Origin of the sequence: Streptosporangium oxazolinicum (assembly GCF_039537505.1) — a bacterium.
GTDB lineage: Bacteria > Actinomycetota > Actinomycetes > Streptosporangiales > Streptosporangiaceae > Streptosporangium > Streptosporangium oxazolinicum.
On sequence record NZ_BAABAQ010000003.1, the window covers coordinates 388,699 to 446,369 of the forward strand.

Sequence of the window (57,671 nt, forward strand, 5' to 3'; positions counted from 1 at the left end):
GCGTCCTCGCCCTGCCGCCCTACGACACGGGGGCCGGTCTTCTGCGGTTCAGAGCCGTTCCGCGCGGCCCGCGCCAGCAGGGTGCGGAGCTGATGTCGCAACCCCTGCCGCACGAGGGCAAGGACCGCACCTGGTGGTTCTCCGTCGTCGTCAACGTCTCTCTGCACACCGTCCCGTTCTCGCCGCACCTACGGCTACACGTCCACACGGGCCTGAGGCGGTGGGCCACCCATCCCGCCGCGAACGGCCGCCTCTATCTGCCCTTCCGCCGCGACACGTCGGTCTATCTGCGCCCGACCGTGCCATGGCTTCCAGGAACACCCGCCTGCGAGCGTTACGCGGTGGCCCGGCTCACCTGGGACCGCGACGAGCGGGCCCACGGCTGGCGCGAAGCGGGCCCCGCCGGAATCCTGCGGGCCATCGCCCTCGGGCAGCCTTTTCCCGACCCGGCGGAGCTGCTCACCGCGCCTGAACGATGGATCGGCGAGGGGCCCGGCGTACGCGCCGCCGTGGTGCACAGCAACCACATGGGCCAGCACGGCGTCAAAGCCGGCCTGATGTCCAATCAGCGTTCACAGCTCGTCGAGTGGGCCGAACAGGCACTTCCCGCGGGACTGGTGCGCGCTCCCGACCTGAGGCGCAGCGGGATCTCCTCGAACACGCCCGCCAACGCGCGGCCCAAGCCTCGGGGAGACGCCAAGAAGGCCGAGGAGGTACGGACCGCCCATGCTCGCCGTGCCGCACTCGCGGTCGCCATGCGAACCCTCTCCGACGAGAAACCGCCACCCGCCGGCGTCCCGGTCGTGGAGGCCCGCCTCCTGTGGCAGACCGCCACCATGCGCGACACGGCCATCGCGGCCCTCACCGAGGTGCTCGCCCTGGACGGTGACGGCGGCGCCCCCGCGGCCGAGGTCTTCGACATGGCCAAGCCAGGTGACCCGGTCCTCCTCCGGTGGGAGGCACCCGAACTCACCGTGCGGCTGCGCTGCCTGCCGCTGTCGGGAGGTCTCGCCGACTCCCTCGACATCGACCCGGCGACCCGTGGCAGGGGGCGGGCTCTCGCCGCGGCCATCACCACCCGCCGAACCGCCGTCGCCGCCGTCCTGACCGCCGACGGCGCCGATCCGGACACCGCGGCCCTCGCCCTGGTGGAGATCGACCGGCGGGCCGACTTCACAACCCCGCTCCACGATCCCAAGTTCGCCCTGCGACTGGGCTGTGCCGACGCCGGAGTGATCACCCAGTTCACCGCCGTCCCTCAAAAGGCCAGGGGCTACAACTCCGAGAAGAACGCGGCCTATCGCGCTCGTTCGGCCTGGCTGGACGGGTTCCGTCAGCTCGGCGTGCGGGTCGTCCCCGAGCACACGCTGGGAGACCGGCTCCCCACCGATCTCCACTACGCCGCCGTGTGGATGGTGAAGCGCCGCGCCGACGGTCCCACCCGGGTGGCTCGGCACACCCCGGTCACCGTCCTGGTCGGTCCTTCGGAACCGGGATCGGGCCAGACCGTGATCCGCGGCTGGGACCCGGATCAGCACGTCTGGATCCCCTACCCGAAGTTCCTGCTCCGGTTGACCAGACTCGCCGAACTCCCCGGCTTGTCGGATGAGATCGACGAGGGCTACGCACCCGGCACATCAGACGAGGTCGAGGAGGACCCCGCGCCCAGCGCGGAGATGCCTCCGTCCCCCGCCGGCGACGGGCAGCCCCAGCCCCGTGTCACCTTCCAGGAACGGCGGAGGAAGGGAGAGGAGCAGCGCGCGAAGACCGCCCGCTACCTGCAGAAAATGCTCCGCTCCCTGCACGGTCGCCCCACCCTGCTACTCGCTCACTCCCAGAACGGCCGGACCAACTGGCCCTGGCTCCAGGACGGTCAGGTCGTACCGGATCTGATCAGAACCGGCCACGCGTCGGCCGGTCGACTCGACTCCGACCTGCGGCTGGTCAGGGTACGCGACACGAGCGGGCGCGAGACGCCACAGTGGTGGGGGATCGGCAACCCCTCAGGGGTCAACGGCCTCGCCGCGGGCCTGTGGACCGATGCCTCTGGTTCGCGGGTCTTCTACAGCACCACCGACAAGGCCGGAACCTTCCGCGCCTCCTCTGTGGAGGCCGACAAGCTGGCCCCTCGTCCGCTGCGGGCGGGAAAGCGTAAGGGCGAGCCGACCATCGACACCGAGATCCCTGCCTGGAACCCCGCTCTCATGGAGGTCACCGTCCTGGGTTGCCACCCGGCCACCTCCGGTGAGGAGGGAGACACTCCCGAGGCCCTGGCCATGGCCGTCCACCAACTGCGCCAGGCGGCCGACTATCTCGACGCCCTGTCCCTGCCGCTTCCTCTGCACCTGGCGGCGCTCGCCCAGGAGTACGTGCTCCCCACCCTCGCGGAGGAAGAGGAAGCCGTCGATGATTCAGCCGTCACCGATGACCGAGGGTAGGTCACGCGTTTCTCGATCGCGGGCGACGCGCATCGGCGCCACCATGTCTGCGGTCTCGGCCCTCGCTCTGCCCAAACAATCCGGTAATGAGTCGACGCATAACCCAGACCGGGCGAGATCAGAGGGCCCTACAGAGGAGAACACGGAGTCGATACACCGCTTTCTTATGACAAAACTACACAATTTGCGCTTTTCACATGAACTAAAACGCCTCACAAAGGGTAAGGCGTGACGGCAAAGCCGTCTCATTACGGGAACGGTCCATGCATATGCGACCCTACAACTACTAGCATCTCGCCCATCAGAGACCATTCCCATGAAGAGAGGCCCATGTTCGCGCGCACCCAGCGGCCCTCTTCCGGTCTTCTCATCGATCCCTGACGATGTTCGCGGCGTCGAGGCGTCACCTTGCCAAGCCCCCTGTTCCGGCCTGCGTCGGCCCCGAGACACAAGACATACGATTCGAAGGAGAGCCGCGTGAGTGCGCAGCAGTCCCTGGCCCGCGACCCCCAACTGGTCGACTCCACTACGCGGCTGGTCGAGTTTCTCCGCGATCTGGCATCGGCTCGTCGTGTCCCGATCAGGGATCTCCGCAATCACAATCAGGTCCTCTGGCTGGTAGACCTGCCGGACGAGGTCGAACCACACAGCGAGGCCGGGCCGGGCGATGTGCTCTTCTCCGTCGATCACATCCGGAACACACCGCCTCCCAGCCTCCCTGACGAACTTCACGGATGGGTACGCCACGAGGAGCTCATCGACGCCGAGCTAGACGCTCCCGAACTGTCCAAAACCGGTCTGCGTCGCATTGAGGAGACCAACGAGGACGGGAAGACGGTGTCTCGATGGGAAACCCAACAGGACCGGCCCGACGTGGTCAGGACCTACGACAAGTGGATTCCCCAGTGGCAAGTTTGGGCGGATCGGGAACGCGATCGTATACGGCAGCAGCGCTGGCACCGCGATCTCTATTCGATCTCCCATCAACTGGACCAGATCGACGACGAGTGGGAACTGGTTCTGGCGACCGGCCTGCTCTCCTGGATCGCACCCGGCGGCACACGTATCCGAAACCATCTCCTCGCGACACGTCTTCACCTTCGGGTTGATCAGGACACCGAACGAGTGCATGTTCTGCTGGGTGAGACGGCACCCACGCTCGAAGACCGTGAACTACTGGCCGACCTCGATGGATTCGTCCCGCAGCGGACCGATCACCTCCGTCGCCGTGTCAGGGAGGGCGAAGGCATCGGGCTGCGGAGTTCGGTGGCCGAGGTGCTGGAGTCATGGTGTGATCGCGGCCTGAACACGAATCCCCAGCCCCGATACCAGCACGACTGGTCCCTGAGCGACATGTCCGCCAGGGACACGGAGGTGCGGTTTGCCCCCGCGCTCGTACTCCGCAGGCGGAACCACGGTTCCCTGATCTCCTACTACGACCAGATGATGACCACGTTGACCGGAGCGGACGCCCAAACACCCCTCGGACTGGCACAACTCGTCAGTCCTCTCGAACCGGCGGAGCGCATGGCCTTCCTTCGGGAGAGGGAGAACACGCCAGGCGACACCTTTGGGCGGGATCCGCTGTTCCCACTCCCCGCCAACCCCGAGCAGCGAACGATCATGACGCGTCTGCGCTCGGACAACGGTGTCGTCGTCCAGGGCCCACCCGGAACCGGAAAGACTCACAGCATCGCCAACCTGCTGTCGGCACTGCTCGCGCAGGGGCAGCGTGTGCTGGTCACCAGCCAGAAAGGGCAGGCACTTCGAGTGCTGCGGGACAAGCTCCCACCGGAGATAGCCGCGCTGTGCGTCTCCATGACCGATCTCGGCCGCGGCGGCTCCGCGGAACTCGAAGGCGGCATCAAGGCGCTGTCGAACCGTTTCTCATCCTTCGACCCCGTCCGGCAGGCCAAGAGCATCGCCGAGAAGCGGCACCAACTCGAATCGTCTCGCCGAATGACCGCGGAACTGACCGAGCGGGTCCGCGCGTTGCGCGAGTCCGAGACCTACCGCTATCCCGAGATCGCCGCCGGCTACTCCGGGACCCTCGCCGCCGTGGTCCGGCAACTGCGGCAGGAAGAACCTGATTGCCAATGGATGCCGGTTCCTCTGTCGGCCTCGGCATCGCCCACACCACCCATCTCCGCCGGTGAGGCCGCGGAGCTCATCACCTTGCTTGCCGAAGAGACCCCCCAGCGCAAGGCGAGGGTCTCACAACGGATCCCCGACCTGGCCGCACTCCCCGGGGCGGAGACGCTCAAGGCCCTGATCGCTGTGGAGGCCGCTGCACAGAACATGGCTCGGCAGGCACAGACGGATATCTCGGCGCGACTTGAGCATCTCGACTTCAACCTGATCTCCCAACTGGAGACCATCGCGGCCGATGTCACCCTTCGCCTGCGACAGCTCGGCCTACCCGAGGACGCATCCGACTGGGATCCGACCGACTGGACGGTCCGCGCACTGGCCGATGGATTCGGTGGACGTGAGACCGCCGTGTGGAATCAGCTGGCGGCCCACACCAATCGCCTTGACACAGCCCGGAACGCGATCCGCCATATCGGCTACCGCGAAATCCAGCACCCGCCGCTGGACACACCGGGCGCGGTGGGTTCATATCTTCAGTCCATTCGAGGACTACACGACTACCTCGCCGCGGGTAACCAGCTCAAACGCGGCCTGTTCCGGCCAGCTGTGCAGAAGCAAGCAGAGCCGTGGCTGGCCGGCACGTCGGTCGACGGGATCACACCGTCCAACGCGGAGCTTCTGTCCCTGGTCATCGCCAAGATGGAAGGCCGGGCGGCGGTCGGCGAGCTACTGCGCGGATGGGGGTTGGTCGGGGTGACGTTTCCACGGGACCAGCCCCTGCAGCGTACGGTCGCACAACTGGGCGACGCCTTCGACCGGCTCCACCAGGTGCGTCAGATCATGCCAGGAGTGGCGGAGACGACACAACTTCTCGCTTCGACCGGCATGCACATCAGGCTCGACACTCCCGCTGAATGGTCGTCATACGCGACGGCCTTACACGCCGTTCGGCTTCAGGCAGAAGCCGAGCAGGCAACTTCGGCACTCAACGACCTCCACGTGGCGCTCCAGCACGAAGTCCGTCTCGGTGCTCCACCTCCGGAGCTCCTGGAGGCCGGACACTCGGTGACCGTACGTGATGGCATCACCTACCAGCTGTGCCTCACCTCCCTCGTCGACGCACACCGCGAACAGATCGAGCAGCGGCGCTGCGACGAGCTTGCGAGCCGAGTGCGCGATGCCCATCCGGCGTTGCTCGGCCTGCTGGCGGAGGCACGAACGTGGCAGCCGCATTTCTCCACCTGGGATCGCGCCTGGGCGTGGGCCAAAGCACGAACGTTCTTCGCCGAGCAACGCCGGCCGGGCCTTGAGCAGCTCCTGGAGGCCGAACTCGAAGCCGCGACCGCGCGGGAGATGCGCCTGACGGCGGAACTCGCCGCCGAACAGGCCTGGCAGGCGGCGTTGGGCCGGATGAACTCCCGTCAGACAACGGCACTGCGGGCCTACCAGGACCACATCGGCAAACTGGGAAAGGGCACCGGACGATATGCCGGTAAATTCCAGTCCCTCGCGCGCGAGGCCATGCATCACGCCCGTGACGCGGTTCCCGCCTGGATCATGCCGCTCCAGCAGGTGCTGGAAACGATCCCGCCGATCCGCGACTCCTTCGACGTCGTCATTGTCGACGAGGCCAGCCAGGCGAGTATCGAGGCGCTCTTCCTGCTCTGGCTCGCACCTCGTGTCATCGTTGTCGGCGACGACAAGCAGTGCGCTCCCTCAACCGTGACTCACGGTGAACTTGAGCCGATTTTCGCGAAACTGTCTACCTACCTCCCGGACCTGCCTGCCTACCTCAGAGACGCCTTCACTCCCAAGTCGAGTCTCTTCGACCTGCTTGCGACGAGATTCGGTACGGTCTTACGGCTCAAGGAACATTTCCGATGTATGCCGGAGATCATCAACTTCTCCTCCGGGCAGTTCTACGCGGACGAACCGCTGGTACCGCTCCGGCAGTTCGGTGCCGACCGTCTGCCGCCACTGCGAGTGGTGCGCGTCACCGGCGCGCGAAGTGAGGGATCGGCGACCCGGCTGCGCAACGTGGTGGAGGCCGAGGCCATCGTGGAACGAATCCTCACATGCGTGGAGGATCCGATCTACAAGGACAAGACATTCGGCGTCGTCGTGCTACAGGGCACCGGACAGACGCAGCTGATCCACAACATGCTGCTTGACCGGCTGGACCCCAAGGATTGGGAGAGGCGGCGCCTCCGAGTCGGCACGCCCCCCGACTTCCAGGGCGACGAACGCGACGTGATGTTCCTCTCCATGGTGATCGCCGAGAAGCGCTCCGCGGTGACGAGCACCGAATGGCAACGCAGGTTCAACGTGGCCGCGTCACGGGCCAAGGACCAGATGTGGCTTTTTCATTCCGTCAGCCCGGATCTCCTCTCACCGATGTGTCTTCGCCGATCGCTCCTCGGCTACATGCTGAACCCGCCCGCGACATTGCTCACGGCATCGTTGAGCGATGTGACCTCCAACGATCCTCATCCGGAGTTCGACTCGCTCTTCGAGCAGCGGGTGTTCCTCCGTATCCGCGAACAGGGGTACAACGTTGTCCCTCAGGTGGAGGTCAACGGGCGCCGGATCGACCTCGTGGTGAGCGGCGCCAAGGGACGCCTCGCGGTCGAATGTGACGGTGATTTCTGGCACGGCACTCCGGAACAACGGGAGGCAGACCTCGACCGGGAGCGCGAGCTCAAACGAGCGGGGTGGCGGTTCTGGCGCATCCGCGAGAGCGAGTTCTACTTCGACCCTCAGATGGCTATGGAGTCCCTCTGGGCCGAACTCGGCCGACGAGGCATCTCACCAGGGGAAGCCGCCGGGGACGAGACTAGTACATCCTCATCGTGGAGTGCCCTGTCCCTGTCGGGAAACGATGGCTGGGACGGGCTCGAAGACGGCGACTCCGGCGACATGAACGAATCGCCAATCGGAACATTGAACGGGTCGCCCCGCACTGGTTCTTCCTCGGCCGACACGACCACGCCGCAGATCCGCACTTGGGCTCGCACCCAGGGATATGCCGTCGGCGACCGTGGCCGTCTTCCCGAAGGCGTAGTGGAGGCGTATCACCACGCACACAGTGCACGGTAGCCAGGAAGTCTCTCCTCTCGGCACCCCCTGACGCTTGCGACCGTTTCTGCAAGACCAGGAAAAAAATCCGGATGCGACAGGAGTTCCTTGATGTTTCAACAACATCAGCACATGTTTTTCTATATGGGCCCCTGAATACACAAAAAACGGGATTCGGCGCCCTCCCGGCCGGGTGGCTCCGCTCGGCCGGGCCGTACGTCGAGCTGCCCTCGGTGCGCCCCCGCCCCCTCAGTGCGTCCTCGGCGAGGAGATCCATGGGGAAAGGGCCTCGCACAGGCGGCTGTCTCGGACGGTCTGAGCTGCGACCTCCAGAAAGGCCGTGACATCACGTCAGCATGTCGTCACACTGAGGTGTGACAAAGTCGACTGATCGCGGCAGCACCCGGAGCCCTTGAACCCGATTTACGTCATATACGGCCTAATTCTGCATTAAAACAGTATTTATGGCGCACTTTGCGTCTGCTGGAACCTGCGGAGCCCGGCTGACATCCAACCCCGTACGACTGGCGTCCATTTATCGGAAGTGAGCCGTACATCCCCCAGGTTGATGACATATGAGGTGTCGTGACTATGGCGTCGAACGTGACGCGGTTATATCAGGCGGTGCTGCGGGATCCGGCCGCCCCGATCTCGATCCGGCTTCGCCGTACCTTCTCGGAGTGGGTCGTGGAGAAGGGGTTCCCGCCTCCGGGTGCCGCGCGGGCGATGGTCGAGGCCGAGGCCGGCCAGGCTCGGCTCACGATGGAACGACGTGGAGACTGTGGCCGCTACACGCTGGACGAGCCGTACGGGGAGGGGCACCTGCGGACCCGGGTGACCTACGCCGAATCGGTGCCGGGCATGACCGGGTGGGTCATCGTCACCGTGGACCGGCACGAGGGACGAGAACCCGAACGGCACCGCCGGGAGCCGTACCGGCACGGAAGGCGTGAACCGGAACGGCGGGAGACGGAACGGCGGGAAAGGCGCGCACCGGCGGTGGTGAGCGTGCCCGGTTTCCTCCCGGCGTACCTGCGCACCGCGCGGATCAGCGACGGCGCCGTCCACGTGGAGGACTGCCCGGTGGTCCTCAACGAGGACGACCTGGACCGGTTTGTCCCCGTGATGACCGAGCCCCGCCGGAGGGTGCCGATCCTCGTTCTCTCCGTGGATCTCCAGAACCCGGAGGCGACGCGGGCCCGTGCCGACTATCTGGCCGGCGCGGTCACCGGCGCGAGCCTGGTGGTACGGCTCGCCGACCTGCGTGCCCAGAACCGGTTCAACAAGGCGATGGGCAAGGAGCTGGGCGTGTTCGGCGGCGGGATCCGCACCTACCTCGCCCCCTTCGACCCGGCCGGGGAGGCCTACCCCCGCAGGCACCCGCCCATGGGCGCCACCATGATCCGGGATCAGGGTGACGCCGCCCTCGACCGGATCGCCGCCGGAGCGGTCGGCGAGAGCATCCATCGCGAGCTTCCCGAGGACGTCCAGCGGACGCTCCAGGTCGTCTACCGCGTGCTGGCCCGACGTGCCGACCTGAGTGAGATCGCCGCGGCCGCCGCGCTCCGGCCCGCGAAGACCGATCTCGCCCGTGAGGAGCTGCGACGGCGGATGATGGCCATGACCCGGCGCCCGGCGCCCGCCACGACCGGCGGGACCACCGGGATCTCCGCCGGGAAGCCGGGTCCTGACTCGGAGAAGCCCACCGCCGAGCCCGAGCAAACCGAGGAGACCGCCACCGCGACAGACACCCCGGCGGTCGGTACGGAGCGGATCGCCCAGGTGGTGGCGGACATGGTGGTCAAGGAACTGCGCGGAGAGCTGGAGACGGCGCTGGGGCTCGCCACGTCGTCGCAGGCCGCGAGCGGCGACTCCGCCAAGGTGCTCCGCGAGATCCGCACGCTTGGCGCGCACCTTTCCGGCCTGCGTGACGTCGTCGCGGAACAGCGCGCCAACGCCGTGGAACGGCGGAGCGACCTCGCCGCACGAGATGGCGACCTCGCCGACCGGCGAAGCGACACCTTCGAACGACGGAGCGGCGTCGCGGAACGACGCGGCGACCCCGCCGACCGGCGAAGCGACACCTCCGAACGACGAGGCGGTGTCACCGAACGACGGAGCGACCCCGCCGGGCGACGGGTAGCGGAGGACGTGGGCGACCGGCCGACCGCCGAGATCAGGAGCCTCCGCGAGGAGCACCGGCTGCTCACCGAGGAGTACGCCGAGGCCGTCACGAACGCCAGGAAGCTCACCGAGCGGGTCCGCTGGCTGGAGGGCAGGCTGGCGGAGGCGGGCCAGCCGGTGTACGGCGTGAACGGGGAGGTCCCCGTCTTCGAACCCGCCAGCCTGGTCCAGGTCCTGGTCGAGGCCCGCGAGAGCCTGCGCCACATCGTCGTCGGCGACACCGACGGCGCCGCCGCCCGGCTGGACCTGGACCACCCGGCCCAGTCGCGGACATGGGCGGCGAAGGCCTGGGACTCCCTGCGCGCCCTGGAGGACTTCGCGAGGGCCCGGTCCGGCGGGGAGTTCGCGGGCGGTTTCTACGAGTGGTGCGCCCACGGCTCTCCCGGGCGCCTCACCATCCCCACCGGGATGCTGTCCATGCGCGAGTCGAAGAGCGTGGTCACCCGCGCCAAGTTCAGCGAGCGCCGGACCTTCGCCGTCCCCCCCGAGGTGAGCCCGGGTGGGCAGGTCCTGATGGAGTCCCACGTCAAGCTCAAGCCCGTGGGCTACCCCGCGCCCCGGATGTACTTCCACGACGACTCCGGCGGGGCCACCGGCAAGATCTGGATCGGCTACCTGGGCGGGCACCTCCCCAACACCCGTACGAACTAGAGTCTTCGGGATCGTTTCTCCCGCTGCGGACCGGCACACCCCCACCACCTCTTATTTGACAGCTCATTCCAGAAAGCCGTAGGTTCTGCCGTATGGCAAGGACCAAGGAGTTCGATCCCGACGCGGCGCTGCAGGCGGCGCTGGAGCTGTTCTGGCAGCGGGGGTACGAGGCGACGTCGATGGCCGACCTCGTCGAGCACCTGGGGATCGGCAGAGCCAGCATCTACGCCACTTTCGGCAACAAGCGCGACCTCTACCTGAAGGCCTACGAGCGCTACCTGCAAAACGGGATCGACTACATCGGCCTGCTGTCACAACCGGGGCCGGTGCTGCCCGCCGTACGCGCGCTGGTCGAGCGTTTCGCGGAGGAGTCCGCGCACGACGAGAAGCGCCGCGGGTGCCTGGTGGTCAACACCGCCGTGGAGGTGGCGCCGCACGACCCCGCGCTGGCCCGGCGGGTGGAGTCCAACTGGGATTCGATCGAGACCACGCTGACCTCGGCGCTGACCAGGGCCCGCGCCCAGGGCGAGCTCACCGGGGAGAAGGATCCCCGGGCGCTCGCCCGGTTCCTGCTCACCGTGATGCAGGGCATGCGGGTCATCGGCAAGAGCTCCAGCGACCCCGAGCGCCTTTACGACGCCGCCGCACAGGCGCTGCGCGTTCTCGAATAGCCCGTCCTCCTCCGGCGCGGAGCTTCCACACCCGTAAGACGCCCTCGAATATGCGAGGCTTCCATGCCTTAAAACTGGAACGATCGGTCTAGAAAGGAGGGGCCTGTGACTGTCTCGCCCGCACCCACGCGGCCGACCGCCCCCGGCTTCGCCCTGCTCGGCACCGTCCAGATCGTGCTGATCTCGGGCATCACCGTCGTCTCCGTCGCCCTGCCGGCGATCCAGGACGAGTTGCGGATCGGCGGCGGTGACCTGGCGCTGGTCAGCACGGCGTACGGGCTGGCGTTCAGCGGGTTGCTGCTGCTCGGCGGCAGGCTGGCGGACCTGTACGGCAGGCGCCGGGTGTTCATGCTGGGCCTCGGCCTGTTCGGGATCTCCTCGGCCGCGGCCGCCCTGGCTCCCGGGCTCACCCCGCTGCTCGCCGCGCGGTTCGCCCAGGGCGTCGGCGCCGCCCTCGCGGCCCCCTCGGCCATGGCCCTGCTCAGCGTCCTCTTCCCCGACCCTCACCGGCGGGCACGGGCCACCGCCGTCTGGGGTGGCCTGGCGGGCATCGGCGCGACCGGAGGCATGCTGCTGTCCGGCGTGTTCGCCGAGTGGGCGTCATGGCGGTGGGCGTTCGGCGTGCCGGTGATCGCCACCGCCGTCGCCATCGTGGCGGCACCCCGGCTGCTCCCCGCCGATCGGCCGGTACGGCGTGCCCGCGTCGACATCCTCGGCGCCACACTGGTGACGGCGGGGCTCTCGACGCTGAGTTACGGGCTGGTGGAGAGCTCGTCCGGCCCGCTCGTCGGCGGAGCCGCCCTGCTGCTCGCCTTCATCGTCGTGGAATCCCGTATGGCCGCCCCTCTGGTGCCACCGGCGTTCTTCGCCGCACCTCGAAGGGCCGTCGCGCTGGCGGCGATCGTCCTCGGCTCGGCGGGCATGGCCACCAGCTTCTTCTTCCTCTCGATCCATCTCCAGCGGGTACGCGGCCTGTCCCCGCTGCTGACCTCCGCCGCGTTCCTGCCGTACGGCGCGGTCCTGATCGGCACGGGCGCGGCCGCCGGGTGGTTACTGGGGCGCTTCGGCGTCCGGATCGTTCTCACGACCGGCCTGGTCACGGCCTCCGCCGGGCTCGCCCTGGTCGGCAGGTTCGACGGCGCCCTCGTCGCCGGAGTGCTGGTCCTGCCGCTCGGCATCGGCCTGACGTTCGCCGGGGCGACCGTGGCCGCGGTCGCCGACGTGCCCGACGAGCAGGCCGGGCTCGCCGGTGGCGTGGTCAACACCGCGATGGAGATCGGACCTTCCCTCGGCCTCGCCGTACTGGTGTCACTGGCCACGTCACAGGCCGGTGACATGACCTCCGGCCACGGCTTCGCGCTCGGCGTCGCCGCTGTCGCCTCCATCCTCATGGCCCCGATCGCGGCCCTGCTACCGCGCACCTCTCGACAAGAAACACCTCTCGACAAGAGACACCCCACAAGAAGGAGAACATCGTGACCGCTCGATTCATCGGCAAGGTCGTCCTCGTCACCGGCGGCGGCTCCGGCATCGGCCGCGCGACCGCGCGGGCCTTCGCCCGCGAGGGCGCCACCGTCGTCGTCTCCGGACGTGACGCGGAGAGCCTCGACCAGACGGTCAAGCTGATCGAGGCCGAAAACGGACGGGCGAGCCTCGTCACCGCCGACGTCACCCGGCGGGAGGACGTCGCCCGGATGGTCGCGACGACCGTGGAGCGTCACGGCGGCCTGCACGTCGCGCACAACAACGCCGGTATCTTCGGCCAGGCCGCTCCGCTCGCCGACCTCGACGTCGACGGCTGGCGTAACGTGCTGGACGTCAACCTGACCGGTGTGTTCCTCTCGATGAAATACGAGATCCAGCACATGCGCTCGAACGGCGGGGGCGCGATCGTCAACACGGCCTCCAACATCGGCGCCCATCGCAGGCTTCCCGGGGCGAGCGCGTACACCACGTCCAAGGCGGGCGTGAGCTTCCTGACCCGAGCCGCGGCACTCGACCACATCGACGACGGGATCCGCGTCAACGCGGTCAGCCCCGGAGCCAGCGACGGCCCGATGTCGTCGCGGCCCGGCGAGAGCCGCGAGGAACGCGACGCCCGTATCGCTCCGTCGATTCCGCTCGGCAGGGTCGGCACGCTCGACGAGGTCGCCGCCACCGTGCTGTGGCTCGCCTCCCCCGAGTCCGGATTCGCCGTCGGCCACGACCTCGTCATCGACGGCGGCGCCACCGCCTGATCACAAACCCGGGGCCGACCGGCGCCCTGCCCGCCCCCAAGCACGTCAGCGGTCGGCGAGCCCCTGGAGGATCGCACGGACCTTTCCCGCGTTGTGGTGGTACGGGCCGTAGAGGCGTTCGAGGTCCGGCAGCAGCTCGCCCAGCACCCGCTTGGCCCGCCCCCTGTTGCCCGCGTCGAGTTCCACCATCCCGATCCGGCTCCGGAGTTCGAGGATCCGCTCCTCGTCCGCGCCGAACCGTTTCTCGTCGGCCAGGAGCCGCCGGAGCTGGGTCAGGGCGAGGTTCGTCTCCCCGATCGCCGCGTTGCACCCCGCCTCCATCAGCCGGCATCGCAGGGCGAGGTTGTTGTCCGGCCCCTCGACCCTGGCGACGTCGGCCGCCAGCCGATGGAACTCGGGCGCCGCCCTGCGGTAGTCACCGCCGAGGAAGAGGGCCTCGGCGAGCTCGATCCGCAGGTCGACCACGGCGGAGCTCGTCGAGCCGAAGGAGCCCGCGGCGGGCCCGACCACCTCGGCCAGGAGGTCCGCCGCCTGGCCGAAACGGGCTTCCGCCTTGAGGAGGCCGGCGTCCCTGCGGGCGCGCTCGATGTCGGCGCGCTCGAGCTGCGCCAGTCCCGCGGCGCGCCTGATCCGCGTCGGCCGCACCGGATGGGCGGGCCGCCGGTTGTCGGCCAGCGGGGAGGGGATGCGCCCGACGACGGTGGCGTACATGCGCACCGGATGGGGTGTGTCCAGGTTGACGTAGCCCGGGAAGGGCGGCAGCTCGCGGCAGAAGCCGAGCAGCCGCTCGTAGACGACGTCCGCGCTCGCCGGGCGCTCCTCGGGCGTCTTGGCGAGCAACCACAGGACGAGCCGCTCCAGCCCCTCGGGCACGTCCCGCCTTCTCGCGCGCAGCGGCCGTGGCGCCACGTCGGTGTGGTTGCGCATCGAGGCCAGCGCCGTGGGCGCGGCGAACTGGTTGTTCCCGGCGAGCATCTCGTCCAGGATCACGCCGAGGGAGTACAGGTCGCTGCGCGGCCCCGCGGTTCCGGTCATGGCCTGCTCCGGCGCCATGTACGCCGGGGTGCCGAGCACCTCGCCCGTCCTCGTGAGGTTCGTCGCGTCCGTGGAGGCGAGCGCGGCGGCGATACCGAAGTCGAGGACCTTGACCGTGCCGTCGGGGCAGAGCATCAGGTTGCCCGGCTTGAGGTCGCGGTGGACGAGCGAGTTGGCGTGGGCCACGGCCAGCACCGAGCACACCTGGGCGGCGATCGCCACGGCCCAGGCCACCGGCACCTCCGTCTCGTCGAGCAGCGTCGAGACGGAACACCCCCTGACGAGTTGCATGACCATGTAGAGGTCGTCACCGTGCGGTCCGCAGTCGTAGATGGTCGGCACCCCCGGGTGTTCCAGCCGGGCGGTGATCCGTGACTCACGGACGAAACGCCTGGCCAGTTCCTCGTCACGGCGGCCATCGGGAAACCTGTCGGCTTTGATGAATTTGATGGCGATCTGCCGATCCAGGCGTTTGTCGTAGCCGAACCAGACCTCTCCCATTCCGCCGGAACGGCGTGACAGGGGATCCAACTCGTAACGGCCACCGATGATCGTTCCTCTGTCCAAAACGATGCGCCCTCCAGAAATGCCCCGTCTTCCCCAGGAAAATGTAGCGCTCTCGGAGTCACATCGCTTTGAGCGGATATTTCGCCAGGTCACCGCCTCGCGGATGGATTGCTTCATCCTGGAAGAGAGCGCCGAATGCGTCGCGCGTCCGCGACTCGGCTTTTTCACAGGCTCGCGTGATACCGGTCAATTCCCGGGTTACTTCCGGGCTTCCGGGAAGTGACCGGCGAGGCGGGATCACCCCCGGGCCGGTGATACGCCGCAGGTGGGCTACGACAGAATGTCGTTCATGGAAGCCCGCATCGCGACAGCCCCGTCCACGGAGACCGGGACGTCCCACGGACGCCCCGGCTCCCCCGGCACCGACCTCGACCGCCTGCGGAGCGGGGTCGAGGAGGCCGTGTCCCGGGGCGGCGGCGCCAACGTCCCGCTCGACGAGGCCAACGGCCTGGTGTGGCTCATCCCCGGCGAGCCGGAGTTGCTCGGGGCGGCGCTGGAGGCCCATCCCCGGATCGAGTGGGTGCAGTTCCCCTGGGCGGGGGTGGAGAAGTTCACGACGTCCGGCGTTCTCGACCGCCCGGTGGTCTTCAGCTGCGCCAAGGGGGCGTTCGCCGGGCAGGTCGCCGAGCACGCGCTGATGCTGATGCTGGCCTGCCTGCGCGGCCTCTCCCGCCAGGCGCGGACACCGGCCTGGTCTCCGGTGGACCCCCGGTCGCTGCACGGCCGGAGGGTCACGATCCTCGGCGGCGGCGGCATAGCCACCGAGCTCGTCCGCCTCCTGCGGCCGTTCGAGTGCCGGATCCGGGTGATCCGCCGCAGTCCCGAGAAGGTCGAGGGCAGCGACGAGACACTGCCGCCCCCGGCGCTGCCCGCCGTGCTTCCCGAGACCGACCTCCTGGTGCTGGCCCTCGCCCTGACGCCGGAGACGCGGCACGTCGTCGGCGCCGCCGAACTCGCGCTGCTGCCGCCGCACGCCGTCGTCGTCAACGTCGCCCGCGGCGCGCACATCGAGACCGGCGCGCTCGTCGAGGCCCTCGACGCGGGCACGATCTCCGCCGCCGGTCTGGACGTGACGGATCCCGAGCCGCTCCCCGACGGGCACCCCCTGTGGGCCGATCCCAGGGTGCTCATCACCTCGCACTCCGCCGACTCCGCCGACTACGTCAGGCGGATGTTCTGCGAGCGGGTCGAGCGCAACGTGGCCAACCTGCGCGCGGGCCGCCCGCTGGAGGGGGTGATCGACCCCTCCGCGGGCTACTGAGCGGGCGTTCCGGGGATTTCGGCCGAATGCCCGGAACGCCCGCTCAGATACCCGCGCCGATCACCCGCGCGGCGGCGAGGTAGGCGGCGAGCAGGCTCTCGGCGACCGCCGTCACGGTCTCGTCTCCGGGCAGGAAGTACGGGCTGTGCAGCCCCGACGCCGTGTCGGTGCCCACGAACAGCATCAGCGACGGCACGACCGACGCGAAGTGGGCGAAGTCGTCGGCACCGCAGGAGCGCAACGTGGCGGGCATGTGGTGGGCGACGTCGACGAGGATGCAGCCGGTCTCCTCGGCGAGGCGGGCGTCGTTGACGAGCACCGGCTCCCCGTTCGTGATCCGCACCTCCGCCTCGCAGCCGTGGACGCGGGCGACGCCCTCGGCGACCTCGCGGAAGCGGTGGTGCAACTGGTGACGCCAGGGCTCCGACATCGTACGGAGGGTGCCGCGGGCGGCGGCCTGCCCCGGGATCGCGTTGGGGGCCGAGCCCGCCGCCACGGTCCCGAAGGTGACCACCGTCGGCGTCATCGGGTCGGCGTCCCGGCTGACGAGCTGCTGCGCGGCCACGATGATCTGGGCGAGCGCCAGGACCGGGTCGCGGGACAGGTGCGGATAGGCCGCGTGCCCGCCCTGCCCCCGGACGATGACGGTGAACTCGTCGGAGGAGGCGTTGACCGCGCCGGGAGTGCAGGCCGTCTCACCGGCGCCGAGCACCGGCTGGACGTGCGCCGCGATCATCGCGCCGACCTGGTTCCTGCGCAACGCGCCCGAGTCGACGATGTCGCGGGCGCCGGAGGGGTGGGTCTCCTCGCGCGGCTGCAGCACCGCGACCATCGGCGCCGGTGCCCGTACGCGGTCGACCGCCCGGGTCAGCGCGACGAGGGCCGCGAGGTGCACGTCGTGGCCGCAGGCGTGCATGGCGCCGTTGCGCGAGGCCCAGGGCACGCCCGTCTCCTCCGGGATCGGCAGGGCGTCCAGCTCCCCGCGTACCCCGACGGCCAGACCCTCGCCGCCGACGCGAAGGAGCGCGCCGGTCACGGCCACCCGCTCCATCTCGTCGCCCTCGGGCAATGCGTCCAGCACGCGCTTGAGCGTCGGCTCCTCCTTCCCCGACACGCACGGCTCGGCGTGCAGTTCCCGCCGTAGCTGGAAGGCTGCGGGCAGCTCGGCGTGCAGGGCGGCGCGGAGCCGCTCGTGGATCTCGTTCATCGCCCCTCCCCGAACCGGTGGGCGTCGTGGCTGCCCCTCACGCGTCCTCCTCGGCGAGTGCGCGGACGTGAGTGCCGATCATGGATCTCCCTCTGCTGTGCGTGGTGCCGTTCTGGTGGTACGTGGGTGAAGTGGGACGTGGGTGAAGTGGTACGTGGTGTCGTTCTCGTCGCCGGCCCCGAGGCCGGTCACCCGGTCACCCGGTCTCTCCGAGGCCGTAGACGCGACGGGCGTTCCGCGCGCCGATCATGGTGGCGACCCGGACCGCCTGCGGCTCGCTCCACTCGCCGTCCGCGACGAACCCCCCGAGGACGCGGGTCATCGCGCGGCGCCAGAGCAGGGCGCCCAGGTGGTGGAGCTCCGCGGGCCCCCAGGCGTCCGAGGAGAAGAGGATCTTGGCGAACGGCGCGAGCTCCAGGCTCTCGGCCACGACGGCCACACCGCGCGCCCCGGTGTGGTTCACGCCCAGCCCGACGTCGAAGTAGACGTGCGGATAGACCTGGGCGAGATAACCGGCGTTGCGGTGGTACGGGTAGCAGTGCAGCAGGAGCAGGGGGACGCCCCTGGGCTCGGCGAGCTCGATGAGGCCGCGCAGCAGCAGGGGATCGCAGCGGCGCAGGTCGAGGTCGGGGTCGCCGTACCCGGTGTGGAACTGGAGCGGCAGCCCGCGCCCGATGCCCGTCCAGATGAGATGGCGCAGCAGCACCGGGTCACCGACACGGATCGTCCCGGTCCGCTCCGACTCCCGCAGCCAGCGTCCGGCCGCCGCCACCACCTCGGCCGGGGCGGGCGGGGCGGGGTCGACGTCGAGCCCGTACCGGTAGGCGACGACGCTCTTCAGGCCGCGCGCCGCACGGGTGCGCTCCCACAGGGCCGCCTCGAAGCGGGCGGCGAACCCGGCGGCGTCCGTTCCCCCTGCGACGACCCCCTCGGCGACCGACTCCAGCCGGACGACCTCCTCGACGGGCCGCCCCGTGAGGGCCGCCATCGGCGCCGGGCCGAGGATCTCCTCACCCCCGTAGCCGGTCTCCAGCAGGAAGTGGCCGACTCCGGCGGCGGCCAGCAGGCGCCGGTTCACCTCCCCGGCCCCGAGCTCGGCGCGGCGGGCGAGGTAGGTCTCCGGGTCCGGGTGCGGGTCGAGACCGAGGACGGGCGCGCAGTGCCGCAGGACGGCGAAGCCGAGCTGCGAGTCGAACTGGGTCATCCAGGCGGGCACCGGCCGGTCGGACTCGGTGATCAGCTCCTCGAACCGCCTCCGCGACGGGTCGCCGTCCAGGGCGCCGTGGACGTGGTGGTCCACCAGCGGTATCTCCTCGATCGCACGCTCCAGGGCCCCGGCCTCCCCCGCCGTCCCCGTCCCCGTCGCGCGTCCCGGAACCCCGGGCTCCGCCGCCCCGGTCGCATGCCCCAGGGACCCGGCCCTCGCCGGGGAGTCCATGGGTGCCGGGATCATGGTGGAACACTCCTCGAATGGGCGCCGCTGGGATACGAGATGCCCTTGAAAAGGGGATGTCATGCCCCGATGTCCCATCCGGCTCACCCGCCGATCGGACGCTCCACCCCACCGGGCGTCTCGCCCGTCGTCCCCGCGCCCTTCCCCCGGGTGGCGTACGCGAGGGTGAGGGCGACGACGGCGAGCGGGAAGGCGGTGGCGACGAGGAGGCCGGTGCGCAGACCGGAGCCGCCGTCCTCGGGCAGCGCGGCCGACAGGGTGGTCAGGAGCCCTCCGGCGGCGGCGGAGGCGTCCGCGGCGGCCCCGGCGATCCAGGGACCGGCCGCGCCACCGGCGTCGCCGAAGACGGCCAGCACGCCGAACATGGCCGCGCCGCCGAGGGGGAAGCGGGCCGAGGCGAGGCTGAAGGTCCCCGGCCACAGGAGGCTGACGGCCAGGCCGCACACCGCGCAGCCGATGAGGCTGACCACCGGGTTGGAGGACAGGCAGACGACGAGGTAGCAGACGGTCGCCAGCGCGCCGCACGAGGCCATCGCGGGCACCAGCGGGATCCTCTCGCCCCACAGGCCGTAGACGATGCGGCCGATCCCCATCAGGACCGCGAACAGGCACGGCCCCGCCAGGTCGCCCCACACCTTGGAGACGCCCAGCCCCTCCTCCGCGAAGAGGGAGGACCACTGCGACATGGTCAGCTCGGCCGCGCCCGCGCAGAGCATCAGCGCGACGGCGGCGGCGAACGCGGGAGCCCCGAAGAGCGCCCGCAGGGAGGTACGGTGCTCGTCGGGCACGGTCGCGGGCAGCGGCACCCTCAGGAACGCCACCATGTTGACCAGCGGGACGAGCGCCCAGGCGACGGGCAGGACCTGCCAGGCGTCCTGACCGATCCAGGCGAGCAGCAGCGTGCTGCCCGCCACCACGGCGACCTGTCCCCAGCAGTAGAAGGAGTGCAGCAGGCTCATCGCCGCGGCCTTGCCCTCCTGCGGGCTGGGCAGCGCGTCCACGACGGGACTGACGAGCACCTCCAGCAGGCCGCCTCCGACGGCGTAGACGACGATCGCGACGCACAGTCCCAGGTACGGGGAGGGCGACACGGCCGGGGCCACCGCCAGCAGCACCAGTCCCAGCGCGGACAGGACGTGGGCGAGCACCAGCGGGACACGGTAGCCGGTCCGGTCCACGAACCTCACGGCCACGATGTCGGTGACCAGCTGGGTGGCGAAGTTGAGCAGCACCAGGCGCCCGAGCATCTCCAGCGGCAACTGGTAGCGGGTCTGGAACACGATGAAGAGCAGGGGGGCCAGGTTGTTGACGATGGCCTGGGTGACATATCCGGTGTAGCAGGCGCGGCGGGTGTGGTCGTACGTCGTCATGGGTGGTGCGTGTCTCTCCCTGGGGGGCTGGCCGTCCCGCACACTACGGGGCGGGCCGGCACGGCGGCACACCCACCCCCGGCACGAAGGACCGCCAGGTCACCCGGCCACCGGCCATCGGGCATCGGAAGCCGGGGACCGGGTGCCGGGAACCAGGAGCCGGGGGTCCGAGTGGGCGGGAAGCCCGCTCGCGTCGTTCCCCCCGGCCGTGCGACGGCGTCAGCGCAGCTGGGGAAGGACCTTCGCGCCGAAGGCGTCGATGTAGGCGGCCTGCTCCTGGCCCACGTGGTGCAGGTAGATCTCCTCGAACCCCAGCTCCGCGTACTCGTTGATCCTGGCGGCGTGCCAGCCCAGGTCGGAGGAGACGTTGACGGCCTCGGCGACCTTCTCCGGCGAGACGTCCGCGGAGACCACGTCGAAGAGCTCGGCGGTCTCGAGGTCCCAGCTGACCGGCGGGGAGAAGACGTTGCTCCGCCACTGGTCGTGGGCGATGGCCATGGCCTCGTCGTCGCTCTCGGCCCAGCTGAGGTGGACCTGGAGCGCCACCTTGCCCTTGCCTCCGGCGTCCCGGTAGGCGCCGATGACCTCGCGCAGCCGGTCGACCGGACCTCCCACGGTGATCAGGCCGTCGGCCCACTCCGCGCACCAGCGGGCCGTATCGACACTCACCGCCGCGCCGACCAGCTTCGGGGGGACGTCCGGGCGGGTCCACAGCCGGGCGCGGTCGACGGTCACCAGGCCGTCGTGGCTGACCTCCTCCCCCGCCAGCATCGCCCGGATGATGTCGACGCACTCCCGCAGCCGCCGCTTGCGAAGCTCCTTGCGCGGCCAGTGGTCACCGGTGATGTGCTCGTTGCTCGCCTCGCCGGTGCCGAGGGCGGCCCAGAAGCGCCCGGGGAACATCGCCCCGAGGGTGCCGATCGCCTGGGCGATGATCGCGGGGTGGTAGCGCTGGCCGGGGGCGTTGACCACGCCGAACGGCAGGTTCGTGGCCTGGAGCGCCGCGCCCAGCCAGGACCAGGCGAACCCCGACTGCCCCTGCCGCTCGCTCCACGGGGAGAAGTGGTCCGACGACATCGCCGCCGCGAACCCCGCCTGCTCGGCCCGCGTGACCGCTTTCAGGAGTTCTGCCGGATGGATCTGCTCGTGTGAGGAATGGAAGCCATAAGTCGCCATCGTCTTCGGCTACCCGGAAGAAGGACGGGCAAGCGCGGTACCACCCGGTGTTCCGGCGCCGCCGGACGGCCATCGGGAAGCTCGCGACCGCGAGAAGGACGAGCGAGCGCGGTACCGCCCGGCGTTCCGGGCGGTACCGCGCCGGGACCTCAGAAGGCCGAGGTGTAGGTGACCAGCGAAGGCTGGTTGACCCGGGTGGCGGCGTTGTAGCAGACGACGTTGCGGACGAACGCGTTGCCTCCGCTGGTGTTCCAGATGGTCTGCAGGTTGCAGAACTCGGGGCCGGGTCCGTACGCGGTGACCTGGACCTGGTCCTGCAGGACTCCGACCCCCGGGAAGGTCACCAGGCGCTGGCCGAGGCCGGAGCTCTGGATCGTGTTCACGAATCCCTGGGAGTTGTAGTTCACGGGCGGGGGCACCGGCGCGTACGGGCCGGGGTTGGCCGGAGTGTTGTCGAAGGTGTAGGCGAAGTTCTTCGGCGGGATCGCCGCGCCGGTGATGGCGCGCTCACGCTGGTAGGTGAGGGTCCATCCGGTGTTGAGCGGCACGTTCGTCGCGTTGTGGCAGCGCACCTGGACCGCCTGCGCGCCCACGCTCGGAGCCCAGGCGCCGACCTTGCAGCGGGCGGGCTGGCTGGGGTTGACCGCGGTGACCTGGAGGTTGCCCGCGAAGCCCGAGGAACCCAGGCCGGGCAGGTTGACCGTCCAGACGCCCGCGCCTCCGCCGACCGTGTTCACCGCCCCGGCCGAGTTGAACTGGCTGGTGATGCCGCCGCCGTTGTAGTGCACGTAGCCGAACGCCTGCGGTGCGGGCAGCAGGCCGGTGCTCTGCTCGAAGACGATGCTGTACGGGGTGAAGACCGGAGCCCCTCCGTACCGGTAGCACTGCACCGCCACGACCAGGTCGGGGCCCGAGGGCCCCCAGTTCTGCGCCTGGCACCAGTAGGCGGTGTCGGAGATCGCCGTGACGTGGACCACGCCGCCGGTGATCGCGATCTGCGGGAACCGCACGAACGTCTGCCCGACCCCGCCGGGAGTGACGCTGACGTTGAACCCCGGCCCCCAGCTGCCCGCCTGGTGGTTGGGGTCGGGGATGCCCGAGGTCACGTTGACCACGGCGAAGCCCCACCGATTGGGGACGGAGGCCTGCGCGCCCGTGGCCACCGCGACGACGCTCGCGGCGAGCATCGCGATGACACACAGGACCGTGAACATAACTCTTCGTAACTGCCGCATGCCGTACTCCATCGGCTCGGGGGGTGGGGCGATCGGACGCGACCGTGGCACCAGCACCTGGGAATGTCTGGAATCACAGTTCGTCCTGAGCTCTTGATAACCCGCCCGTCCCCCCTTGAGAAGACCCAACCTGACAGGTGAGATGACCTTGTCTTCCCTGATCAGGTCAGGGTTCGGACCAGATGACAGCTCTCTCATCGAGAGATCTTCCGGTCGTTCCGCCGAGTACCGTATGAACATGCGCAGCCGATCCGCCAGGATCCACGAGACGGGGTGTGAGACCGTGCCGGAGCCCGAAGAACCAAACGTTCCGCGTGTCATGTGGCAGTTGCTGGAGCCCCTGCACGCCGTCACCTACTTCGCCCCCGAGGCTCGGGCGGCGGCCGACGCGGTCGGCATGCGCGGCTTCTGGATGGGGTACTTCGCGGCCAGGGCGGCGCCTCTCGGGCCGGTCGGCCCCGGCGTCGTCACGGCGGCCTTCCACGGTTTCCCCCCGGCCAGGGTCGCCAGGGCGCTGCCCGACGCGTGGACGTTCGCGACCCCCGGCGACGTGCTGCGCGCCCGGCTCGACGGGGCGGGAGCGGCGCTGCGGAACCTGCTCACCGACAAGGTGATCGGCTCTGACGACCTGCGCGCGGCGGCGGACCTCGCCTGGGAGGCGGCCGGGCTCGCCGACACCGCCGGCCGGGTGCTCGGCGCGGCCAACCAGGCGCTGCCCGCGCCCGACGAGCCGCACCTGCTGCTCTGGCAGGCCGTGACCACACTGCGCGAGCACCGGGGCGACGGGCACGTGGCCGCCCTCGTCGCCCACGGCGTCTCCCCCGTCCAGTCCCACCTGCTCAAGGTCGCGTCGGGCGAGACGGACCTGGACCAGCTGCGCCTGGCACGGCCTTGGGACGACGCGGAGTGGGAGGCCGGTGCCGCCGCCCTGCGCGAGCGCGGGTGGGTCGACGGTTCCGGCGTTTTGACGGCCGAGGGCGCGCGGGAGCGCGGGCGGATCGAGCGGCTGACCGACGAGGCCGCCGCCGTCCCCTGGCGGGCCCTGGGAGACGAGCGCACCTCCGCGCTCGCCCTGCTGCTCCACCCGCTGGCCATGGCCGTCCTGGAGTCGGGTGTCCTGCCGCACTTGAACCCGATCGGCCTGCCTCGGCCACCCGCGGCAGGCGAGGACGGCCGGGAGCTCACGCTCCCGGCCGCCTCATCACCGATCGGCTGAGGGGGATCAGCCGAACGGCAGCCGTACGACGGACTGGTTACCGACGCCGAGGTTGACGGCACCGTTGCCGATGGCGTTCCAGACCTCGACCCTCACCCGGCCGTTCGACAGGTTGCCGAGCGTGCCGGAGGAGGACTGCGGGCCGGTTCCCTGCGTGTAGTGCTCCCAGCCCGTCACCGGGTCGGTGGCGAAGTAGCCGTAGGTCTCCAGCCTGTCCCAGCTCCCGTTGCCGGTCAGGTCGTAGGAGACCCGGACCTGGGTGCCGTTGGCGACCGAGGTGCCCGCGTCCACGAAGAGGTCGAACGTGGTGGCGCCTCCGTTGTGGTTGGCGGTGAGGCCGGTCGCGGTGAAGACCTGGGCGTTGGTCGGGACGCCGTCGTGGTTGCCGTTCGCGGCGGCCACCGCGACGCTGCCCGCCGCGCCCGCCGTGCCCGGCAGCCCGCCGCCGCTCTGCAGGTAGCGCGTCGCGGCGAAGCCACCCGGGTCCGGCGTGGGCGTCGGGGTGGGCGTGGGGGTCGGGGTGGGCGTCGGGTTGGGGTTCGTGGTGCCGCCGCCCGCGTTGCCGCCGCTCCAGGTGAAGGCGCCGGAGGTGACCGTCTTGCCCGCCGGGACGTTGAGCACGGTCCCGTTGGAGAAGTTCACCGTGAGCGCGCTGCCGGTGATGTTGGACGCGACGTAGGTGCGCGCCCCGTTCTTGGTGAACACCTTGGCCAGCGGGTGGTTGGCGGTGATGGAGACGTCCACCGTGCCGAGGGCGGCCAGGTTGCGGATCCAGTGGAAGGTGTGCGCCCTGCTCTCCCCCTCCTCCGGGGTGTAGGCGCCGGCGCCGCGCAGGTTCGCCAGGGCCGCGTCACCGTTGCCCAGCGCCTGGAACTGCCACAGGATGTCCCGCCACACCGTGGGTGGCCCGCCGTTGTTGCGGACCAGCTCGGCGTAGTTGGTGTTCACGTAGGCGGGGTTGTCGCCCAGGTAGAAGTGCCCGCCGGTGATCGGGAGCATGTTGATGCCCTGGATCATCTCCGGCTCGCCGCTGAACCAGGTGGCGTACGCGCCGCCGCTGCCCCAGACCATGCCGACCGTGCTGTGGCCGAAGGCGGCGGGGAAGTTCTGGTTGCGCACGTCGAACCAGTACTCCTGGATCGCCGCGTTCTGGGTCGTGTAGATGAAGATGCCCGCGTCGCGGACGGTGGTGTTGCCGGTGGCCTGGCCCCACTGGATGAGGGCGTTGGCGAAGTTCATGCCCTCCGACGACGACTCCTGGTTGTTGCCCGAGCCGAACGAGCCGTGCCCGGCCGCCCAGTCGTGGCCCGCGTAGATGTCGAAGTCACGCAGGTACGGGAAGCGGGTGTCGCTCCGGTCGTAGTTGTTGGCGTCGCGGATCAGCAGGTCCACCATGCCGCCGTACTGGCTCGTCTTCGCCCAGTTGGGGTCGAACTTGGCCAGCGTCGCGGCGGCGGCGATGTAGTAGCCGTAGTGGAAGTGGTGGTCGTTGAGCTCCAGGTCGGAGCCGTAGGAGGCCGGGTAGCCGAGCAGGGTTCCCCAGCTCGGGTTGTAGTAGAAGACCCGGCTGGTCTTGCCCGGCGTGGCGGTGAACCAGTCGTTGAGGCGGGCGCGGATCGCGTTCAGCGCGGCGGTGCGCACCGACGTCAGGTTGAGCTGGTCGGCGATCTCCGCGATGCGGGTGGCCCGGCCCAGGCCCTTGCCGGTCCAGTAGGTGTCGTCGCCCCGAATGTCCATCGGGTTGCCGAGCTCGGCGTTGAGCTGGTTGGTGATCGTGGTGAGGTCCGCGCCGGAGCTGTCGGCCACCGCGGGGATCTCGGGCAGCACGCCGGTGTACTTCATCGTCGTCTGGAACTGCGTACCGGTGACGATCTTCATCTGCCCGCGCGCCGACACGTAAGTCTGCGCCAGCGGCGTCGAACCGGTCAGGTAGTTCCACTGGTGCGGGTAGAGCGCGATGACCGTGCCGGTCTGGGCGCCCTGCCTGGCCGTGGTGGTGAAGGCGTACGTCGTGGTGAGCGAGCTCGCGGCCTGGTTGTAGGTGTACGAGACGCGGGTGCCGGTGACGTGCGCGTGCGCGTACTGGCCGTAGGTGTTGGCCAGGGCCACGCGGTCGCCGCCCGCGGGGAGCGCCGCCACGGAGAAGAAGCCCCTGCCCGCCAGGGCGGAGCTGATCGTCGTACCGCTCACCGACCAGGTCGCGCCGGTCGGCGCGTAGGCGACGTAGTCGCGGCCACCGGCGGTGAAGCCGATGGTGGCGCCGCTGTTGGACCACACCGTGGGGGTGCCCGCGGTGGTGATCTGCGCGTCGCCCCCGGTGACCTGGAAGTACGCGAACGGCAGGCCGTGGCCGATGGTCGCCTTCATGGTCCGGCCCGCGCCACTCCAGTACGGGGTGACGGTCCAGTCGCTCCAGCCGTCGACCTTGACGTCCGGCGAGCTCAGGCCCGCGACGCCGACGCGGATGTTCTCGACGTACGGGTAGTGGTACTCGCCGACGCCGGTCGCGGTGCCGCTGATGGCGGGGGTGGTGTTGTAGGAGAAGCCCAGACCGTTGCCGAAGGTGTCGTACGAGATCGGGTGGGCGTGGAGCGGCTCGCTGTAGGCGCAGTCGGTCCTCTTGTAGAGGAGCGACGACCACCAGTCGTTGGTGGGCACGGCCCCGGTGGGGGCGTTGGCCGTCACCCACTGGCGGGGGTTGGTGGAGATGGAGCCACAGCCGGCCGGCAGTGAGCGGCCGGCCGGGAGGGTGTCGGCGTAGCTGCCGGCGCCGACCGTGGCGGCCTCGGCGGAGCGGGCGGCGCCGAGGCCGAACAGCCCGGCCACCATCGCGACGACCACACCGGCGGCGAGGCTCCGTCGTCGAGTCCTGAGACGGGCCGCCGAACGGGCGAGTCGTCCTTCACTGGGGTGCGCACTGTCCGGACCCGTGGTCCGGATCAAGGGATCCATTGGGGGGTGCCTCCGGGGAGAGGAATCGGGCTCTGAAGCGGGCCGATGCGAGAGAGCGCTCTCTCACCGAAAAGTAACGGGCTGCGTCACGGCAGTCAATGTTTCGCGTTGGTAACGAATAGGTAAAGTACAGAGGTGCAGGCGAGAGGGCGTAAGCACAGAAAATAGGGCGTTCCACCATCCGGTGGTGCCCCCTCGTTCACGCCCATCCCGCGTCGATTCCCTGGCCGACGATCAAGAAATGGCTCTATCCTGATCTGAGAGCGCTCTCTTAACTGATCGACGTTCACCGCCGGTCGGTTCCTTGGCGGTGCCCGCCCCTCGCGCGGCCACGCGATGACGGTGGTGCCCGGCACCCCTTGGCGGTATGCCCGCCCCACCCCCGGCCCGCCATCGTGAAGAGCGGTGAGCCCGAGCCCCCGAAGGCGCGGAACGCCGCGCTCGCCCCCGCCCGATCACCGTCTCCCGATCGGCGTCCCCCGATCGCCGTTCCCGCGAGAAGGCGCCGGAGCCGTTTCGCTCGTCCATCCGGAATCACCCCCATGGAATCACCCCCCATGGAGAGCCCGACCCCCTGAACCGTCGGACCACCTGGAGCCCGGCGATCCGGCGGCGCTTACCATCGAGTCGGCGGCCATGGACAGGGTGCCCTTGGCCGGCGCCTCCTGGATTGCGGGCAACGGCCCGTGAATCCTCCCCCTCGAAGGGAGCAGCCGCCGATGAACACCCCCGGCCGGATCGAGACGGAGTTCGCCGTGATCGGCGCCGGGCTGATGGGCTCGGCCACGGCGTGGGAGCTCGCCCGTCGCGGACACGCCGTCACCCTCATCGAGGCGTACGACATCGGCCACCGGCGCGGCAGCTCGCACGGCACCTCGCGGATCTACCGCCGGGCCTACGCCGACCCGGAGTACGTGCGCCTCACCGGCCTGGCCGGGGAGCGCTGGCGCGAGCTGGAGAACGACACCGGGGCGGCGCTGCTCCGCGTCACCGGCGGCCTCGACCTCGGCGCCGGGCGCGACCCCGAGGGGATCGCCCGGCTGCTGGCGGAGGCGGGCGTGCCGCACGAGCTGCTCTCTCCCGGCGCCGCGGCCGAGCGGTGGCCGTTCATGCGCTTCGACGGGCCGACGCTGCACCACCCGGAGGCGGGTACGGTCGACGCCGACGCGACGGTGGCCGCTGCAGTGGGCCGGGCGGCCGAGCTGGGCGCCCGGGTGATCACCGGCGTACGGTTCACCGGCGCGGAGTCCCTGCCCGGCGGGCGCGTCCGGCTGCACACCGAGGCCACCGGGAGCACAGAAGGCGTGGAGGTAACCGAAGGAACAGAGAGCACCAGGATCGCCAAGAGCGGCGAGGGCCCGGAGGTCACCGCCGCCACCGTCGTCGTCGCCGCGGGCGCCTGGCTGCCGGAACTCGCCGGACCGCTCGGCGTGCCGTTGGGACTACCCCCGTTGCGGGTGACCCAGCAGCAGGTCTTCCACTTCCGCTCGCGCTACCCGGAAGCCGCCTGGCCCGTCTTCATCCACGACGGCGACACGCAGATCTACGGGCTTCCCTCGGGCGGCGACGGCGGCCCCCTGCCCGCGGTGAAGGTCGCCCAGCACGACGCGGGTAAACCCGCCACCGCCTCCACCAGGGACGGCGTCGTCGACCCGGCCTCCCGTGCCGCGGTAGCCGCCCACGTCCGGAGGTGGCTGCCCGGCCTCGACCCGGTTCCGGTGGCCGAGGCGAGCTGCCTCTACACCGTCACCCCCGACGACGACTTCATCCTCGACCGCGTCGGCCCCTTCGTCATCGCCTCCCCCTGCTCGGGCCACGGCGCCAAGTTCGCCCCGCTGATCGGCCAGATGACCGCCGACCTGGCCCTCGGCCGCACCGTCCCCCACCCCCGATTCGCCCTGCGCCGCTTCACCTGAAAACCCGCCCCGCGCCCTCGTCACCGGGCCGGGCTGGTCGGTGTACGCGTCGTTGAAGGGCGCGGTGACCGTGCTGACCCGCTATCCGGCCAAGGAGTCGGGTCCGATGACCGTTTCCGGTCACGGCGTCAGGTGTCCAGAAGGACCGCGCGGGCCGCCGTGAGGCGTTCCACCTCGTCGCGGCCCGAGTCTCGGCCTGAGCCGTCTGAGCCGTCTGAGCCGTCACCCGAGACCTCGTCGGCCCATTCGAGCAGGCGGTGCAGGTGGGAGTCGGCCGTGGCCGTGGCGGGGCGGTGGCCGCCGACGAGGACCTCTCCGCCGGTCCCGTCGATGGTGATGAGCGTGCCCTCCGGGAGGGTGCGTCCACCGGCTCGCACGCAGGCGGCGGCGACGTCGACCGTGAGATCCGAGGCTCCCACGACGGCGGGTTTGCCCATCGCCCGCGCGACGACGGCGGCGTGACTGGCCGGTCCGCCCCGGGCGGTGACGACTCCCGCGGCGGCGGCCAGGCCGTGCATGTCAAGCGGGGAGGTGTACGGACGGACCAGGATGACCGGGCCACCGGCGGCCATCCGCGCCGCCCTGTCGGCGGTGGTCGCCACCCTGCCGACCGCGACCCCCGGGCAGGCACCCAGCCCTCGGGTGAGGAGGTCACTCGCGTCGGCCGTCTCCACCCGGGGCGTACGGGCGTGGCGAAGGTGGTGCGGAGAGACCCGGAGCAGCGCCTCGCGGCGATCGACGACGCCCGCGTCCGCCAGGTCGACCGCGACGCGGACGGCGGCGCGCCCGACGAGGTTGCCGGGCCGCGTCTGCAGGATCCACAGCTCGCCCGCCTCGAAGGTGAACTCCACATAGCACGTGTCGCGGTAGTACTCCTCGATCCGGTTCATCGCCTCCATGAGACCGGCCCACACCGTCGGCTCTCGTCCGGCCAGCTCGGCCAGTGGCCGGGTCGCCGACCTCCCGGAGACGACGTCCTCGCCCTGGCGGCCGAAGAGGACCTCACCGAACGGGACGCGCTCCCCGGTGTTGGGGTCGCGGCTGAACGCGACACCGGTGCCGCTGTGGTCGTCGCGATTCCCGAACACCATGGCCTGCACGATGACGGCCGTGCCGAGTTCGTGCGGGATGCCGTGCAGTTCGCGGTAGGTCCTGGCGCGCGGCGTGTCCCAGGACGAGAACACGGCCCGGATGGCCGGCTCCAGCTGCTCCGTCGCGTCGTCCGGCACCGAGCCTCCGGCCGGTCCGCCGACGAGGGCCTCGACGCCTCGGATCACCTCGGCGAGACGTGTCTCCTCGTCGCCGACGCCACGTCCGGCGACCTCGCGCGCCACGGCCTCCAGGCTCTCCGGCTCCACGCCGAAGACCGCCGAGGCGAAACCGGACAGGAACCGCAGGCGCGAGTCGAGCGCGAAGCGCGGGTCGCCCGTCTCGGCCGCCAGCCCGGCCGTGGTCTCGGTGGTGAGACCGAGGTTGAGGATCGTGTTCATCATGCCGGGCATCGACACGCTGCCGCCCGAGCGCACCGACACCGTCAGTGGCCGCTCGGAGCCGCCGAGACGCCGTCGCGTGGCGGCCTCAAGCCTGGAGACGGCGAACGCCAGCTCGGGGCCGAGACCGTCGGGAAACCGCCCGTCACGGAGGAAGGCGCGACACGCCCCGGTGCCGATGACGAACCCGGGAGGCACGGGCACCCCGAGCCGTCGCAGCACGACAAGGCCGTAACCCTTGCCGCCGAGGACGCTCGCGGTCTCCTCCACATCCCCAGAAAGGGGGTGAATCCAGGCCATCGATGTAGCATATCGACGTGCCGAACCCACCCCATGCGACCGGCGCCGGCCTGCTCGCGCTCCACACGCTTCGCTGCGTCGGGTTCGCCGGTCTCGCCCGCGTGTCCGAGGCGATGGGGCTCCCCGAGCCCGATGTCGAATCCGAGCTGATCGATCTCGCGGTGGCCGGTCTCGTCACGCACACCGCGGGTGACTTCGGCGGGTGGGGCCTCACCGAGGCGGGTCGCGCCGAGGACGCCAAGCGGATCTCCGCCGAGCTGGACGCGGCGGGCACCCGAACCGTGGTGGCCGAGGCGTACGACGACTTTCTCGTGCTCAACCCGGAGCTGCTGGATCTCTGCACGGCGTGGCAGATGCGATTCGTCGACGGTGTCGCGATACCGAACGACCACGCCGACCCTGCCTACGACTCCCGCGTCCTGGACCGGTTCGCGGACTTCAACCGGCGGGCCGACGTCGCCTGCGCGGGCCTGTACGCGGCGATGCTCCGGTTCCGGCGGTATCAGGATCGGCTCACCGGTGCGCTCGCACGCGCCAGGGCCGGTGAGCTGGGCTACTTGTCGGACAATCTTGAGTCGTACCACACCGTGTGGTTCCAGCTCCACGAAGACCTGCTCGTCACCCTGGGCATCCCGCGCCACTGAATCGTCCTGGCCCGCCCCGGCGCCGACGACACACCGGGCGACGCGACTCATCGGCCCTGTCTCCCGGGTTCTCGCGACCAGCCGGGGCTTGGTGCCACGCCTCGCCCGCCGCGTACGGCGTGTGAAGCGCGCGGAGCCCCCGAGCGGTCCGTCTCCACGACCGTCTCCCGGGCCGCCGGGTCGTCAGAGCCGCGTTCTCCCTCAGACACACGGCCACCTCCCGGATCGGGGCGTCAGGAGACGGCCGCGTTCTCTCACGGACGCACGGCCGCCTCCCGGGCCGCGTTCTCTCACGGGCTGGAAAGCACCTCGTCGAGCTTGGCGGCGAACGCCTCGTGCCGGGTGCCGAAGGCCCCGTGGTCACCGGGGAACATCACGTGCCGCCCCCCGATCTGCTCGGCGACGACGAAGGAGGCCCGGTAGGGCGGCTGTCCCTCCGAGTCCTCGCCCGCCACCATCACGACGCGCGCCGAGGAGGTCCGCAGCGCCTCGACGTCAGGGAGGTATACGACGAACGGCGACACCTCGTAGCCGATGAAGAACTCCATGTTCTTCTCCATCCGCGCCATCGCCTCCGCCATCTCGACGGTGGGCTCCCCCCGCTCCCCGCGGGGGGCCGCCTCCTCGTGCTCTCTGCCGGTCCTGTCGAACCCGGCGGCGAAAGCCCGCATGGCGGCTCCGGTCCCCTCCGTGGCGAACGCCTCCTCCACGTCCCGGATGACGGCGCGCCAGCGGTCACGGTCGGGCAGCAGCTCGAAGAGGGGCGGCTCGTGGGAGACCAGGGTGCGCACCTGCTCGGGGTGGCGGGCGGCCAGCTCCAGGCCGATGATCGCGCCGGAGCTGTTGCCGAAGACGTGCGCGGGCTCGTCGGCGGTGACCCCCACCTCCACCAGCACGCGGTGCGCGTCGTCGCCGTGCACCTCGATGCTCTGCGGCTCCGGCGGCCCGTCCAGGGGGCTACGCGAGTTGCCGCGCCGGTCGTAGGTGACCACGGTGTAGCGGTCGGCGAGCCGCTCGGCCAGACCCGCGTATCTCGCGGTGTCGTAGATCCCGCCGCAGATCAGCAACAGGGTCGGCCCCGAGCCGCGGATCTCGTAATGAAGGGTCGCACCGGGAACCTTCAGGGTGTTCGTCTTCATGGGCTGCATGGTCGTTCCTCCTCGAAATCGTCGTCCGTCTCGCTTCGCCGATCACAGAGAACCGGAGCCACGGATGCGTTCTCGCATCCCCACCCGCAGGACCCCGGGGAAAGAGCGCCTCCTCCTGTGGCGGGCCGCACCGCCGCCACCGTCCTCCTCGCTTCCCCTCGGGGAGGACACCTCGCTTCCTCTCAGGGAGGACATCGCACGTCACCGACCGGCCGAGGCGGCGAGGCGCGCATAGTAGTGCGGGTCAACACTCCTGATCATGCCAGCCGGCACCGACAATTCCGGGCCGGAACCGTGTCCTCGCCCACCCTCTGCCAAGCCGACCGCGCCGATCGGACCGGGCGGTACGCCGGGCGCCGCTTCCATCAGCGCGCAAGCGGCTTCCGAGACCGCGCAAGCACTTACATGAAACTTTCCGTACAGTAACCAACGCAACACAGTCGTTACGTTTCATGTATTCGCTGAAATCTTGCAGCAATCTGTTCGTCATTTTAAGGTGTGGATACCCCCCGGGCACCACCGGCCGACCTCTCCGGCGCCTCTGGCGCCTCCGGCCGCGAAGCGTCCGGCTCTTCGTACACTGAAGGGTCAGCCGATGAACAAGTCCGGCAGGCTAAAGGCCTGGACCATCGCCACGATCGCGGCGCTGACGGCGGGAGGGCTGGTCTCCTTACCCGTCACCCCCGCCACGGCCGCCGTACGAGCCGACTCCCCGTTCGACTTCCCGGGGCGCGGCGCCACCGTGCCCTTCTTCGAGATAGAGGCCGAGGACACCGCCCACTCGGGCCAGGTGATCGGCCCCGACCGGATCTACGGCCGCCTCCCCTCGGAGGCCTCGGGCCGCAGGGCGGTGACGCTCGACGCCTCGGGTGAGTACGTGGAGTTCACGCTCACCCGGCCGGCCAACGCGATGTCACTGCGCTACAGCGTGCCGGACAACGCCTCGGGAACCGGGCAGAACACCACCGCCAGCCTGCGGATCAACGGCACGCACCTGAAGGACCTGCCCCTCACCTCCAAGTACGGCTGGTACTACGGCGGCTACCCGTTCAACAACAACCCCGGCGACACCAACCCCCACCACTTCTACGACGAGACGCGGACCATGTTCGGGTCCACGCTCGCGGTGGGCGCCAAGGTGCGTGTCCAGTTCACCGGCGGCATCCCGGTCACCGTGGACCTGGCCGACTTCGAGGTCGTCGGCGCCCCGATCGCCCGCCCGGCCGGTTCGCTGTCGGTCGACGACTTCGGCGCCGTCAAGAACAACACCGGCGTCGACAACACGGCCGCCTTCCAGGCCGCGGTCAACGCCGGAAAGGCCCAGGGCAAGGAGGTGTACATCCCCGAGGGGACGTACAACCTCTACGACCACGTAGTCGTGGACGGCGTCACCCTGCGCGGGGCCGGTCCCTGGTACAGCGTGCTGGGCGGGCGCCACCCCACGCAGCGCAACCGGGCCGTCGGCGTCTACGGCAAGTACGTCCAGGGCGGCGGCTACGGCGGTGAGATCCGTCCGCACGAGGCGGGCGGCCCGAGCCGCAACGTCACGCTCAAGGACTTCGCCATCATCGGCGAGATCATGGAACGCGAGGACAACGACCAGGTCAACGCCATGGGTGGCGCGATGACCGATTCGGTCGTGGACAACGTGTGGATGCAGCACACCAAGGTCGGCGCCTGGATGGACGGCCCGATGAACAACTTCACCATCAAGAACAGCCGCATCCTCGACCAGACCGCCGACGGCGTGAACTTCCACACCGGCGTCACCAACTCGACCGTGACGAACACGTTCCTGCGCAACACCGGTGACGACGCCCTGGCCATGTGGCCGGACCGGCTGCCGAACGTCGGCAACAAGTTCACGTTCAACACCGTCGGCGTCACCTTGCTGGCCAACAACATCGTCACGTACGGCGGCAGGGACATCCAGATCACCGACAACGTGGTGGCCGACACGGTCAGCAACGGCGGCGGCATCCACATCGCGAACCGCTACCCGGGCGTCAACTCCGGCCAGGGCACCGCGGTCGCCGGAACCCACACCGTGGCCCGCAACACCCTGCTCCGGGCGGGCAACAACGACTTCAACTGGCACTTCGGCGTCGGCGCCATCTGGTTCAGCGGGCTCAACGAACCGGTCAACGCCACCATCAACGTCACCGACACCGACATCCTGGACAGCTCGTACGCCGCGATCCACATGATCGAGGGCACCACGAGCACGGTCAACTTCAGGAACGTCAACATCGACGGCACCGGCACGTACATGATCCAGGCCCAGTCGGGCGCGAACATGACGTTCAACAACGTCAGGGCCGCGCACATCGGCGCGGGTGTCGCCATCCACAACTGCGTCGGCGCGGCCTTCACGCCCGTCTTCGGCACCGGCAACACCGGCTGGAGCCCCAGCAGCACGACCTGCACCGGCACCTGGCCCACGCCGAACTACATCTACCCCGGTGGCGGCGGCAACACCGGCGGCCTGTCCGGCTCCCCGGGCAGCCTGTCCTTCGCCGCGCGCCAGGTCGGCAGCACCAGCCCGGCGCAGGCCGTCACCATCACGAACGGAGCCGCCACCGCGGCCCCGATCGGCTCGGTGACCGCCACCGGCGACTACGCCCAGACCAACAACTGCGGCAGCTCCCTCGCCGCGGGCGCGACCTGCACGGTCAACGTCACCTTCACGCCGACCGCGACGGGCACCCGCACCGGTACGCTCACCGTCGCCAGCAGCGCACAGGGCGGCCCGGTGACCGTGAGCCTCACCGGCGGCGGCACCAACGGCGTCGCCCTCACCGCCTCCCCGGGCAGCCTGTCCTTCGGGGCGCGCCAGATCGGCGCCTCCGGCCCGGCGCAGGCCGTCACCGTCACCAACACCGGCACCGCCACCGCCACGCTCGGCACGGTCGCCACCACCGGCGACTACGCCCAGACCAAAACCTGCGGCACCACCCTCGCCGCCGGCGCCTCCTGCACCGTCAACGTCACCTTCACCCCCACCGCCTCGGGCACCCGTACCGGCACGCTCACCGTCGCCAGCAACGACCCGAACAGCCCGCTGACGGTCGGCCTGACCGGCAGCGGCATCGGTTCGACCACCAACCTCGCGCTCGGCGCGACGATGACGGCGAGCAGCTCCAGCAGCGGCTTCCCGCCGAGTAACACCAACGACGACAACACGGCCACCTACTGGGAGTCGATCGCCAACGCCTTCCCGCAGTGGCTGCAGGCCGACCTCGGCTCCCCCCAGAGCATCGGGTCCATCGTCCTGAAGCTGCCGCCGCCGGCCGCGTGGGCGACCAGGACGCAGACCCTGTCCGTCCAGACCAGTACCAATGGCACCACCTGGACCGTCGTCAAGCCCTCGGCCGGATACACCTTCAACCCCGCCACCGGCAACAGCGTCACGATCCCGCTGCCCAGCACAACCGCACGCTACGTCCGGGTCAACTTCACCGCCAACACCGGCTGGCCCGCGGCCCAGGTCGCGGAGTTCCAGATCTTCCCGGGCGGCGGCAACCCCACGCCGACCGTGTCGCTCGCGGCCTCCCCGGTCAGCCTGACGTTCCCCGCCAGGACGGTCGGCAGCACCAGCCCGGCGCAGGCCGTGACGGTCACCAACACCGGCACCGGATCGGCGACGCTCGGCACGGTCGCCACCACCGGTGACTACGCCCAGACCAAAACCTGCGGCACCACCCTCGCCGCCGGTGCCTCCTGCACCGTCAACGTCACCTTCACCCCCACCGCGACGGGCACCCGTACCGGCACCCTGAGCGTGGCGAGCAACGACCCGAACGGGCCGCTCACCGTGAGCCTGACCGGCACCGGCGGCTCGGCGCCCGTCACCAACCTGGCGCAGGGCAGGCCGACCACGGAGACCAGCCACGCCCAGGTGTACGGGTCGGGCAACACCGTGGACGGCAACGCCAACACCTACTGGGAGTCGAACAGCAACGCCTTCCCGCAGTCGGTCACGGTCGACCTCGGCTCCACGCAGAGCGTCGGCCGGGTCGTCCTCAAGCTGCCCCCGGCCGCCGCCTGGGCCACCCGCACCCAGGCGGTCACCGTCCTGGGCAGCACCGACGGGACGACCTTCACCAACGTCGTCGGCTCGGCGACGTACACCTTCAACCCGGCCACCGGTAACACGGCCACCATCACCTTCCCGGCCACCAGCAGGCGCCACCTGCGCCTGACCTTCACCGCCAACAGCGGCTGGCCCGCGGGTCAGCTCTCCGAGTTCGAGGTGTACGCCTCCTAGCCTCGCCGCCGACCCTGGCACCGGATGGGGGGAACACCCCCCATCCGGTGCTTTTCTCGTCGTGAAAAATGCTTTTCACCCCTGTCCGGCGCTTTATCGTCCCGTCCGGTGGTTTTCGTCCAGGCCGTAAAGCCTTCACCGCACCCACGACACCAAATCCCCGTACGGATCGGGCTTTTGGTGTCAACCGAACACCCTCACCCCCCGTCTCCCCTTATGCCCCATCTGTCGTAAGCAGGAGGCGACGTGCGCGTCCGCTCGGTTCTCTCAGTCGCCGCCCTGGCCGGGGGCCTGGTCCTCCTGTGGCAACCCCTTCCCTCCTCCGCGGGGCAGGGCTCGGCCGCCATCGTGGAGTACGAGTGCACCACCGACGGCGTGACCGAGAAGCAGACCATCGAGATCAACGTCGAGATGACGATGCCGACCGGCGCCACCGCGGGACAGCAGTTCACGATCGGCTGGCGCGGCACCTACGTCGGCACCGGGCTGACGGCCCCCACCGCGGGACTGCCCGAGGGCACGAAGCTGTACGCGTACGCCTCCATCAGCGACCTCCCCGGGCTGACCTCCGCCACCGGGGTGGGCACCCTCGACACGATCGGCGCGGGCCAGACCATCCTGCTGCCGACGGCCCAGATCACGCTCGCGACCACATCCAACAATCCGGGCACCGCTGCGGTACGGCCCGCCGCCATCAATTTCGGGACCCTCCCCAACAATCCGCTGATCGAGTGCGAGGCCCTGAACAAGGACACCCTGACGCCCTACCCCCTCACCGTCACCGGGGACGGCCAGGCGACCGACCCCGCCCCGACGGACACCGCCACGCAGCCCGTCGGCGAGACCCCGCAGGACGAGGACACCGAGACGACCGAGACCCCGCAGGACGCGAACGGCGAGATCGCCGAGACACCGGCCGGAGGAGCCGACACCGGAGGCGGCGGCGAGACCGGCCCCGACGGGCGCGCACTCGTGCTCACCGGCTCCCTGATCACCTTCGGCGCCGTCACCGGCCTGCTGATCCGCCGCCGCGGCGTCAGGACGACCCTGGACCGACGAGCCTGACCCCGGCACCCCGGCCCGGCGCGAGACCCGGCGCGCCCGTAACCGTCGTGGTCTCCGCCGAAGTCGCGGTCTCCGCAGAAGCGGAACGAGCGCGAACAACCCGGTGCGCACGATCCTTCACACCCGGGCCCGCGACTATCGGGGAAGAACGTCGAAAAGGCCGTTGGGCCGCGCGTTCACGCGGCCCAACGGCCTTTTCCGAGTGCGCCGCCAGGGACTCGAACCCCGGACCCGCTGATTAAGAGTCAGCTGTCGGGAAAAGACTGCGCGCCGGCCTGCGTCGGCTTCGGCGGCTTCGTCGCTGTTTTCGGGACCGGGAGCACGCCAGCGGCGGCAAGGTCAGCCTGGCCGATCAGCGGCCCCGAGCACACGTCGGTCAGTACCTGGTCCTGCTCAGGGTGCAGCAGGACGCATCCGGTCAGGACGGAGAGAAGCGTCAGGAATTCGAACGTCATTTCACGGTTCCAGGAGGCCTGCGTGATGTTGTCGAGGCTCGAGGTCCGGCGCTTGTTTCGGGGGTGGACAGTCCGGTCGTTCAACCATCGCCACACAATGCGCCGACCGGAAACCGTGTAGTCGATGACCTCTTGACGTACGGGGGCGAATGTTCCGCTGCCCACGGTGAGCGTCTGTGCTCTGGGGTCATAGTCGAGGTGCTCACCGAGCCTCTCAGGAAGTGCCCTGACGGCAGTCAGGCACTTAACGCCGAACCGTTCGACAAGGGAACGTTCTGAGCCTCCCCGCCCTGCGTCGGGATCGACGCAGCGACTGCCGTAGGTGTGGAGCCAGAGTATCTCGCGTCCGATCGTCACCGCGCGACTCCATAGCGTCGAATCCGCAGTGAGTGGGACACGGACACCCGGTTGCCGAAGATGCTCCCTGAATCGGCGGGTATATCCGGGTTGCGCCGTGATCGCCGCGACATATGCCAGCACGTCGTCTGCACAGACGGGAATGCCCAGCCGGATGCGGAGGTGTTCGAGCAGGTCCCGGGTCATATTGGGGACGCTGCCCAGGCAGTCGCGCCAGAGCGGACGCACGCCACCGCCGCCCCAGCCGTTGAAATGATCTAGATCAGGGATGAGCCCGGAAAAGACCAGCGCCGGGCCTTCAGTGATCTCGTGTACGTCCTGCTCCGAAACGTAGATCTGGTGCTCGGATCGGACTTGCCAGAGCGGCGGACGGGCCATGACGAGAAGCCGGTTGTCGGGGATGAGCCACTGCCGGTCAAACGAGCGGTAAGCAACCTGAATCGGCTCGGGACAACTGCCCGACTCCTCTGCCAGCGAGCGCTGGACTGGTGGAAACCCAGGCAGTGGGCCGACTCGGCTGTGCAGGGTGCGATCCCGTCCCTCTCGGAAAAATTCACGTTGGTCCTCCGTCGAAGCGGCGAGGAATGTCCGCCACCGGGTGCGCAGGACCTCGGCGGTAGGCGCGTATACCCATGCTCGACCGGGGGTAATGCCCCTCGACCGCCACGGCATCAGGTCACCGAGCGAAGGGAACGCCGCCCATTGCGGGTCGGCGGCCGGAAGAAAGGAGTCCTGCCACCCCATACCGCAGGTGTGCCAGCGTGGTCCTGTCGTCGTCAACTGCGCCAGCGCAGTTGTCTTCTCCTCGCGCGTTCCGTGCAACTCCAGATGGCGGACTATCGCCGGGGTCTCTACGTCCGAGTTCGCCGTCCTGGCGAAGACCAAGATGCTGAGCTGGCGCCCGACGTCGGGCCCGAGGACCCGGGTCACGATCGGCGGGCGGTTCCCTTCCGGGGTGAGCTCGATGACCCAGCCCAGGTCACACGTGCGTCGCAGATACTGGCGCAGGCCCCGGAAGGCGGCACCTCTGATCACACTCGACGGTACGATGAACGCCACTACACCTTCTGGCATGCGATGTTCAGCCTCGAACACCTTCCAGGCTGCCCAGCGCAGGAAATACCACGGCATTCCATGCAGGTCCGATTCATAGCGGCCGAGGCCATCAGCTCGAAACTCGTCAAGCGAGGGGCGATCACTCCTGGCTCCGAGCCGGGGCATTCCCCTGCGCGGGCGTTCGACCCATTCGGCTCGGCCCTTGGCGTTCTCCACATGCGGTGGGTTCCCGATCACCACCATCACGGGGACCCTGCGCTTGATGTCGTTCGCCTTGTCCCGCGCCTCCTCCATCACTCGATACGGCGCGCCCAGCGTTGGTTGCACATGGTTCGGATCGGCTAACGCGTCGGTGAGAAACCGCAGAGCCTCAAGTGGGGTCTCCACCGCGAACCGACTCTGGAATGAACCATGGATACGGAGCTCAGCCACCGCGTACGGGGCCACCTGAATCTCGAACCCGATCAGCCGGTCGGTGACCAGGTCGTTGACGTAATCCTCCCGGGACCCGTGCCCGAGCTTGTCGGCAACACGATCCGCGACACAGCCAATGACCTCGACCAGGAAGGTGCCGGTTCCCATCGCCGGGTCGACGACCACCACATTGTCGTCGGCGAACCCCCACTCCTTACCAAGGTGCTCACGAAGCACCTCGTCCACAAACCGGACAAGATGGCGGGCGACACCGACCGGGGTGTAGTAGGAGCCGGTCTCCTTCCGGAGCATGGGGTCGTAGCTCGCGAGGAAACGTTCGTAGAGGTAGGCGTAGGCGTCCGCCGGGCTGACGTCGAGCGTTTGCATATCGGCGACACTGATCACGCGGCGGAGGGTCTCGATGGTGTTGAGCTCGTCATCGGCCCCGCTGGTGAGCACCGCGAACGCCTGCCCCATCAGCAGGTGCCGTTTGCCCAGTTGCCGAGCAATCTCTTGATAGGACTCGCCGACCAGGTCGATACCATCCGAGCGAGCCAGCAGCAGCGCGAACGTGACGGTCTGGGCGAAGGCGTCGGCGAAGCGCTCATGGTCGAGCCCTGGAAACAACAGCTTCCGCCAGTCGTCGGCCAGCAACGCCAGCCTCATCTGGGAGCGCTTCTTCAACGGGTCGGTGATTGCGGCGTACACCTCGTCCTTCAGCAGGCCACACAACCCACCGATGATCTTCACGAGGGAGCCCAGCGTCCGAGGAGACTCCGGTTCCCAGAGCATGAACCGTCGAACGATGCCCATCAAGTCGGCGACGGCCGACGCCGCCGGACGCCGCAACTCCGCGACGGTGTTCGCCAACCTGACGATCGGCGAAATCCGCTCGCCGAACGAGTACTGCGCCCAGGTAACCCCGTCCGAGTACACCACATTCGGAAGGGCGGAGAGCTTGCCCCACTGCTCCAGATCCCGCTTGTCGGGGCGCCACTCAGACGCTCCTGGCACCCCCTTGCCCGGTCTCTTCAACTCGACGTAACCGACGCGGACCTGTCCGATGTTCACCGCGTAGTCCGGCCGCGCCCGCAGATGCTTCAACCGCACCTCGCCGTAGGGAATCGCCTTGACACCAATCAACGCGCCGAGGTCGCGCAGCAGGGTCTCCAACGGCCCACGGAACTGGTCCTCCTCCGCGCCGCCCAACCCTCGCTTCTCCGCCACCGTCCGGCCGAACCTAGCCACGATCGCATTCGCGGTGGCTCCGGTGTCGAGCTTGGGAATTTGGGCCACGTGCACCTCCGGTCGATGACCAGCACCCCCACTCACTGTGACCGCCGCACCGGAATCCATCAAGATACGAAATAACGAAAAGCAGGCTGTTGAGCGCACGTCTTTCGCCCCGAATCGCTCTCGGCGGCGCTGACTCACCAGCGGCCGTGACCGCGATCCTGGCCGCGGGAGCCAGCCAAAGGCTTCTTCGTCATCGACGCGCCGCCGTCCTCGCGCCTGTTCCACCCGGCTCGTCCCAGCATGGCCTTAGCACAGATCAGGCCCGATCTCCAGCAAGGAGATCGGGCCTGATCAGAGGTTGTGCGCCGCCAGGGACTCGAACCCCGGACCCGCTGATTAAGAGTCAGCTGCTCTAACCAACTGAGCTAGCGGCGCTTGACTTCGACAAGCTTACCGGACCCGGCTCGGTGGTCCGTACATGAGCCGATATATGCCTATGAGGGGCATCGGACGGTGGGAATTCCCGCCGGGCGGGGCGCGGGGAAACTCCGCGATGACCTGGTGACACGAGCGGAAACAGAGTAGGGCGAACAGTGTTCCATACCGGCTGACTTGGGAAAATGCCGTTTAGGGCTCCTCGCTCGGGTAGATGACCGGAGCCCGGAGTATCAAGTCAAGGGAGATGTTCAACCATGCAACCTGAGCTCTGGAACTATCGCGCCGACGTGTACGACCAGGACAAGTCGCTCGACGTCGCCGGGTACCACGTCGAGGCCACCGACGGGAAGATCGGCTCCGTCGACGAGGCGACGTACGAGGTCGGCGAGAGCTACCTCGTCATCGACACGGGTCCGTGGATCTTCGGCAAGAAGGTCCTCCTTCCGGCGAGTACGGTGACGCAGATCGACCCGCAGGAGAAGAAGATCTACGTCGCGCGCACCAAGCAGGAGATCAAGGACGCCCCCGAGTTCGACGAGTCGAACTTCAGGGAGCCCGCGTACCGCGACCGTGTCGGCGAGTACTACGGCCGCTTCCCCTTCGGCGGCGGACCCGGCGCGTTCTGAGCCTCCTCTCCCCCCGGCCTTCGGCCGAGACGACGAAAAGGGGCCCCGCCATGTGGCGGGGCCCCTTTTCGTGCCGGGAACGGGCGCCTCTCAGAGCCGATCAGGGCCAACCAAGGCCAATAAAGCCAGGTCAGGGCCGTTCAAGGGTGATCAGGGCCGTTCAAGAGTGGTCAGGATCGGTCAGGGCCAGGTCGGGTCGCCCGAGGAGTCGACGGGGCCGGGGATGACACCGAGACGTTCGAGGAGGATGAGAAAGGTGGAGGCGTAGGGGGAGTCGCGCACGACGGCGGCGACGCGGTCCCAGTCGACCTGCTCGCGCAGGGCGCGGACCTGGGGCAGCAGGGATCCGTAGTCGCAACTGTGCTCGGAGAGTGGCAGCAACCACGAGATGACCAGGTCGGTCGCCTCCAGGACGGGCAGGATCACCGCCGAGGCCTTCATCGGCTCCGCGCGCTTCAGCAGCTCGGGGGTGACCGGATGGTCGCAGATCGAGAAGATCAGATCCACCAGCCTGCCCTCGTCGAAGGCCTTGACCAGCCAGTCCTCCGGCGGCTGCCTGGTCGTCTCGAATCCCAGCTTGCCCAGCGCCTCAAGCGCGAGCGGAACGTCCTCCTGGGGGAGGACGAAGTCGACGTCGTGGAGCGAGGGGGCGGCTCCGCGCGCGTAGGCCGCACAGCCCCCGGCGAGTGCGAACCTGACGTCCGCGTCTTTCAGCCCGCTGCTCGCCCGCTTCAGCGTTTCCAAAATCGCGTCGGTGACCTCGTGACTGTGGCTTCCCATAGCCCACGCGTACCCCATAGCTTCCCAGGTAGGCATGTCAAACCTTTGCTTGGGTAAACGGAGCGCATGATTCAGCCCCAACATGTACAAAAAGAGCATCCTGAGCCTGGAGAGACTCGCAAGGAGCGGGTGGACCGCGAGCTGGGCGAGTTGTTACAGGGCCTGCGCGTCGCGGTCACCGGCGTGCAGGTGTTGTTCGCCTTTCTGTTCAGCCTGCCGTTCGCGGCGGGCTTCAACAAAGTGGACACCCTGGGGCACTGGCTGTTCTTCATCGCCCTGCTGAGCGCGGCCATCGCGTCCGTCTGCTTCATCACCCCCGCCGCCCAGCACCGCCTGCTGTTCAGGACCGGGTTGAAGGAGAGGATGCTGCACCGCGCCAACGCGCTCGGCATCGCGGGGGCCGCCGGGCTCGCGGTCGCGATGACGAGCTCGGTCGCGCTGGTCGCGGAGACGGTTCTCAACGCCTGGCCCGCGGCGGTGTTCGCCGGGGGCGTGGCCCTGCTGAGCGCCTGGCTGTGGTTCATCCAACCCATCGTTGATCTATACAGAACCAAGGATGATGAAGATGTTAAGTCGTGAATTGTGAGGGCAGGGGGCGGTTATGGCTACCTTGCTTTGGATCATCGCAGTTGTTCTCGTCATCTCCGGGATCTACGTCATCCTGGCCCGTCGCGACCTCCTCTGGGGGATCGTCCTGATCGTCCTCGGCTTCCTCGTCGGCCCCGGGGGCGTGAGCATCTTCAATGTGTGACGCGGGCCTCGCGCTCGCGGCATCACACGTCCGGTGCGAGCCGAGTGCTCGCACACCGTCCAGGTACGGGCCACCCGACCCGTGCGCCGTTTCGTACGGTCTGATGTCCGTACGCCGTCCAGAAAGGTGCGGGCCTGAGGCCGGCACACTTCTCACCGTGGGTCTCACGCCCGCGAGAACGTCCGTAAGAACGTAAGCGCCCCGAATTCCCACAGAAGCCTCGCGGGCCGGGTTGTAACCCGGCCCGCTTCTTCTGTGTCAGGGACATGTTCCCCAGACCGAACCCGGCGTCGGACGCCCGTTGCCGGGCCTCCGCCACCGGGCTCCCGAGCCTCAGGTCCCGCCCCAGGCCCGCTCCAGGTCCCGCCTCAGAGGAGATACACGCCGTACGCCCGGCCCAGCACCGGCAGCGCCGCGTTGCGCACCCTGATGCCTCCCGGCGTCACGCCCTTCTCCGTACCGGAGTGGGCGTGCCCGTGGATGATCAGGTCGGCGCCCTCGGCGTCGACCGCCTCGGCCAGCAGGTAGCTGCCGAGGAAGGGATAGATCTCCAGCGGTTCCCCGGCGAGGGTGTCCTTGACCGGCGAGTAGTGGGACAGCACGACCCTGCGGTCGGCCTGCAGCTCCTTCAACGCCACCCGCCAGCGGTCGGCGATCCGCTTGGTGTGCCCGACGAACGCCTTGATCTCCGGCTCGCCGAAGTCGCTGGCGCACTTGCCCGCGTACCCCCCGCCGAAGCCCTTGCCGCCGACGACGCCGAGCCGCACCCCGTCGATGTCGAGCACCGTCGCGTCGTCGTGCAGGACCTCGATCCCGGTGTCGCGCAGCAGGGCGGCGATCTCGGCGGGCATGTCGGAGTGGTGATCATGGTTGCCGAGCACGGCCACCACCGGGATCGGCAGGTCGCGGAACTCGTCCGCCACCACCCGCGCCTCCTCCATGGTGCCGTGCCGCGTCAGGTCGCCGGCGAGCAGCAGGACATCGGCCTTCTCCTCGATGTCGTGGAGCCGCTCGCGATAGCTCCCCCTGCGGCTCTCGTCCAGGTGCACGTCCCCGACCGCCGCGATCCGCACTTCTCTCACAGCCTCTCCTCCCTCACCGGGTCCCGTACGTCCACGATGTCGATCTCGTTGTGGACGTCCAGCCCCGGAGCGGCCTCACCGGCCACCTCCGCGATCAGCTCGCGGCGCTCGGTGCCGACGACCTGGCCGCGCAGGTAGAGCTGATCGCCCCGGACGTCCACCCGGATGCCGAGTTCCGTGGTTCTCTCGTCCTCGGCGAGCGCGCGCTGCACGCGCGCCGCGACGTACTGAGGAGCCTCCATCGTCGAACTCCTTTCCGTCCAAAAGTCCTCGCCTTCCCGCGAATCCCAAGGTCAAACACGTTTAAAGTCCCCGCTCGGGGCAGGGGATGCGGTCATGCCCAGGACGCAGGCACGCCTGCCCCGTACACCCGGTGGAGTCGTGTCCATGAAGATCGCGATGGTGTCAGAGCATGCCAGCCCCCTCGCCACCGTCGGCGGAGCCGACGCCGGGGGCCAGAACGTCCACGTCGCCGCCCTGTCCCTCGCGCTCGCCGCGCGCGGGCACGAGGTGACCGTCTACACCCGCAGGGAGTGCCCCTCCCAGCCCGAGGAGACCTCCCTCGCCCCCGGGGTCACCGTGGTCCACGTACCGGCGGGACCGGCCATGACCCTGTGCAAGGACGACCTGCTCCCCTGGATCCCGGACTTCGGCCGATGGCTCGCCAGGCGGTGGAGCGCCGCGCCACCCGACATGGTCCACAGCCACTTCTGGATGAGCGGCCTGGCCGCCCTCGCCGCCGCGAGGGACACCGCCGTCCCCATCGTGCACACCTTCCACGCCCTCGGCACGGTCAAGCGCCGGCACCAGGGCATGGCCGACTCCAGCCCGCGCGAGCGCCTCAGGATCGAGGCGATGGTCGCCTCCCAGGTGGACGCGGTCGTCGCGACCTGCGCCGACGAGGTGGCGGAGCTACGCCGGATGCGCATCCCCCGGAGATGGACGAGGGTGGTGCCCTGCGGCGTCGACGTGGGCTCCTTCACCCCCTCCGGCCCGAGGATGGACTTCGGGCCGGGTCCCGTCCTGCTCGCCCTCGGCCGTCCCGTCCGCCGCAAGGGTGTGGACACCACGATCCACGCCCTTTCCCGCATCCCCGGCGCCACCCTGGTCGTCGCCGGTGGCGACCTGGACGACCCGGAGGCGCAGCGGCTCGCGCGCGTGGCCGCCAGGTGCGGCGTCGCGGACCGCGTCAGGTTCCTCGGCAAGGTGAGCAGGGAGGACGTCCCCACCCTGATGCGCTCGGCGGACGTCGTGGTCAGCATGCCCTGGTACGAACCGTTCGGCATCGTGCCGCTGGAGGCCATGGCCTGCGGCGTACCGGTGGTCGCGTCCGCGGTGGGCGGGCACCTGGACACCGTCGTCCCCGAGGTCACCGGCCTGCTGGTCCCTCCGCGCGAGCCCCACGCGCTGGGCGGCGCGCTGCGCCGGCTGCTCGCCGCGCCGTCCCTGCTGGCGGCCTTCGGCGCCGCGGCCGTCGCGCGGGCCCGGTCTCGCTACGACTGGAACCGGATCGCCGCCCAGACCACCGCCGTGTACACGGAGGTGCTCTCCTCCCGCGTCTCCCGCCTCCCGGCGCGGGGAGCGGACGGCCCCTGCGAAGTCCACTCCTGCCCCGGAGCCGCCTGACGGCTCCGCCCCGTCCCAGTCCGTTCCGGTCCGTACGGCCCGCGTCCCGGTCCGTACGGTCCTTACGGTTCGAAGGCGGTTTCGTGAGTCGGACGTGCGGAGGCCCCCGGTCCCGTGGACGGGATCGGGGGCCTCCGCGTACGAGGCCGGTCGCCGTTGGCCGACCTCACGGCCTACTTGCCGGTGGCTCTGTGGATGCTCCGGGCCGCGGACCGGTCGATCGCGGCCTTGACCACGCCGAAGATGGCGCCCTGGATGGCCGCCGCGACAAGGACCTCGCGCCAGCCGTAGTCATCCGATGTGGCCTGGGGAGCCTCGTCCTCGCCGGACGCGAACTTCCAGACCTGCTTGAAGACCGCTCCGGCGATCGCGCCGCCGATCATTCCGGTCACGGCACTCGCACCGCGGGATACGACTCTGCTCACGTCCTGCCCTCCGTTCGCGTTCACTGAAACGGCACGCCTACCCGCAGGAACCGGCCCCTAACGGATCCGGACCGGCGGGGTCGCGGCTCCCTCACGCGAGAGGCCCGCAGGTCACACCGCCGGGGGGTCGTTGTAGTGACGCTCCTGGTAGGTGCGGCGGTGGGTGACCGGGTCCTCGATCACCGTGGTGGCCGTGGTGTCCGCCACCGCCCGGCGGGCGAGGCTGAGCCGGTACACGGCGAACAGGAGCCACGCGAGACCGCCGATCATCAGGATGACACCGACGACGTTGATGTCGAATCCGGCGATGTCGAATTCGACCGCCCACGTGAGAATGGCGCCGAGCATAATGAGAACGATGCCGCCTGCGATGGTCATGGGATCTCCTCCTTCGAGCCAACGCATTCCCATCTATCCCCCACGCGGATCTCAAACGTCACCCGGCGGAGGTAGATGCGGACCTCGGCCTCCCATTCGTCGTCACAGGCCCGACGGCCCCGGGAAAAGCGTCGGCCGTGCCCTCCCGTAAAACGGGCGGGCACGGCCGACGGTGTGGCGATTCCTCTCCCAGCGGCGGGGTCACCGGACGGTCTACTGGGCGGGCAGGACCGCGCCCTTGTACGTGTCCTCGATGAACTTCTTGACCTCGGGACCGGCGAGGAGCTCGGCGAGCTTCTTCACGCGGGGGTCCTCCACCTTGGCCGGGACGGTGACCAGGCCGTTGGCGTACGGGTTTCCCTCGCCCTTCTCCAGGATCAGGGAGTCGGTCGCGGGCTGCAGCCCGGCCTCCAGGGCGTAGTTGCCGTTGACGATCGCGGCGTCCACGTCCTCCAGGGAGCGGGGCAGCTGGGCGGCCTCAAGGGGCTTGAACTCCAGCTTCTTGGGGTTGTCCGCGACGTCGCGCTCGGTGGCCTTGACGCCGACGCCCTCCTTGAGGGTGATCACGCCGTTGTCGGCGAGGAGCTTGAGCGAGCGGCCGAGGTTGCTCGCGTCGTTGGGCAGCGCCACCTGGGCGCCCTCGGCGAGCTCGGAGACGTTCTTGATCTTCTTGGAGTACAGGCCGAGCGGCTCGATGTGCACCGGGGCGACCCAGCTGAGCTTGATGTCCTTGCCCTTGGAGAACTCCTCCAGGTACGGGATGTGCTGGAAGTAGTTCGCGTCCAGGTTGCCCTCGTCGAGCTGGGTGTTGGGCTGGACGTAGTCGGTGAACTCGACGATCTCCAGGTTCAGCCCGGCCTTGGCGGCGAGGTTGTCCTTGACGTACTTGAGCACCTCGCCGTGGGGCACGGGGTTGACCCCGACCCTGAGCGGGGCGTCGGCCTTCGGCGTGCCGCCGGCGGGCTGGGCCGTGTCTGTGGACGTCCCCCCGCACGCGGCCAGGGTTCCGGCCAGGATCAATCCGGCCACGACCCCAAAGATCTTGCGCATGACTCTCCCTTAATTCCCCTTATATCAAGTAGGAAATATATCTCACATAAGGGAGTGCGAGGACAAATCCTTACTGGTCCCGCAGGGCGAGCATCTGCGCGATCTGTGCCGCACGTGAGACGTCGACGCGCTTCGCCATCTGTGTCACCTCGGGGTGCAGGCCGGTCGCGACCTCCACCTTGGCCATCTGGGTGGCGTCGTCCTGATGGGCGATCAGCATGTCGAGGAACCTCCGCTCGAACTCGGCCGGTGGCGCGGCGATCAGCGCCGCCATCTCCTCGTCGCTCACCCCGGGCATCCCGCCGTGGGCGGCGTGCTCGTCGTCCTTCGCGGTCGCGGGCTGGCCCCACGCGGTCAGCAGGCCGGACATCGAGGTGGACTCGCGCTCCTGGGTCACGCCGATCGCCTCGGCGAGCTCCTTGACCTCGGGGCGCACCGGCCGCTCGCGCACCAGCCGCACCAGCCGTACCCCCTGGGTGTTGTGGGGCACCATCATCTGCAGGAACATCACGTCGGGAGGGTTGAAGGGGACTCCCGCGGCGCTCCCCATCGGCGGGGCGGGCGAGGGGGTGGGCAGCCCCGCGCCGGCGCCGTGCGCCGAGTGATCCTCGGCCCCATGGCCGCCCTGCCCGGAACCCTGGTCCGAGCCCTGTTCGGAGCCGCTGTGCGCGCCGTGATCGGACCCCTGACCGGAGGCGGACGGCGTCGTCACCGGAACGGGAGTGGCGGCGGCGCTGGAGGCGCCGTGCGCCCCGTGACCGGCCGGGCCTCCGCGGAGTTCCTGGATGCTGTCGGCACCGCAGCCGGAGAGCAGGAGGAGCCCCAGGGCGACCATCGGAACCACCGGAACCGTACGCTTCATGACGAACCCCTCGATTCTCGGGAGAGCGACGATCCCGGCCGGGGTGGCCGCGGCCACCCCGGCCGGATTTCACCGGGTCAGACGCGCTGCCACAGGGCCGCGACGTTCGGCGGCTCCCAGCCGGCCAGCGCGGTGTGCGCCTGCAGGCACCGGTAGGTCACACCGTTGTAGGTCACCGTGGCGCCCACCGCATAAGCGGTGCCCGCCCTCCAGGTGCCGCCCGGCTGGGCCGTCGGAGTCGGGGTGGGCGTCGGGGTCGGCCTCGGGGTCGGGGTCACCGTCGGGGTCGGGGTCGGCGAGGGGTTGGGGTTGCCGCCGCCGAAGTTCACGTCGGAACAGGTGTAGAAGGCCTCGGTGCTGCCCACGATGCGCTGCCAGATCGAGAAGATGAGCTGGCGGCCACTCCGCTGCGGGAGGTTGATCGTCCAGTTGGTGAACTGGGTGGGGTTCTGGTTGTTGAAGGTCCTGATGTGCTCCAGGTCCGACCAGCGCAGCGGCTGGGTGGGGTTCCAGCTCTGCTTGGTGATGTAGAACTCGAAGTTGCTGTTCGCGTGCGGCGCGGTCGCGTGGTACGTGACCGTGAGCGGTCCCGGGGAGACCTGGGTGGCGGGCCAGTCGGCCCTGGCGAGGTTGAGCCCGCGATACTTGTCACGACCGGCGCCGCACAACTGGCCGTCGGGGATGATCTGGCGGTGGTTGCCGCCGGCCTCGAGCCGGGACACCTCGTGCCAGTCGTAGAACGCCTGGGTGCCCCCGGCCGCGACGGCCGCCTTGCACGCTTCGGACTTGGGGGTCTCCGGGCCCTCGTTCTTGCAGACGTACGCCCGGCTGGGCGGGTTCGACATGGACCCGTGGGCCACCGCCGCGGTGGACGGCAACAGCGCGAACAGGGACCCTACGCTGATCACGGCGGCGGCACCGGTGGTCACCTTGTGTCGAAGATGCACGTGGACTCCTCCAGGAGCGGGAAATGGGAGGCAGGACTGTCCAACGAGCCGACGGATAGCACGTTATTAACAAGAAACCTTACTAAGAATTACGGTCATAAGGCCAGTGATACGGCCATATCAGTCCATGACCAGCACGACCTTGCCCTGCCCGTGCCCGGTGGCGGCCTCGCGGTGGGCGTCCGCGGCCCGCTCCAGCGGGTAGGTGCGGCGCACGGGGAAGACGAGTTTGCCCTCGGCGTACAGGGTCGCGAGCTCAGCGAGCCGGGACACCTGCCGCACCCCCCTGGTCACCTGCACCCCCAGCTCGGCGGCCCTGCCGTGCTCGACGAGCGTGAGGATGCGCTCGCCCTCCACCAGCTTCAGAGAGACCTCCAGCGCCTCGCCGCCCGCGCCGTCCAGGATCTTGTCCACCCCGGCGGGGGCGAGGGCGCGCACCCGCTCCAGCAGGCCCTCGCCGTACGTGACGGGGATCGCGCCGAGCTCACGCAGGTAGTCGTGGTTCTCCTCGCGGGCGGTGCCGATCACCGTGGTCGCCCCCCAGAGCCGGGCGAGCTGGACCGCCGCGGTGCCGACCGCGCCCGCAGCGGCGTGGACCAGGACCGTGTCGCCCTCCCCCACCCCGAGCTGCCGCAGCGCGATGTGGGCGGTCTGGGTCCCGGCGGTGAAGCCACCCGCCACCTCCCAGGGCATGTTCGCGGGCTTGGGCGTGACGTGCTCCGCGGGCACGACGACGTACTCGGCGTAGGAGTTCAGCAGGTCGAAGCCCAGAACCTCGTCCCCGACAGCCACCCCGTCCACCCCCGCGCCGACCTGGTCCACCACCCCGGCGAACTCGTTGCCCGGCACGCGGGGCAGCTCACCGCTCACCCCCGGCGGGGTCCACCCCGCCCGGACGGCCAGGTCGAACGGCTGCACCCCCGCGGCCCTGACCCGCACCCGCACCCGCCCCTCCCCCGCCTCGGGCGTCGGAAGCTCCGTCACCTGCAGCACCTCGGGCCCGCCGAACTCGAAAAAAGCAGCTGCCTTCACAGGATTCCCCTTCGCTCGTGTACGCCTTCACGCGCGTACGTCTTCGCTCGCGCACGCCTTCGCTCGCGTACGTCTTCGCTCGCGTATGACGCCGCCCAGCCTGCGACCTCAACCGCGATTGAGGTCAAATCCCGTACTCCGGGCCATGGCGCGGGGAGCCACCACCCGTCGTACGGCCACCGGACGGGCGGGGCCTTCAGGGGGCGGGGGCCTTCAGGGGGAGGTGTGGGCCGCGTAGTAGCGCCGCGCCTTGTCGCGGCTGCCGCAGGTGGTCATGCTGCACCATCGGCGACGGCCGTTCTTGCTGGTGTCGAGGAACAGCCAGGAGCACGACGGGCACGCCTGGACCCGCTCCAGCGGCCCGCGAGTGAGCAGGTCGGCAGCGGAGGCGGCGACCTCCCAGAGCAGCGTCCCGACCGTTCGCGGGGCGGTCCACGCGAAACGGAAGCGGCCGTCGTCGGGCTCAAGCCGGGCGTGGGCGAGGCCGTCGGCGTACGCGGCCGTGACGGCGTCGAGGTCGGCGCGCGGCGGTTCGTCCCCGTCGGCCAGCGGCCGGAACACCCGGAACACCGTCTCGCGCAGCTCGCGGGCCCCGGGCAGCGCGGCGACGAGGCCCGCCCGCCGCTCGATCGGACGGCCCGCCGCGCGCGCCCAGGTCACCGCCTCCTCGGGGGTGGCCAGCCAGTCGCGCCGGACGACCGGGCGGCTGTTGACCGTGTTGGCGAAGTCCAGGCACAGGGCATTGCCGACCAGTTCGACGTCGATCATCCACCCATTGTCTCACCGATCAAAGGCAGTTGACAGGTAAGGCGGGCTCCATCACCCTATGACCATTCAAGTGGCTTTGAAAGGTAAGAATGGCATGCGCGTCCTCCCCGTTTCGCTGGGCCGGTCGTTCAACGGGCTGTGGTTCGGCACCGGCAGCGCCAACCTGGGTGACGGCATGGTCCTGTTCGCGCTCCCGCTGCTCGCCCTGGCGGTCGGCGCCTCACCCGGCGGGGTCGCGGCCGTGACGACGGCGCTGACGCTGGCCTGGCCGGTCTTCGGGCTGCACGCCGGCTGGGTCGTGGACCGCGTCGACCGCCGGCTGCTGCTGGGCGGCGTCAACCTCGTCCGGGCGCTGGTGCTGACCGGTCTCACCGCCGGCCATCTCGCCGGTGCGCTCTCGCTGCCGGTGATCCTGGTCGCCGCGGTGCTGCTCGGCGTGGCCGAGACACTCGCCGACACGGCGCTGACCTCGACCGTTCCCATGCTCGTCGAGCCCGCCGGTCGTAACAGGGCGAACGCGCGGATCGAGGCGACCATCAACGTCACCAACCAGCTGGCGGGGCCGCCGCTCGCGGGACTGCTGGCCGGGCTCACCCTGGCCCTGGCCACCGGCACCGGCGCGGTTCTCTACGTCCTGGCGGTCGCCGGGCTCGCCACGATGACACTCCGCCGTACGCCGGGGAGAACGCGGCCCGCCGGGCGCGGCGACGTGATCGCCGGGTTCCGTTTCCTGTGGCGGCAGCCGGTGGTGCGGACGCTCACGCTCTTCACCGCCGCGATGAACGTGGTCTGGGCGGCCCCGACCGCGCTGTTGGTCGTGCACGCCGTCAGCCCCGGCCCGCTCGGCCTCACCGCGGCCCAGTACGGCCTGCTGATGACGGCGATGGCCGTCGGCGGACTGCTCGCGTCGATGGCGGTCGAGCCGCTGCGCCGCAGGTTCGGGGTGACCACGCTGCTCGTCGCCGACGCCGTCGGCACAGTCCTGCTGGTGGCGCCCGTCGCCCTGAACGCGAACGCGTGGCTGGTGTCCCTGGGCATGGTGATCGCCGGAGCGGGATCGAGCGTCTGGCGGATCCTCGTGGCCACACTCCGGCAGAACCTGACGCCGCCCGAGCTGCTGGGCCGCGTCTACGCCGCGTCGCGGATGCTCAGCTGGGGCGTCATCCCGGTCGCCGCCGCGCTGGCCGGTATCGGGGCCGAGGTGTGGGACGTGCGGACCGTCTTCGCCGTCGCCACCGGGCTCGCGGTCGTTACCCTGGCCGCCTTCGTGCCGTTCGCCCTGCGCACCGACCTGTCGGCGGACGTCCAGCCGACCGCGGACCACCGTGCTTGAGCGGGCGCTTCTGGGGTGCCGGGCGCGGCGCTCGTCGGCGCCGTGGCGGTCCGCGTGATGGCCGGGCGGATTCCGGACCCGCCGGGAGGCGGGCCCGGTCGCCGGAAGGTCACTCCGTGGTGAGAGCGGACAGGTTGTTGTAGCTGAGCTGGGCGAACTGCAGCGACTGGCCCGGGTTCGCCGCACCACCCGGAGCGGTGTCCTGCTCGTACATCGGGTAGTGGTGCTGGCTGACCAGCCCCCGGAAGAACGTCGTGTAGTCGATGTCGCCCGTACCGAAGGGCACCATGTCGTAGCCGTTGGTGGTCGCGGGGTTGAGCTTTCCGTCCTTGGCGTGGAACAGCGGGTACCGGCCCTCATGCGCCTGGACGAGAGCGAGAGGGTTGAAGACGTTGGTCTGAGCGGAGCCGTCGGGGGCGGTGTAGGTCTGGTACCTGTACTGGGCGACGTGCGCCCAGTAGATGTCCATCTCCAGGTTCACGAACTTGGGATCGGTGATGCCCAGGAAGTACTCCAGCCTCCGGATCCCCGAGGAGCGCGTCGGACGGCCCTGGGCGTCCAGCGGCCCGCTGTCGAGAAGGAAGTTGTACGCGGTGTCGTGGTTGTGGGTGTACAGCTTGACGTAGCCGGAGCTCCGGGCGATCTCCCCGAGGACGTTCCACTTCTCGGCGGCGACGTCCCAGTCGGCCTTGTAGCTGCTGCCGGTGGGGTCGTTACCGGTGCCGATGTGGTCCATGCCGAGGATGTTGGCGATCTCCAGGCTGGCCTTGAACCGGTCGAGATCGGCCTGGGTCAGCGGCCAGGATCCCGGGATGAACCCGTGGTTACCCTCGGCCCGCAGCCCGTTCTCGTCCAGCCACCCGCGCAGCAGCGTCGCCCCGGCGACGGTCTCCAGGTTCGGCCCGCCCTCGGCGTTGGCGTGCTGGGTGAACCCGGCGAACTCGATGCGCTCGTAGCCGATGTCGCTGAGCGCCTTGAACACCTCCTTGAACCCCGACGGCAGGGTCGTGGTGTTGGGGTCGCGGGAGATGGCGTCGCGGACGGTGTAGAGGATGATGCCGCGCTTGCTGTCCCGGATCAGGGGGGCGCCGAGAGCGGTCGCCGAAGCGGCGGCCGAGGCCCTGCCAGGTAGCGCGGTGATGGCCGCCGCCGCGGCCATACCCGTGGTCGCCGCGAACAACTGCCGACGGGTCAGTCCCAGCTTGCGCCCGAGGGCACCGCCTTCGACCTGGTCGTCATCGTGGGCATGGAAAGTACTCACACATATCCGTTCGGGGGGAGGGACGCGTGCGCTGACCGGCGTCGCAACGAAAATGGAATACCCGGGAGGCTTCAGCGTGCCACCGATGCCGACAGCCGACGATGGGGGCTTTTGACGGGCCACCGCCGTATATCCTGCACCGCCAGCAATTGTTAACTCCAGAGCGTCACTTCGTCAACGAAAGTACGGATCCTTCCGACATAAACCCCTCTGGGAAGTTCAAACCTTTTCGGGCGAATCAAAAACAGGGCCGCTGAGCAGCGAAAACAGGACACCGACCCGGCCCGCCCGGCTCCGCCGACCAGCGTCGACGGCGGGACCCAGTCTCGTCGCGGCCGACGCGGGCACACCTCTGCGACCCCTCGCAGGGGGCCTGCTCCTCCGGGGCCCAGTGTCTGACTTCCATGACTCGGCCGTGGGGAGGTTCGATCTCCCAGCGTGTCACGCAAGGACCGGCTGGTTCCGATGTTCCTCGTGTAGGGACATCGGTGCTCTCGGTAGGCTCCCCGATCAGGGAGGCCGTCGTGACGTACGGGACGCAGGAGATCGAGGTCAAGTACCGGGTAGGTGACCTGGCCGCGCTGGAGGACGCTCTCGCACAGCGGGGAGCCCCGCTGTCGGCCCCCGCGCACCAGGACGATCAGGCGTATGCCGAGGACGGATGGACCTACGCCGATAGCAAGATCGGTAGGTCGTTCGCCCGGTTGCGCACCCAGCAGGGTCGGCACCTGTTCACCGTGAAGCGGCCCGTTGACAACGCGATGGCATGCCTAGAACATGAGACGACTGTCGCCGACCGGGAGCAGATGCACCACGCCATCACGCTCATGGGCTTTCATCCCACGGTCCGCATCGTGAAGACCCGACGCACCGCGACGCTGGGAAGCATGACGATCTGCGTTGACGAGGTCGAGCACGCCGGAGCCTTCGTTGAGATCGAGCGCACGGTGAGTGGCGAGGAAACCGGGACCGCCGTGCAAGTCGAGCTGGACACCTTCGCACGGTCACTCGGTGTCGAGCTGGAGCGAGTGACCGACACCTACGACTCGCTGGTCCGTGCCGCGTTGGCGTCGGCCTAGAACAGCGCACTGCCTGATGCGGTCGCCTGCGGTCGTCATGTCTCCTCCAGTCGGTCGCTATTCGGTGGGCCAGGGAAGGTCGGACTCGCTCGGCGCGCCGTAGTTCACGCCGGGCACGTCGAAGCCGTAGAGGCGGCGCACCTCAGAGCTGAACCACTCGATGTCGGCGAGGTCGCCGATGGTGTCGGGGGCGACGGCCTTCCACCGTTCGGTTACCTGTTCCTGGATGAGTGGGTCCAGCTCCCACCGGTCCAGGCGGATGCGCCCGTGGTCGTCGAGGTCGAGCGTCCGGGCACCGGTGAGCCGGTCCCACAGCTCGACGGATTGCTGGAGCGGGGACTGCATGGCCTCGCCGAGGACGCCGCGCAGGAGACTGACGTACAGGGCGATGCCGGGGATCGCGGTGGATGCCTGGGTGACGGCGGCGCCGTTGACCGACGTCATGGCCCGCCCGCCGACCCCGGCCAGGTCGCCGTTCAGTGTGAGCGCGGTCTCCTCTAGGTGGGCCTTGGCGGCGCCGATCGTTCCGTCCCGGTAGATCGGCGCGGTCAGGTGCGAGCCGATGTAGGACAGGGCCACGGTGGTGAATCCCGGCCGCAGCAGGCCGCGGTCGGCCAGGGCGTCGAACCACAGGGCCCAGTCCTCGCCGCCCATGACCTTGATGGTGTCGGCCCGCTCGGCGTCGCTCCCCGCTTCGACCCAGATCTCCTTCAACGCCGGTTCGTCTCCGCTGACGTCGAGGGTCTTGGTGCTGTACCCCTTACCCAACGGCTGGATCACCGACTGGTGCGTCTGCCCGGTGACGGGGTCGACGCGCCGAGGCGCGGCGACACTGTAGATCAGATAGTCGATGCCGCCGAACCGCTCGGCGAGCAGGTCGAGCACCTGGGCTTTGGTGGTGTTGGCGAAGGCATCGCCGTTGACGAACGACCAGTCGCGACCGGCCTTGGCCGCGAGTTCGGCGGTCGCGATGGTGCGGTACCAGCCCGCGGTGGCCGTACGCCGCTCGGTGGGCGGACGCTCGAAGCACAGGCCGACGCCGTCGAGGCCGTAGCGGCGAATCCCGGCGATCGCGGTCGCCATCCCGTAACCGGCGCTGAAGCCGATGACCAGGGCGACCGGGCGGCGCTCCGCCTTCGCATCGGGGCGCGCGGGGGCGACGCGATCCCACATGTCGCCGACGATCTTCTCGCATCCGCCGGGGTGGGAGTCGAACAGCAGGAACCCGCGCCCACGAGGTTCGATGAGTCGTGCCGTCATCATGTGCCTATCTGGTCGGGCCCGCAGGCGGGTCGGAGCTCGCGAGACGCTGAATGATCCTGATGAGGTCGCCAACCGTGTTGGCCTGGCCGGTGTCCTCATTCGGGATGGCCACTTGGAGCCGCTTTTTCGAGGTCTCGAATCAGTTCCAGCAGTGAGAGGCTATCGATGCCCAGGTCATTCCAGAGGTCCAGACCCCGATCGGCGCAGTCGCGTGGCGTGGGTGATGACGGCCACGATGGTCAGCGGGGTGGTCACGGTGATGGTGTCGGCGGTTCGACTGACTGCTTCGATAACCATGACTCTCAGTCCTGGACCGCGGGCTGGAGGTCCGTGATCTGGACGATGAGCTGGGTGGCCAGCGCCCGGTTCAGCAGGTGGGGCTCGTCCAGGCCGACGGGGACCTGATGGCGGGTCTCCACCACCCGGCCGCCGTCGTCCGCGCCGTAGAGGTTGGCCAGGACCCCGACCGGGGAGTAGTCGCCGACCGTGCAGACGACCGGCGCTTCTCTGCGCAGGTACGGGCAGGTGGTCAGGGCCTCGGCCACGTGCGCCTTGCACGTGGGCGGGTGAGCTGTGGGCCAGGGTGAGCGGAAGTCACCGGCCAGGGCGGAGGGGAGGATCCAGCTGATACGCCCGGTGTTGGGGTCGGTGGCCGGTGAACCGCACACCCGGCACAGCCCTTTCAGCATGCACCGACGTTGGCGCAGCGTATGCACCAGGTGCCACTGGACCTTTCCCTCCCGCGCGGTGCCGCAGCGGGCCCACAGCGCCCCGAACATCCACTCCTGCGGAAGCGCGTCACG

42 protein-coding genes and 2 tRNA genes (2 of these 44 only partly in view) are annotated in these 57,671 nt (G+C 69.5%); 18 read left to right on the forward strand and 26 right to left on the reverse strand.

The window, feature by feature from the left end:
• The 6 genes from ABD817_RS11285 to ABD817_RS11310 form a co-directional block, all read left to right on the forward strand.
• Nucleotides 1–2,438 carry the 3' portion of a pPIWI_RE module domain-containing protein gene (locus ABD817_RS11285; RefSeq protein WP_344917764.1) on the forward strand. The gene continues 526 nt to the left of window position 1, outside the view, so only the last 2,438 of its 2,964 coding nucleotides appear in the window; its start codon lies beyond the left edge, outside the window; the stop codon is at nucleotides 2,436–2,438.
• 477 nt (nucleotides 2,439–2,915) lie between these two features.
• A complete protein-coding gene (locus ABD817_RS11290) occupies nucleotides 2,916–7,625 on the forward strand; it encodes an AAA domain-containing protein (protein ID WP_344917765.1) in 4,710 nt (1,569 codons plus the stop codon).
• A 582-nt stretch (nucleotides 7,626–8,207) separates the two neighbouring features.
• Entirely contained in the window at nucleotides 8,208–10,439 is a 2,232-nt protein-coding gene (locus tag ABD817_RS11295; protein WP_344917766.1) for a hypothetical protein, read from the forward strand.
• Nucleotides 10,440–10,531: 92 nt separating this feature from the next.
• Nucleotides 10,532–11,110, forward strand: a complete 579-nt coding sequence (locus tag ABD817_RS11300) for a TetR/AcrR family transcriptional regulator (RefSeq protein WP_344917767.1) — start codon at nucleotides 10,532–10,534, stop codon at nucleotides 11,108–11,110.
• A 105-nt stretch (nucleotides 11,111–11,215) separates the two neighbouring features.
• A complete protein-coding gene (locus ABD817_RS11305; protein WP_344917768.1) occupies nucleotides 11,216–12,589 on the forward strand; it encodes an MFS transporter in 1,374 nt (457 codons plus the stop codon).
• Nucleotides 12,586–13,347: an SDR family NAD(P)-dependent oxidoreductase gene (locus ABD817_RS11310; protein ID WP_344917769.1), complete on the forward strand. Its 762-nt coding sequence runs from the start codon at nucleotides 12,586–12,588 to the stop codon at nucleotides 13,345–13,347. Before ABD817_RS11305 ends, ABD817_RS11310 begins: the two co-directional genes overlap by 4 nt.
• Before the next feature lie 45 nt (nucleotides 13,348–13,392).
• Here the strand turns inward: ABD817_RS11310 and ABD817_RS11315 are convergent, their stop codons facing one another.
• Nucleotides 13,393–14,949, reverse strand: a complete 1,557-nt coding sequence (locus tag ABD817_RS11315; protein WP_344917770.1) for a serine/threonine-protein kinase — start codon at nucleotides 14,947–14,949, stop codon at nucleotides 13,393–13,395.
• A 289-nt stretch (nucleotides 14,950–15,238) separates the two neighbouring features.
• On the opposite strand from ABD817_RS11315, the gene ABD817_RS11320 reads away from it, so the two are divergent.
• Nucleotides 15,239–16,210, forward strand: a complete 972-nt coding sequence (locus ABD817_RS11320; protein WP_344917771.1) for a D-isomer specific 2-hydroxyacid dehydrogenase family protein — start codon at nucleotides 15,239–15,241, stop codon at nucleotides 16,208–16,210.
• A 43-nt stretch (nucleotides 16,211–16,253) separates the two neighbouring features.
• On the opposite strand, the gene ABD817_RS11325 is transcribed toward ABD817_RS11320, so the two are convergent.
• The 5 genes from ABD817_RS11325 to ABD817_RS11345 form a co-directional block, all read right to left on the reverse strand.
• The gene (locus tag ABD817_RS11325) at nucleotides 16,254–17,417 is read right to left on the reverse strand and encodes a M20 metallopeptidase family protein (protein WP_344917772.1); all 1,164 of its coding nucleotides are present in this window, start codon (nucleotides 17,415–17,417) and stop codon (nucleotides 16,254–16,256) included.
• Between the two features lie 196 nt (nucleotides 17,418–17,613).
• Nucleotides 17,614–18,870, reverse strand: coding sequence for an amidohydrolase family protein (locus ABD817_RS11330; protein ID WP_344917773.1), 1,257 nt, complete (start codon nucleotides 18,868–18,870; stop codon nucleotides 17,614–17,616).
• 83 nt (nucleotides 18,871–18,953) lie between these two features.
• Complete coding sequence (locus ABD817_RS11335; protein WP_344917774.1) at nucleotides 18,954–20,240, reverse strand: MFS transporter; 1,287 nt, start codon at nucleotides 20,238–20,240, stop codon at nucleotides 18,954–18,956.
• 219 nt (nucleotides 20,241–20,459) lie between these two features.
• A complete protein-coding gene (locus tag ABD817_RS11340; protein WP_344917775.1) occupies nucleotides 20,460–21,416 on the reverse strand; it encodes a TIGR03885 family FMN-dependent LLM class oxidoreductase in 957 nt (318 codons plus the stop codon).
• Between the two features lie 149 nt (nucleotides 21,417–21,565).
• Nucleotides 21,566–22,651 (reverse strand): hypothetical protein, encoded by a 1,086-nt coding sequence (locus ABD817_RS11345; protein WP_344917776.1) that lies wholly within the window; start codon nucleotides 22,649–22,651, stop codon nucleotides 21,566–21,568.
• 238 nt (nucleotides 22,652–22,889) lie between these two features.
• Between ABD817_RS11345 and ABD817_RS11350 the strand changes: the two genes are divergently transcribed.
• On the forward strand, nucleotides 22,890–23,867 hold the full coding sequence (locus ABD817_RS11350) for an SCO6745 family protein (RefSeq protein ID WP_344917777.1): 978 nt from the start codon (nucleotides 22,890–22,892) through the stop codon (nucleotides 23,865–23,867).
• Between the two features lie 6 nt (nucleotides 23,868–23,873).
• Here the strand turns inward: ABD817_RS11350 and ABD817_RS11355 are convergent, their stop codons facing one another.
• Nucleotides 23,874–26,708 (reverse strand): glycosyl hydrolase, encoded by a 2,835-nt coding sequence (locus tag ABD817_RS11355; RefSeq protein WP_344917778.1) that lies wholly within the window; start codon nucleotides 26,706–26,708, stop codon nucleotides 23,874–23,876.
• A gap of 830 nt (nucleotides 26,709–27,538) precedes the next feature.
• On the opposite strand from ABD817_RS11355, the gene ABD817_RS11360 reads away from it, so the two are divergent.
• Nucleotides 27,539–28,735: an FAD-dependent oxidoreductase gene (locus ABD817_RS11360; protein WP_344917779.1), complete on the forward strand. Its 1,197-nt coding sequence runs from the start codon at nucleotides 27,539–27,541 to the stop codon at nucleotides 28,733–28,735.
• A gap of 128 nt (nucleotides 28,736–28,863) precedes the next feature.
• Here ABD817_RS11360 and ABD817_RS11365 read toward each other — a convergent pair whose 3' ends face one another.
• On the reverse strand, nucleotides 28,864–30,525 hold the full coding sequence (locus ABD817_RS11365) for a pyruvate, phosphate dikinase (RefSeq protein WP_344917780.1): 1,662 nt from the start codon (nucleotides 30,523–30,525) through the stop codon (nucleotides 28,864–28,866).
• A 17-nt stretch (nucleotides 30,526–30,542) separates the two neighbouring features.
• On the opposite strand from ABD817_RS11365, the gene ABD817_RS11370 reads away from it, so the two are divergent.
• Nucleotides 30,543–31,169: a transcriptional regulator gene (locus ABD817_RS11370; RefSeq protein ID WP_344917781.1), complete on the forward strand. Its 627-nt coding sequence runs from the start codon at nucleotides 30,543–30,545 to the stop codon at nucleotides 31,167–31,169.
• Nucleotides 31,170–31,459: 290 nt separating this feature from the next.
• On the opposite strand, the gene ABD817_RS11375 is transcribed toward ABD817_RS11370, so the two are convergent.
• A complete protein-coding gene (locus ABD817_RS11375; protein WP_344917782.1) occupies nucleotides 31,460–32,308 on the reverse strand; it encodes an alpha/beta fold hydrolase in 849 nt (282 codons plus the stop codon).
• A 604-nt stretch (nucleotides 32,309–32,912) separates the two neighbouring features.
• On the opposite strand from ABD817_RS11375, the gene ABD817_RS11380 reads away from it, so the two are divergent.
• Complete coding sequence (locus ABD817_RS11380; protein ID WP_344917783.1) at nucleotides 32,913–36,584, forward strand: choice-of-anchor D domain-containing protein; 3,672 nt, start codon at nucleotides 32,913–32,915, stop codon at nucleotides 36,582–36,584.
• A 246-nt stretch (nucleotides 36,585–36,830) separates the two neighbouring features.
• The gene (locus ABD817_RS11385) at nucleotides 36,831–37,649 is read left to right on the forward strand and encodes a hypothetical protein (RefSeq protein WP_344917784.1); all 819 of its coding nucleotides are present in this window, start codon (nucleotides 36,831–36,833) and stop codon (nucleotides 37,647–37,649) included.
• 203 nt (nucleotides 37,650–37,852) lie between these two features.
• Here the strand turns inward: ABD817_RS11385 and ABD817_RS11390 are convergent.
• The 3 genes from ABD817_RS11390 to ABD817_RS11400 form a co-directional block, all read right to left on the reverse strand.
• Nucleotides 37,853–37,918, reverse strand: a tRNA-Lys gene (locus ABD817_RS11390).
• Nucleotides 37,895–41,227, reverse strand: coding sequence for a type ISP restriction/modification enzyme (locus tag ABD817_RS11395; RefSeq protein WP_344917785.1), 3,333 nt, complete (start codon nucleotides 41,225–41,227; stop codon nucleotides 37,895–37,897). Before ABD817_RS11395 ends, ABD817_RS11390 begins: the two co-directional genes overlap by 24 nt.
• Nucleotides 41,228–41,528: 301 nt before the next feature.
• Nucleotides 41,529–41,602 (reverse strand) — tRNA-Lys (locus tag ABD817_RS11400).
• A gap of 257 nt (nucleotides 41,603–41,859) precedes the next feature.
• Between ABD817_RS11400 and ABD817_RS11405 the strand changes: the two genes are divergently transcribed.
• Nucleotides 41,860–42,231: a PRC-barrel domain containing protein gene (locus ABD817_RS11405; protein WP_344917786.1), complete on the forward strand. Its 372-nt coding sequence runs from the start codon at nucleotides 41,860–41,862 to the stop codon at nucleotides 42,229–42,231.
• A gap of 180 nt (nucleotides 42,232–42,411) precedes the next feature.
• Here ABD817_RS11405 and ABD817_RS11410 read toward each other — a convergent pair whose 3' ends face one another.
• Complete coding sequence (locus ABD817_RS11410; protein ID WP_344917787.1) at nucleotides 42,412–43,011, reverse strand: nucleotidyltransferase family protein; 600 nt, start codon at nucleotides 43,009–43,011, stop codon at nucleotides 42,412–42,414.
• Nucleotides 43,012–43,077: 66 nt separating this feature from the next.
• Here ABD817_RS11410 and ABD817_RS11415 point away from each other — a divergent pair, with 66 nt between their 5' ends.
• Entirely contained in the window at nucleotides 43,078–43,590 is a 513-nt protein-coding gene (locus ABD817_RS11415) for a DUF6328 family protein (protein ID WP_344917788.1), read from the forward strand.
• Between the two features lie 22 nt (nucleotides 43,591–43,612).
• Nucleotides 43,613–43,762, forward strand: coding sequence for a GPGG-motif small membrane protein (locus tag ABD817_RS11420; RefSeq protein WP_184719841.1), 150 nt, complete (start codon nucleotides 43,613–43,615; stop codon nucleotides 43,760–43,762).
• 368 nt (nucleotides 43,763–44,130) lie between these two features.
• On the opposite strand, the gene ABD817_RS11425 is transcribed toward ABD817_RS11420, so the two are convergent.
• On the reverse strand, nucleotides 44,131–44,844 hold the full coding sequence (locus ABD817_RS11425) for a metallophosphoesterase family protein (RefSeq protein WP_344917789.1): 714 nt from the start codon (nucleotides 44,842–44,844) through the stop codon (nucleotides 44,131–44,133).
• Nucleotides 44,841–45,086 (reverse strand): BON domain-containing protein, encoded by a 246-nt coding sequence (locus ABD817_RS11430; RefSeq protein WP_344917790.1) that lies wholly within the window; start codon nucleotides 45,084–45,086, stop codon nucleotides 44,841–44,843. Before ABD817_RS11430 ends, ABD817_RS11425 begins: the two co-directional genes overlap by 4 nt.
• A gap of 145 nt (nucleotides 45,087–45,231) precedes the next feature.
• Between ABD817_RS11430 and ABD817_RS11435 the strand changes: the two genes are divergently transcribed.
• Complete coding sequence (locus ABD817_RS11435; RefSeq protein WP_344917791.1) at nucleotides 45,232–46,470, forward strand: glycosyltransferase; 1,239 nt, start codon at nucleotides 45,232–45,234, stop codon at nucleotides 46,468–46,470.
• Nucleotides 46,471–46,643: 173 nt separating this feature from the next.
• Here ABD817_RS11435 and ABD817_RS11440 read toward each other — a convergent pair whose 3' ends face one another.
• The 7 genes from ABD817_RS11440 to ABD817_RS11470 all read right to left on the reverse strand — a co-directional run bounded on the left by ABD817_RS11440 (nucleotide 46,644) and on the right by ABD817_RS11470 (nucleotide 51,932).
• On the reverse strand, nucleotides 46,644–46,895 hold the full coding sequence (locus ABD817_RS11440; protein WP_344917792.1) for a DUF4235 domain-containing protein: 252 nt from the start codon (nucleotides 46,893–46,895) through the stop codon (nucleotides 46,644–46,646).
• A gap of 111 nt (nucleotides 46,896–47,006) precedes the next feature.
• On the reverse strand, nucleotides 47,007–47,273 hold the full coding sequence (locus ABD817_RS11445) for a DUF6458 family protein (RefSeq protein ID WP_344917793.1): 267 nt from the start codon (nucleotides 47,271–47,273) through the stop codon (nucleotides 47,007–47,009).
• 213 nt (nucleotides 47,274–47,486) lie between these two features.
• Nucleotides 47,487–48,323 (reverse strand): MetQ/NlpA family ABC transporter substrate-binding protein, encoded by an 837-nt coding sequence (locus ABD817_RS11450; protein WP_344917794.1) that lies wholly within the window; start codon nucleotides 48,321–48,323, stop codon nucleotides 47,487–47,489.
• A gap of 70 nt (nucleotides 48,324–48,393) precedes the next feature.
• Nucleotides 48,394–49,185, reverse strand: coding sequence for a DUF305 domain-containing protein (locus tag ABD817_RS11455; RefSeq protein WP_344917795.1), 792 nt, complete (start codon nucleotides 49,183–49,185; stop codon nucleotides 48,394–48,396).
• A gap of 77 nt (nucleotides 49,186–49,262) precedes the next feature.
• On the reverse strand, nucleotides 49,263–50,132 hold the full coding sequence (locus ABD817_RS11460; RefSeq protein ID WP_344917796.1) for a lytic polysaccharide monooxygenase auxiliary activity family 9 protein: 870 nt from the start codon (nucleotides 50,130–50,132) through the stop codon (nucleotides 49,263–49,265).
• A 120-nt stretch (nucleotides 50,133–50,252) separates the two neighbouring features.
• The gene (locus ABD817_RS11465) at nucleotides 50,253–51,164 is read right to left on the reverse strand and encodes an NADP-dependent oxidoreductase (RefSeq protein ID WP_344917797.1); all 912 of its coding nucleotides are present in this window, start codon (nucleotides 51,162–51,164) and stop codon (nucleotides 50,253–50,255) included.
• A 213-nt stretch (nucleotides 51,165–51,377) separates the two neighbouring features.
• Nucleotides 51,378–51,932 (reverse strand): CGNR zinc finger domain-containing protein, encoded by a 555-nt coding sequence (locus ABD817_RS11470; protein ID WP_344917798.1) that lies wholly within the window; start codon nucleotides 51,930–51,932, stop codon nucleotides 51,378–51,380.
• Between the two features lie 94 nt (nucleotides 51,933–52,026).
• Between ABD817_RS11470 and ABD817_RS11475 the strand changes: the two genes are divergently transcribed.
• Nucleotides 52,027–53,265, forward strand: coding sequence for an MFS transporter (locus tag ABD817_RS11475; protein WP_344917799.1), 1,239 nt, complete (start codon nucleotides 52,027–52,029; stop codon nucleotides 53,263–53,265).
• Between the two features lie 109 nt (nucleotides 53,266–53,374).
• Here the strand turns inward: ABD817_RS11475 and ABD817_RS11480 are convergent, their stop codons facing one another.
• On the reverse strand, nucleotides 53,375–54,526 hold the full coding sequence (locus ABD817_RS11480; protein WP_344917800.1) for a sugar phosphate isomerase/epimerase family protein: 1,152 nt from the start codon (nucleotides 54,524–54,526) through the stop codon (nucleotides 53,375–53,377).
• A gap of 524 nt (nucleotides 54,527–55,050) precedes the next feature.
• Between ABD817_RS11480 and ABD817_RS11485 the strand changes: the two genes are divergently transcribed.
• Nucleotides 55,051–55,605, forward strand: a complete 555-nt coding sequence (locus tag ABD817_RS11485; protein WP_344917801.1) for a class IV adenylate cyclase — start codon at nucleotides 55,051–55,053, stop codon at nucleotides 55,603–55,605.
• A 57-nt stretch (nucleotides 55,606–55,662) separates the two neighbouring features.
• Here ABD817_RS11485 and fabV read toward each other — a convergent pair whose 3' ends face one another.
• From fabV to ABD817_RS11500, 3 genes are all read right to left on the reverse strand, one after another.
• Nucleotides 55,663–56,868 (reverse strand): enoyl-[acyl-carrier-protein] reductase FabV, encoded by a 1,206-nt coding sequence (fabV, locus tag ABD817_RS11490; RefSeq protein ID WP_344917802.1) that lies wholly within the window; start codon nucleotides 56,866–56,868, stop codon nucleotides 55,663–55,665.
• Nucleotides 56,869–57,042: 174 nt separating this feature from the next.
• Nucleotides 57,043–57,165 carry a hypothetical protein gene (locus tag ABD817_RS11495; protein ID WP_344917803.1) on the reverse strand — a complete coding sequence of 41 codons (123 nt, stop codon included), beginning with the start codon at nucleotides 57,163–57,165 and terminating at the stop codon, nucleotides 57,043–57,045.
• A gap of 5 nt (nucleotides 57,166–57,170) precedes the next feature.
• A protein-coding gene (locus tag ABD817_RS11500) for a hypothetical protein (protein WP_344917804.1) crosses the window boundary here: on the reverse strand, nucleotides 57,171–57,671 show its 3' portion. Its footprint extends 117 nt past the window's final position; 501 of the gene's 618 nt are visible here — the last part of the coding sequence; its start codon lies off the right edge, out of view; it ends in the stop codon at nucleotides 57,171–57,173.

Excerpts from the sequence above, each read along its gene's own strand:
- ABD817_RS11300 (WP_344917767.1), top strand. The coding sequence starts at position 10,532 with ATGGCAAGGACCAAGGAGTTCGATCCCGACGCGGCGCTGCAGGCGGCG.
- ABD817_RS11320 (WP_344917771.1), top strand. The coding sequence starts at position 15,239 with ATGGAAGCCCGCATCGCGACAGCCCCGTCCACGGAGACCGGGACGTCC.
- ABD817_RS11325 (WP_344917772.1), bottom strand. The coding sequence starts at position 17,417 with ATGAACGAGATCCACGAGCGGCTCCGCGCCGCCCTGCACGCCGAGCTG.
- ABD817_RS11330 (WP_344917773.1), bottom strand. The coding sequence starts at position 18,870 with ATGATCCCGGCACCCATGGACTCCCCGGCGAGGGCCGGGTCCCTGGGG.
- ABD817_RS11335 (WP_344917774.1), bottom strand. The coding sequence starts at position 20,240 with ATGACGACGTACGACCACACCCGCCGCGCCTGCTACACCGGATATGTC.
- ABD817_RS11340 (WP_344917775.1), bottom strand. The coding sequence starts at position 21,416 with ATGGCGACTTATGGCTTCCATTCCTCACACGAGCAGATCCATCCGGCA.
- ABD817_RS11345 (WP_344917776.1), bottom strand. The coding sequence starts at position 22,651 with ATGCGGCAGTTACGAAGAGTTATGTTCACGGTCCTGTGTGTCATCGCG.
- ABD817_RS11350 (WP_344917777.1), top strand. The coding sequence starts at position 22,890 with ATGCGCAGCCGATCCGCCAGGATCCACGAGACGGGGTGTGAGACCGTG.
- ABD817_RS11360 (WP_344917779.1), top strand. The coding sequence starts at position 27,539 with ATGAACACCCCCGGCCGGATCGAGACGGAGTTCGCCGTGATCGGCGCC.
- ABD817_RS11365 (WP_344917780.1), bottom strand. The coding sequence starts at position 30,525 with ATGGCCTGGATTCACCCCCTTTCTGGGGATGTGGAGGAGACCGCGAGC.
- ABD817_RS11375 (WP_344917782.1), bottom strand. The coding sequence starts at position 32,308 with ATGAAGACGAACACCCTGAAGGTTCCCGGTGCGACCCTTCATTACGAG.
- ABD817_RS11380 (WP_344917783.1), top strand. The coding sequence starts at position 32,913 with ATGAACAAGTCCGGCAGGCTAAAGGCCTGGACCATCGCCACGATCGCG.
- ABD817_RS11405 (WP_344917786.1), top strand. The coding sequence starts at position 41,860 with ATGCAACCTGAGCTCTGGAACTATCGCGCCGACGTGTACGACCAGGAC.
- ABD817_RS11410 (WP_344917787.1), bottom strand. The coding sequence starts at position 43,011 with ATGGGAAGCCACAGTCACGAGGTCACCGACGCGATTTTGGAAACGCTG.
- ABD817_RS11415 (WP_344917788.1), top strand. The coding sequence starts at position 43,078 with ATGATTCAGCCCCAACATGTACAAAAAGAGCATCCTGAGCCTGGAGAG.
- ABD817_RS11420 (WP_184719841.1), top strand. The coding sequence starts at position 43,613 with ATGGCTACCTTGCTTTGGATCATCGCAGTTGTTCTCGTCATCTCCGGG.
- ABD817_RS11430 (WP_344917790.1), bottom strand. The coding sequence starts at position 45,086 with ATGGAGGCTCCTCAGTACGTCGCGGCGCGCGTGCAGCGCGCGCTCGCC.
- ABD817_RS11435 (WP_344917791.1), top strand. The coding sequence starts at position 45,232 with ATGAAGATCGCGATGGTGTCAGAGCATGCCAGCCCCCTCGCCACCGTC.
- ABD817_RS11445 (WP_344917793.1), bottom strand. The coding sequence starts at position 47,273 with ATGACCATCGCAGGCGGCATCGTTCTCATTATGCTCGGCGCCATTCTC.
- ABD817_RS11450 (WP_344917794.1), bottom strand. The coding sequence starts at position 48,323 with ATGCGCAAGATCTTTGGGGTCGTGGCCGGATTGATCCTGGCCGGAACC.
- ABD817_RS11455 (WP_344917795.1), bottom strand. The coding sequence starts at position 49,185 with ATGAAGCGTACGGTTCCGGTGGTTCCGATGGTCGCCCTGGGGCTCCTC.
- ABD817_RS11470 (WP_344917798.1), bottom strand. The coding sequence starts at position 51,932 with ATGATCGACGTCGAACTGGTCGGCAATGCCCTGTGCCTGGACTTCGCC.
- ABD817_RS11475 (WP_344917799.1), top strand. The coding sequence starts at position 52,027 with ATGCGCGTCCTCCCCGTTTCGCTGGGCCGGTCGTTCAACGGGCTGTGG.
- fabV (WP_344917802.1), bottom strand. The coding sequence starts at position 56,868 with ATGATGACGGCACGACTCATCGAACCTCGTGGGCGCGGGTTCCTGCTG.
- ABD817_RS11495 (WP_344917803.1), bottom strand. The coding sequence starts at position 57,165 with ATGGTTATCGAAGCAGTCAGTCGAACCGCCGACACCATCACCGTGACC.